Raw genomic sequence first — 55,317 nt, forward strand, 5'->3', positions numbered from 1 at the left:
CATCGGCCTGGTCACCGCCCTGAACCCCCACCTCGGCTACACCACCGCAACCGCCATCGCCCAGGAAGCCCTCGCCACCGGCAAAGGCGTCGCCGAACTCGTCCTCGAACACGGCCTCCTCACCGCCGAACAACTCCAGGAACTCCTCAGCCCCCAACGCCTGGCCAACCTGAGCAAGTAGCCCCAACCGCCCCACCCTCACACCTTCTACCCCATCCAACCAGGGAGCAGGGGCACACCGCCGTGCCCAAATTTCCCCACCGACTACAGAGAAAACGGCACTCGATGACGAGGACCGTTCCAGCACCGGGCCCCGGCCCGGCCTCTACGCAAGGACTGAGTATGAAAAACAAATCAACGATGTGGATTCTGGCAGCGCTCGTGTTCGGAATCCTCAGCGGCCTGCTGTTCCACTGGGTGCTGCCGGTGGACACGCGCGAATCCGTCGTGGCCGTCCTCGACACCGTGACGCACATGTTCCTGAACCTCATCAAGATGATCATCGCCCCGCTAATCTTCGCCACGCTGGTCTCCGGCATCGCAGGGGCTGCCAAATCCGCCGGGGTGGGCAAGCTCTTCGGCCGCTCGATGATCTGGTTCCTGTCCGCGTCCGTACTGGTGGGCGCCTTCGGCTTCATCACCGCGCACGTGCTCAACGTCGGCCACGGTCTCAACCTCGTAGCGGGCGGTGACGCGGGGATGGAAACGAAGCCCCTCGATTACGCGGAGTTCATGACCCACATCATCCCCACGAGCGTCTTCGCCGCCCTGACGCAAAACAACCCCCTGCAGATCCTCGTCTTCGGCGCCTTCTTCGGCATCGCCCTGCTGAACCTCCGGAAGAAGGGCCGCTCATCCATCGCGGATGCCATCGACGAACTGATGGGCGTCATGCTCAAGGTCACCGGCTACGTGATGAAGGCGGCCCCGGTCGGCGTTTTCGCCGGCATCGCAGCGGCCTTCACCGCCGAGGGCCTGGACGCTTTCGCCACCTACGCGTCGTTCATCGGCGGCTTCTACGTCTCCCTCTCCGCACTCTGGGTCATCATGATCGGCGTCGCCGTTGTCTTCCTCGGAAAGGCCGCCTTCCGGCTGGTCCGGATAGTGCGCGAACCCATGGTCATCGCGTTCGCCACCTCCAGCAGCGAAGCCGCATTGCCCAAGCTCATTGAAGGCCTGACCAAGTTCGGCATCGAGAAGCGCACCACCGGTTTTGTGCTGCCCCTGGGTTACTCGTTCAACGTGGACGGTTCCATGATGTACATGACCTTCGCGTCGGTCTTCCTGATCAACGCCTACGGGATCGATATGGACCTTGGCCAGCAGATCGCGATGACCGCAATGCTGCTGCTCAGCAGCAAGGGAATGGCCGGCGTGCCGCGCGGTTCGCTGGTCGTCGTTGCCGCAGTGGTTCCTGCCTTCGGGATCCCCGCCGCCGGGATTGGTGTCCTGCTGGTGATCGACCAGCTCCTGGACATGGGACGCACCGCCACCAACATCCTGGGAAATGCCATCGCCACCGCGGTCATCGGCCGGAAGCACGACAAGACCGCTTCCCTCCTGGAGGCGCCGCGCGCCGAAACCTCCCACGACGGTCAGGACATCCAGGACGCCGAAGCCACTGAGGTCACAGAAGACAGCAGGGAGCCTGAGCGCGTTTCAATGCACTGACCGCGCGAACCTCCCCTCACCCCGGACGAAAGGCATGGCCAATGACCGCTGACTTTGAACTCCAGAGCCCGACGGAGGCACACCGCATTGAGCGGACGAAAAGGGCGCGAAGCACACCGATCAGAGCACAAATCATCAACTACCTGGCGAGCAACGGCGCAAGCAAGGTAGCTGACATCAGCAGCGGCATCGCGTTCTCGCGGGACTGCGTCAGGTACCACCTGGCGGCGCTGGAGAGTGCTTCGATCGTCCGTTCCAACATTTCCCCCGAAGCGAGGGGCCGCTGCACGCCCTTCTACGCCCTCGCCGCTGGAAAGACGCGGGCGGACTCCTAGCCGAACGGCGCAGACTGCCGATCAGGCGGACGACGGCGGGACCTCCCGCCGTCGTCCGATTTGCCTTTACCGCCGGGTGATCGCGGATTCCCCGCCCACTCCTCCCCCAACCGACCGCGCATTGGTTCAGGGACCTAAAAGACCTCGCTGGATTTAGTCCGGCATCCATATTTTCCGGCTACTGCACTGGATAGCATTGGGTGACCGGACAGAGCCGTCCGGGGGTATCAATTCCGAAGGAAACCCATGGCCGCAGCTACAGTGGACGACATCCTGTCGGATCTCCCTCTGGGTTTCGCCAGCCTCATCCTCCGGCCGTCCCGGGCGGAATCCCCCATCGAACGCTTCCTGATCGTTGACGCGGACGACGAAACGTCCGACGGCGGCGCCGCGTTTGTCCTGCTGATCGGGGTTCGTGGGCGCTCCGCTTTGCCGGCGCTCCGCCGCCTTGTGAAGAACCCGCCCCTGGTGCTCGCCGTCAAGGGCAGCCCCGGCGAACTGGCGGAAGCCGAAGAGCTGCTCCGGGCAGCCGGAACGGGCCTCCTCCTGGTGGACCCGGCCGCTGACTGGGACCGGCTCCTGTCCATCGCCAAGGACCGGATCACGCCGCGCAGCTACCAGAGCGAAGTGCTGACGCTGCTGGAGGAAGACCTGTTCGCCATCGCGCAGACCACGGCCCGGCTGACATCGAGCCATGTTGTCGTCGAGGACGCGGCCAACAAGGTCCTGGCTTACTCCACGGTGACGAATGACATCGATGAGCTCCGCAAGGCATCGATCCTTGCACGCCGCGGGCCGCGAAAGTACGAACTCCTCCTGAAGGACCTGGGCGCCTACCGCGAACTGCACCGGACCCGCCTGCCTGTCAGGGTTCCGGCCCGGCCCCAGGACGGCCTGAGGGAACGCGTCGCCATCACCCTGTTCGCCGGCGAGCGCATCATGGGGTACATCTGGCTGCAGGAAACCGGGGACGGGTTCGGCGCGGACGTCGACTACGTCCTGACCGGTTCGGCTGCCCGGGTGTCAGCCGAACTGATCCGCTACCGCAATCAGCAGTCAGTGCACATGCGCGAGGACCGCATTGCGCGGATCCTTTCGGGCCCGGCGGAAGCCGCAGCGAGTGCACACAGCGAGAAGATCCCCGCGGACCGTCCCTCGGCACTGATCCTGCTGGGAATGTCCGCCTCCCAGGCACAGGAAGACGACGCAGCCCTCAAACACGGGGAACTCGCCAACCTTGCGTCCATCCATGCGGCGGCCTACAAGGCGTCTGCCATCGTAGGGCAGTTCAACGGCGACACGGCCGTGATCGTCCCGGGGCTCCAGTCCGCCAACGCCGAAGCCGGGCTTCGGAGCCTGGCCGAGGCCATCGTCCGGGACGCCGGGAAGCACCTCGGCATCAGTCCGTTCGCGGCAGTGGGCCCGATCGCCCCCGATCTGTTGTCGATTCACTCCGTGACCGCCAAAACGGAAGCCCTGCTCGGCTGCATGCGGCGCTCAGGGACTGCGTCGGTGGCCTCGGTGGGCGACTTCGAAGTGGACATCCTGTTCCAAAAGGCGGTGGAGAACTTCATGGCCTCCGACTTCCGCCACCGCAGCCTCCGGGCGCTCCTCCGCGACGATGACGAACTGGCCGAAACCCTGCGGGCGTATTTTGCGGCGTCGCTGGACGTGGCCGAATGCGCCCAGCAGATGAGGATGCACAAGAACACCGTCTATTACAGGATCAGCAAGATCAGCCGGGTTACGGGCCTGAACTTCAACAATCCCCGAGATTCATTGGTCGCCCTGCTCCACCTCCAGGAGTGGGCCGGCAAGCATAAGGAGCACCTGGGCAAGAAATGATGACAGCACTCGATTCACCGCCGCTTGGCCTGGTCCTGGCTGACATTGTCCGCAGCCACCGGCCCCGAAGTGTTGCAGGCTCGGTGCCCGCCGGCATCCCGCACCTGTCATCGCCGCCGTTCGACCGTTTCGGAATCGCGGTGGCCACAACTTCCGGGGAGGTGTTCAGCGCCGGCGACGCCGCCCTGCCCTTCTCGATCCAGAGCATCTCGAAGGTCTTCACCCTGGCAATGGCTCTCAACGCCGATGACCCTGGCACACTCTGGTCCCGGGTGCTCCGCGAACCGTCGGGAACCTCGTTCAACTCCCTGGTGCAGCTTGAAGTGGAGCACGGGATCCCCCGGAACCCGTTCATCAATTCCGGCGCCCTGGTGGTGACCGACCACCTGATGGAAAGGTTCCCTGACGCTGCGGGGCACGTCCTGCAGTTCCTCCGCCGCCAGGCGGGGCAGCACAGCGGCCCGGGACCGTTCATCGATGAGGTGGCCGCGGAGAACGAGCTGGCCAACAGCAGCCGCAACCTGGCCCTGGCCCATTTCCTGAAGAACTTCGGCAACCTGCACCGGCCCGCCGAGGCCGTGGTGGAGAACTACGTCAGGCAGTGCTCCATCATGATGAGCTGCGTCGAGATGGCGAAGGCCGGCCTGTTCCTTGCCCGCGGCGGGCACGGCGAAAACGGCCCCGTCGTCTCCCGGAGCGAGGCCAAGCGCATCGGATCCATCATGCTCACCTGCGGCATGTATGACGCCGCCGGCGAATTCGCCTACCGCGTAGGCCTTCCCGGCAAGAGCGGTGTGGGCGGCGGAATCCTGGTCATCGTCCCCGGGGAGTGCTCCATCTGCGTCTGGAGCCCGCGGCTGGACTCCAAGGGAAACTCCCTGGCGGGCTCGGCGGCCCTCGCTGATCTGTCCGACCGTACCGGATGGTCCGTTTTCTAATCCGTCCCCGCACTTTCCTGTTCCACCCTCAGCTAGATCTTCAACCGGTCGAAAGGATCACCCATGTCCAACAACCCCAATGACGAGGTTGCACAGTACGACGCTGACGGCGGCCACGCGCATGCCAGCGAACGCCTCCTTCACGCGGAGGACAAGGGCTACCACAAGAGCCTGAAGCCCCGCCAGATCCAGATGATCGCGATCGGCGGGGCCATCGGCACCGGCCTGTTCCTCGGTGCCGGCGGCCGGCTCAACGCTGCGGGCCCTTCCCTGGTGATCGCCTACGCCGTCTGCGGATTCTTCGCTTTCCTGATCCTCCGCGCGCTGGGCGAACTGGTGCTGCACCGCCCGTCGTCGGGCTCCTTCGTCTCCTACGCCCGTGAATTCTTCGGCGAGAAGGCCGCCTTTATCTCCGGCTGGTTCTACTGGATCAACTGGGCCACCACCACCATCGTGGACATCACCGCCGCAGCGCTCTACATGAACTTCTTCGGCCACTACATCCCGTGGATGGCGGATGTCCCGCAGTGGGCGTGGGCACTGACCGCCCTCGTTGTGGTGCTGTGCCTTAACCTCGTCTCAGTGAAGGTTTTCGGCGAGATGGAATTCTGGTTCGCCATCATCAAGGTCGCTGCCCTTGTCGCGTTCCTGCTCGTCGGCACCTTTTTCGTCATCTTCGGCACTCCCGTGGACGGCCAGGAAGTCGGCTTCAGCCTCATCTCCGGAAACGGCGGAATCTTCCCCAACGGCATGCTGCCCATGATCATCCTGATGCAGGGTGTGCTGTTCGCCTACGCCTCCATCGAGCTGGTGGGCACTGCAGCCGGCGAAACCGAAAACCCCAAAGAGATCATGCCAAAGGCCATCAACTCCGTAGTCTTCCGCATCGCGGTGTTCTACGTCGGCTCCGTCATCCTGCTGGCCCTGCTGCTGCCCTACACGTCCTACGAAAAGGGTGTCAGCCCCTTCGTGACGTTCTTCGGCTCCATCGGCATCCAGGGCGTGGACGTCATCATGAACCTTGTGGTCCTCACCGCCGCGCTGTCCTCCCTCAACGCGGGCCTGTACTCCACCGGCCGCATCCTTCGCTCCATGTCCGTGGCCGGTTCCGCGCCGAAGTTCGCCCAGCGCATGAACAAAGCCGGCGTCCCGTACGGCGGAATCGCCATCACGGCCGGCGTCTCCCTCCTCGGCGTCCCGCTCAACTACCTCGTCCCCAGCGATGCCTTCGAGATCGTCCTCAATGTCGCTTCCGTGGGCATCATCGTCACCTGGGCCACGATTGTGCTCTGCCAGATGCAGCTCAAACGCTGGGCAGACAGGGGCTGGCTGAAGCGCCCGTCCTTCCGGATGTTCGGCGCCCCGTACACCGGCTACCTCTCCCTCCTGTTCCTCGCCAGCGTCCTGGTGATGGTCTTCATCGACTCTCCCCTCACCCTCCTGGTCACCCTCATCGCCTGCGCCCTCATGGTTGCCGGCTGGTACGCCTGCCGCAAGCGGATCCACGAAATCGCCGAGGCACGCGACGGCTACACCGGCGCCGCACCCGTCATCGCCAACCGGACTCCAATCCGGTAGCCGGTCCCGCAACCACCCCGGTTTCCACAGCTCCACAGCTCCCAGACCCCAACAACAACCGACGAAAGCCCGCCATGAACCGACAAAACCTGCTGAGCCCGCAACCTGACCGGGCGCCAACGGAAAACCAGGCGACGGACAGCTGCGAGGACGGCTGCTTCTTCTGCACCGGACCGGAAACCGACTAGGCGCCCCGACGCCTCCACCCAACGCACGAAAACCACCACCCAACCCAAGAAGACAAGTAGTGATGACAACGGAGTCCGCATCCACCATGACCGCAACCGACACCCAGCCGTTCGACGGCGACACCATCAATCAGATCGCAGCACGGCCAGCCTCGGCGGCTGATCCCGGAACACTGAGATCCGCCGGGCACGTGATTGTTGACTCCCTCGTGGCCCACGGCGTGGAGCGCACCTACGTGGTTCCCGGCGAGAGCTTCCTGGACGTGCTGGACGGGCTGCACAGTTCAGAGATCGACACCGTGGTCTGCCGGCATGAGGGCGGTGCCGCCTACATGGCCGAGGCCGACGGCAAAATGAACCAGCGCCCGGGCGTTGCCATGGTGACTCGCGGCCCCGGTGCAGCCAACGCCCACGTTGGCCTGCACACGGCCTGGCAGGACTCCACACCCATGCTGCTCTTCGTCGGGCTCATTCCCTTTGCGCACCGCGACCGCGAGGCGTTCCAGGAATTCGATATCAAGGCCTGGTTCGACACCGGAGCCAAGCGCGTGATGGTGCTCGATCACGCCGAGCGCGCTTCTGAGATTGTTGCGGAAGCCATGTTCGCGGCCATGAGCGGGCGCCCGGGGCCCGTGGTGGTGGGCTTGCCGGAAGACATCATCCGCCAGCAGATTGATCCGGCCCTGCACCCCACCATCCCGGTGGCGGCAGGCGGCATGAGCACCACCGACGCCGAAGCACTGGCCGCCGCGCTGGAAAATTCCTCGAAGCCGCTTTTCGTCACCGGCGGCAACGACTGGACCCAGGAAGCGGCCAGCCAGCTCACCGAATGGCTGGAAAAGCACCACATCCCGGCCGCCGCGGAATGGCGCACCCAGGGAACCGTCTCCTTCGACTCCCCGTCCTATGTTGGTCCGATCGGCTACGGCCGCCCCCGCCCCACCTACGACCTGCTCGATGAAACCGACCTGCTTGTCTTCGTCGGGACCGTTCCCGGTGACGTGATCACAGACGGATTCCTCTGCCGGCAGGACTGGAACAAGAAGAACTTCCTGGTGACCATCGATCCCTCGCTGCGCGGCCGCTCCGGCCCGGTCTCCCGGCAGATCGTGGCGAAACCGGACGCTTTCGTCCGCGACCTGGTTGCAATCGACCTGCCCCTGAAGGAGGAATGGAAGGCGTGGACGGCCAGGATGCGTGCCGAGCAGACGTCCTTCGCGACCCTGCCTCCGGCCACACCGGCTGATGGTCCCGCCAGGATGGACACTTTGATGGCCAACCTGGTCCCGAGGCTGCCGGAGGACGCCATGGTGACATTCGGCGCCGGCGAGCACACCAACTGGGCGCACCGGTATTTCCCCACCCGCCGCTATGCCTCAATGATCAGCGCCCGGAACGGCTCCATGGGCTACTCCGTCCCCTCGGCCGTCGCCGCCTCGCTGGCCAGTCCGCAGCGCCGGGTGGTCACCATCGCCGGAGACGGCGAGTTCCTGATGAACGGCCAGGAGCTGGCAACCGCTGCGCAATACGGGGCCACGCCGCTCATCATCGTGATGGACAACCAGGAGTACGGCACCATCCGCACGCACCAGGAGCGGCACTACCCGTCCCGGGTGTCGGGCACGCAGCTGAAGAACCCGGACTTCGGCCTCATGGCCCGGGCCTTCGGCGGATTCGGCATCACCGTCACCCGTGACGGGGATGTGCCGGCCGCCCTCGACGCCGCGTTCCGGGCCATCGACCAGGACGGGGTCTTCGCCCTTATCCACCTCATCGTGGAACAGCGGGTGAAGGCCTACTGACTGCACGGCGGGGTGCCTTCCTGGCGCGGCGGTGGATGACGTACTCGGCCACCGCCACGTTGATCACCCACCCCGCCCCCAGCAGCACTGCGCGGGTGGGCACGTCGGTGGGTCCGATCAACAGCAGCCAGGGGATGCCCACAAAGGCCTGTGTTCCTGCGCCGACGGCAATGGCATAGGCACGCGTCATCCAGGCGCTGTGCCGCACGAAGTCCCGCCGCCTGACCGCGGCCAGCCCCAGGACCAGGCTCACCAGCATCGCCGTGCCGAAAAAGAGCCGGAGCGGGACGTCGGTGTAACCGTCGGGGAGAGGGTAGAAGGCGGACATCCATAGCCCGGACAGGGCGGCAAGCAGGCCGGCTGGGATGAGGATGCGCCCGGCGATACGGTGCCAGCCACGACGTCCCCGAAGTGACGGAACGAACTGGAACGCCCCGAGCAGGGAATAGACGGTGACGCTGACAATGTGCGTCACCACCGGGATCGGAGACGCGAAGAACCGCGCGTTTTGAGGCGTAACACCGGCGCCTGCGGTCAGTTCGGTCAGGCGGAGGGCCCCGAAGATCACCGGAATGAGGCTGAGCAGGATCAAGCCGGCGGGCACTGGCCACTGGGGCCGGGAACGCCGGACGGGTGCGGCTGCGGGGCGGATGGTTTGCGTTGGCATGGCAGGGTCCTCGCTGGCTGGGTATACGGTGTACACCTGATGCGTTTGACCATAGGTGTACACCGTACACTTGTCAATAGGTGGCGGGTCCGGAGCCGGGCCGGACGCGGCCTGCTGCACCGCTGTGATGAGTCTCACGCGCAATGATCGGCTATTGGCTTGAGACGCCTGCGCCCCTCCGTGCATCATGGAAAGGACGGCTGAGAATGCGATTTCCCAGCCGGAAAGCCCTGATCCTCACGCTTAGGCGCAGAGAATGCAGCGGCTTGGAACAACCAACCTGGTGGACGCAACGAGGCCAAACCAGTGAGCTCGCCCGAGCTGCAGAAGGCCTCTGAGCGTTCACGGACAGACCCGTCCCGGGCTCCGCACCGAAGCGAAGCCCATGACCGAACTTACGAATGAGGCACCGAATAATGACGTTCGAAACCAACCACTCCGTGACGCTGAAAATCTGGGACCGCTCCGCGATTGACCACACGCTGGACGCCCTGGTGCACGACATTTCCACCAAGGCCAACGCGCACCGCAGCGACGTTGCCGTCACCCTCAGCGGGCCGAACACCTTTACGGTCAGCCTGAACCGCAGCGCCGCCCAGGGCGTTACCGTCTAGGGAAGCACACGGAAAACGCAAGAGAACGACGGCGGGAGCTCCCGCCGTCGTTCTCTTGCGTTGCTGGCCTAACAGCCTTCGCTGGCTGTGATGCCCCTAGGCGTGGGAGTGCTCGGCAAGGAGGGCATCGATCTGCCCGGCCGCCTCCTTCAGGCCTTCCTCCATACCCATCTCGACCATCTGCTGCATCTGCCCTTCGGACTCGAAGGTGGACTGGACGGTCATCCGGGTGCGTCCGCCGAGATCCTCGAGGGTGACGCTGGCGTGGGCGATCCCCATGGCTTCAACGTGGTCGCCGTCTTCGTCGGCAAAACCGTCGTCGAACTCCAGCTGGTTCGGCGCCTCGATTGTGGTGAATTTCCACCAGCCGCGGGGCTTCTCGCCTTCGGGGGTGGTCATGTAATAGTCGGCCTTCCCGCCGGGCTGGAAGTCGAACCGGTCAAACGTGGCCGGATAGCCGGGCGGGCCCCACCAGCGCTCCAGCTGGCGCGGGTCTTCCCATATCTGCCAGACGCGCTCGACGCCGGCGTCGAACTCCGCGACGAGGGTCAAGCTGAGTGCCTCGAGATTCTTGGTGGAACTGATAACAGGCATTGCGCAACCTTCCTATCCTTCAGCCAGAATGTCCGCGATCCGCTCGGCGCGCTGCCGCCAGATCGTCTCATACTCATCAAGCAGCCGGCGGGCCTTCTGCAGGCCTTCATGATTGCCCCGCACGATCTGCTCCCTTCCGCGCTTCTCTTTCGTCACCAGCGAAGCGCGCTCCAGCACCACCACATGCTTCTGGACGGCGGCGAAGCTCATGGCGTAGAGCGCGGCAAGGCCGGAGACTGAATACTCCCCCACCGTCACCCGCCGCACAATGTCGCGGCGGGTGGGATCGGCAAGCGCCTGGAAGAGGCGGTCCAGTTCGGCTTCACTCATCTGATCTACAACCATTTGGTTGTAGAATACGACCGTCCGGCCCGGCTGTCAACGGGTTAGCGCTGGCGGAATCCGGCCCCGTAAGACGTGCCGGCCATCAGGTCCGCACCGTCAGCCCGCAGCCTGGAGCGCATGGTGCCACTCTTCGGTTCCGTGTCGTAGAGCCCGCGCTTGGCGAGTTCCGGCACCACCAGTTCGGCGAAGTCGTTCAGGGAACCCGGACTTGTCAGCGGGTTGATCATGTAGCCATCCAGCCCCGACGCCGCCGAGTGCTCCTGGATCTGCGAGGCAACATCCTCCGGCGTGCCGATGAACAGCAGGTCCGTTCCGCGGGTGACCTCGGAGAATTTGCGCCGCACATCCCCGGCGGTGAGCGGCTTGTCCTGCGGCGCCCCCTTGACCACGTAGGACGTGAGTCCGTTGGATGCCGTGGCCAGCGGCTCGTCGTCGGCGTACTTGCTGAGGTCGATCCCGGTGTCGCCGGCATAGCTGACCAGCTGCGCCTCCAGATGGTAGTTGCGCTGCAGTTCCTCGTACTTTTCCTGCGCTTCGATCGCCGTGGGCGCGGTGATGATCCGGGCGAGCGCCATGGAGCGGACCTCCCCGGCGGGACGGCCGCCCTCCAGCGCCCTGCGGTTGATGTCCGCCAGTCCCGCGGCGATTTCCTGCGGGTCCTTCTTGGGCAGCAGGATCACTTCGGCGTGCTTGGCGGCGAATTCGCGGCCCCGCGGAGACCACCCCGCCTGGAACAGGGTGGGGGTCCGCTGCGGCGACGGCGACGTCAGCGACGGTCCGTCCACGCGGAAATGCTCGCCGTCGTGGTTGATCGGCTGGACGGAACCGGGACGCGCGTACACCTTTTCGCTCTTGCTTCCGACGACGGCGTCGCCCGCCCAGCTGCCTTCCAGCAGCTTGTAGAACACATCCATGAATTCATCCGCGCGGCCATACCGGTCCGCATGCTTGAGCATCTCGTCCATGCCGAAGTTCCGGGCGGCGCTGGAGAGGTACGACGTAACGATGTTCCAGCCGATCCGGCCGTTGCTGAGGTGGTCCAGGGTGCCGAAGCGGCGGGCGAGGGAGAACGGGTGCTCGTACGTCGTCGAGGCCGTAATCACGAACGATAGCCGCTCCGTGAGGGCGGCGAGTGCCGGCACATACATAAAGGGGTCGTTCGCAGGTGCTTCCACGGCCCAGCCCAGGGCGGCGTCGGCCGATCCGCCGTACACGTCATAGAGGCCCAGGACGTCGGCAAAGAACAGCGCGTCCAGGTTAGCCTGTTCGGCCGTGATGGCCACGTCCCGCCAGCGGTCCAGGGAGTTGAGCTCCAGGCGGTTATCCAGCGGGTGCGTCCAGAGGCTCGGGGCGCCGCCGCAACCGACGCTGGCCTGTTCGTAGAGGGCAAAAAGCAGCGGGGAGGTGGGGGTGCTCAAGACGGATCACTTCGCTTTCGTGGACGGAACAATTTCAAGCTATGTGCAGTATAGACAAATAAATATGCTTGTGTTGCTCATCACCTTCTGTCAGGATGATGCAAACGCCAAGCAAGCCGGCTCGGGACGATCCATGGAAGAGGCATCCAGACATGAATATTGGTATGAGAAGCGTGCGCAAACTCCGCGTCCACTGGCCCATTGCCGCAGTTTCGTTGAGGCGGCTGGTGGAGGGCGACCTGGAGGTCCTGCAAGCGGACCCGGGCCTCGCGTCACTTTTTGACACACTGGAGTCATGCCCCGAACTGGGGGATTTTGGAAACTACCGGCATGTGTTCGAATCGAGTCTCGGCTTCGAGGGGTTCACAGCATCGGCCGCCGCAAACCCCACGTTCGGCCGAGCCGGCGAGAGGACCCTGTCACCTACCTTTGTCCTGACCACTTACCTGGACGCTGATCTGTCCGAGGAGGCAGTCGGCCGGCTCCTGGAACGCATGATCGAAGTCCACCCCTGGGAGGTGCCGGTCATCGAACTCTCCGATCCGGTCCGGGTCTCCACCGCAGCGGCGATTCGCCCTGCACTGGGCCGGGCGTCATGACAGTCCACACTGCGCGCGCCCAGGCCGACCCGCGGGCCACCGGCGCCCAGGCCACCGGGCTCTGGGAAGGATTCCAGTCGTTGCTGTCCGGCCGGTCGTTCACCGATCTGACGCACGCCTTCCACCCCGGCCAGCCACACTTCCCTGCTTTTCCGGACGAGGGCAGGACGGCCCTGTTCGACCTGGAGAAGGGCGACGGCTTCACGGCGCACGTCTACTCCATCGTCGGCCAGTGGGGCACCCACGTCGACCCGCCGTCGCACTTTATCCGGGGCGGGCGAAGCCTGGACCACATCCCGGTGGATGAGATGGTGCTGCCCCTGGTGGTGCTGGACATCAGCGCGCGGGCCGCGGGTGACGCTGACGCGACACCCACGCTGGATGACGTCAGCGCATGGGAGGAGCGCAACGGAAGGATTCCGGCGGGCGCGTTCGTGGCACTCCGGACCGGCTGGAGCAACCGCTGGCCGGACCAGGAGGCCATGGCGAACAGGGATGCCGACGGCGTCAGCCACACCCCGGGCTGGTCCCGGGAAGTGCTGTCCTTCCTGGTCGCCGAGCGGAACGTCACGGCGATCGGCCACGAGCAGACGGATACGGACCCTGGCAGGGCGACGTCGCACCAGGACTTCAGCCTGGAAACCTACATCCTTGCCCAGGACTGCTGGCAGATAGAACTGCTCGCCAATCTGGACGGCCTGCCCGAATCGGGGGCGGTGCTCGTGGCCACCTGGCCGAAGCCTCAAGGCGGCAGCGGATTCCCTGCCCGGGTCTTCGCGATCCACTAGGGACACCAAACCGCGGGTTGCCAGCAACTAAGATCGGAGCCATGTCGAAAATCTCCAGCATGGGCCGCGGAATGCAGGTTGTCTTCGCCGTCGGCTCCCGTCACAACGGAGGAGCGCGGGGCGCGACCGTCGGGGACATCGCCGCAGATCTCGGCAAGGACCGCAGCCAGGTTTCCCGCGGGCTCAAGGCCGCCCAGCAGGAGAACTTCCTGCTCCGTGGCGGGCACCGGGAGTATTCGCTGGACTGGAGCCTGTACACGGATGCCCAGCTACTCACTGAGCAACGGCTCCGGACGGAAGGCATGCCGGCGCTGGAGGGGCTCGTCGAGGACACCGGGGAAGGCTGCTTCCTCGGTGTCCTCAACGGGGACAGCACCGTAACGATCGGTGAGCACGTCCCGCCGAACAGCAGGATGGTGGGCTCGTGGATCGGCCGGCCCTACCCCGCTTACTGCAGCGACGCCGGCCAGGCGCTGCTGTGGGACGCCAGCGACGCCGAGGTCCGGGCCGTGTTCAGCCAGACCGACTTTGTCCGCCACGGCCCCAACACTCCCGCCGATATTGAAGACTTCCTGGCCCGCCTGGCCGGGGCGCGGGAGCGCGGCTATTCCGTTGTGGATGAAGAGGCGGAGCCCAATCTGTACTCGGTGGCCGTTCCCGTCCGCGACTTCCGCGGCGAGACCATCGCTGCTTTGCAGGTGGTCGGATCAAAGGCGAGGCTGGAACCGAAGCGCGAAGAGATTGCCGCCGCGGCCCTGAAGTGGGGCCGGTGGCTTGAAGCGGCGCTAGGCCGGCCTAGCTGACGCCCCCGCCGCCTGAGCCCACCACGGAGAGGCGCTGTGCTGCCGAGTGCAGCGCCCCGGCAATTTCCTCGGCCCGGACGTCAAAAACGGCACTGCTGCCCAGGACGGCAAGGGCAGCGGTCACACGCCCTGCCGGATCCCGGACGGGAACGGCCATCTCATGGACGCCGTGCTCGAACTCCTCGGCCGCCCTGATGAAGCCCCGCGGGCGGTCCTGTTCCATCAATGCGCACACTTCCGGCACGGAGTGAGCTGCCCTTGGGCCGCCCACGCCGATAAAGTCCACACCCTGCAGAAGCTCCTCAACCTCGGTGGCCTGGTGGTCCCAGAGGAGGGCCCGCCCTGAACCTGTGCACCAGACGGGGGTGACCATTCCGGGTTTCACAAAGCTTCCCAGCGCGCCGTCATTGCTGGACGTCCTGAGCAGGATCACCCGTACGCCGTCACGGACGGACAGCCGGGCCCGGAGGCCGAACTCAGCCACGAACAGTTCCAGCTCACTCCTGGCCTCGCCGATCCAGCCAACATTGAGGCTGGCCCCAAGCTGGAAGAACGCCGGCCCGGCACGGAACGGCCCGCGTTCCACCCGTTCCAGAATGGCCAATTCGCAGAGCTCCTGGGTAAGCCGGGACACGCGGCCCTGGTCCATCGCGAGCTCTGCGGCGAGCTGCGAAACGCCCAGCAGTCCCCTGCCCCGCTTCTCGCGGTCGACGATGAGCCGGACAATGCGAAGGCCCTGGCCCAGCGATGACGCTCCCGACAATTCCAAGCTGAACCGCTCCCTCTGGTGGACTTCAACGCCCATTCTCACACAGCGCAGGCGGCCCAACACTGGTTGGGCCGCCGGGCCGGTGGGTAGCAGCAGAACTGCCGTGGCTGGCTACTTAGCGAGCTGCCGCCGTCGTCCGTACTTGACGTAGAAGAAGGCGTAGCAGGCGCCCACGAAAGGAACGCCGAAGTATAGGGCAGCGACCTGGTTTGGATCGAAGGCGATGCCGATCAGCGAGACGAGGCACAGCGTGAAGGCAAGGATCGGAACCACGGGGAACAGCGGGGCCTTGTAGGCGAGATCGTGGATGTTTCCACCGTTCCGCACGAAGGCCCGCCGGTGGAAGAAGTGCGAGGCCGTGATGGACATCCAGACTCCCACAACGGCGAATCCGGCGACAGACACCAGCGCGAGGTACACCGTTTCAGGAGCCACCACGCTGCTGATCAGCGAGGCCAGGCCGCCGACCATGCTGACGCAGAGCGCGATGAGGGGAATCCCGTTTTTGGTCAGCTTCCGGAAAGCCTTCGGTGCGTGCCCTTCCTCGGACAGGGAAAAGAGCATCCGGGCGCAGGAGAACAGGCCGCTGTTTCCGGCGGAGAGCAGGGCAGTGATAATGACGAAGTTCATGATGTCCGCCGCATAGGGAATGCCGATGGCGGAAAAGACCGTTACGAAGGGGCTCTCGTCCAGGCCCACCTGGTCGAAGGGGATGGTGGCAGCGATGACGCCGATGGCGCCCACGAAGAAGATCAGCAGGCGGAACACGGTGGTCCGCATGGCCTTGGGAATGCTGGTCTCGGGGTTGGCGGTTTCGCCGGCTGCGACGCCGATGAGTTCCGAACCGGAGAACGCGTAGAACACTGCAAGTGCAGTCACCAGGACGCCGGAGAAACCGTTGGGAAACAGTCCGCCCGACGTGTTGAAGTTTTCGAGCAGGAAGGGGTGGGAACCTCCGGCCAGCGGGTGGAACCCGACCAGCGCAGCCCCGCCAAAGGCAATCAGGACAACGATGGCGCCTACCTTGATGATGGAAAACCAGAACTCTGATTCGCCGAAGAAGCGCGAGGAGACGGCGTTCAGGGCAAACAGGATGGACGCGAAGACGATGCACCACACCCACACCTCAATTCCCGGGAACCAGCGCTGCATGAGCAGGCCGGCCGCGGTGAACTCCGACCCCAGGGCCACAGCCCAGCACAGCCAGTACAGCCAGGCCGTGGTGAAGCCGGTGGCGGGACCGATGGACCTGGCGGCGTAGATGTGGAACGCGCCTGAGACCGGATAAGCGATGGCCAGCTCGCCGAGGCAGGCCATGACCAGATAGACGACGAACGCGCCCACGAGATAGGCGAGGACCGCTCCAAGCGGGCCGGCCTGCGAAATCGTGTAGCCCGAGCTGAGGAAGAGGCCAGAGCCGATGACGCCGCCCATGGCGATCATCACCAGGTGCCGCGGGCCCATGGACCGGCGGAGCCCCCGCGCCGGCTGCCCCGACTCAGCGGGTCCCGATTCAAGAGATGGAGAAGCCTGCGGATCCAGGCGGGTTGTGGAAGAGAGTTCCATGAATTGCTCCCGGGAAAGTAGTCGGGGTGCGAACGGGATGGATGCACCGGAAAGCGTCGGTGGGCCTCGGGGACCAATCCGGTAAACCCAACCGCCGTGACGAAAGTAACACCAAATCAGCGTTTTGATCTTTAAAAACATCCCTAGATGCATATATTGCACGAATATTAAGGAGTCGCAGTACACACAGCGTCATCCTTGGTCACTTTGCGCAGTCCTTTGGGCGGAATCACATGGCGGAACGGACACGGACCGGCCTGAGCATGGAACCACCAAGCAACTCCGAGAGAAGGACACGGCATGACCACCTACGACCTTGCACTTATTGGCTTCGGCGGAGTGAACCGCAGCCTGGCTGAGCTGATCGCCGCCCGCGGCGGAGCTCTCCGCGCCGAGCTGGGCTTCGGCCTGCGTGTAGTTGCCATCACCGATCTGCGCCTCGGTTCCCTGATGGACGCCGGTGGCATTGATCTGTCCATGGCCCTGGCGCTGGGCGGGGACAGCGGCGGCGAGACCTTTGCCCGGCACGGCGGTTCCGCGGCACCGGATAACGAGGCGGTGATCCGCAACTGCACAGCGGACATCATCTGTGAGGCCACTTTCACCAATCCCGACGACGGCGAGCCCGCGGTTTCGCACGTCCGCTGGGCCCTGGAATCGGGCAAAAGCGTCTGCACCACGAACAAGGGGCCGGTGGCGCTGCGGGGCCGGGAACTTGCGGCCCTGGCGGAAAAGCAGGGAGTCCGCTTCGAGTTTGAGGGTGCCGTCATGAGCGGCACGCCGGTGATCCGGCTTGCCAGGCAGATGTTCAGCGGGCTGAAGCTCAACGGCTTCGAAGGGATCATGAACGGCACCAGCAACTACGTTCTGGGGCGCATGGAAGCCGGCCTTGACCTTGGCGCGGCGGTCCGGGAGGCGCAGGACCTGGGCTATGCCGAGGCGAATCCTGCCGCGGACCTTGAGGGTTTTGATGTTCAGCTGAAGGTGCTGATCCTCGCCAACGAGCTCCTCGGCGGGAACCTGCAGCTGAAGGACATCCGGCGCGAGGGCATCTCCGCAGTAACGCCGGAGGATATCCGGGCGGCCGCTTCAGCCGGCCGGCGCTGGAAGCTGATCGGATCCGCCAGGCGGACTCCCGACGGCGGCATCGCGGCGGGCGTTGCACCGCGCGCCGTCGACTTGGAGCACAGCCTTGCCGGCATCTCGGGCGCCACGAACGCTGTTTCGTTCGAAACTGACCTGCTGGGCCCCGTGACGGTTTCCGGCCCCGGCGCCGGACGGATCGAGACGGCCTACGCGCTGCTCTCCGACATCATCGCCATCCACCAGGCATCGGAAGTCAGCGGCGCCGCCGGCTCCCCTGCCGCGGCCGGTTCCTTCGAGGCTGCCACGGAAGACGGAGGGCTGGCACGTGTCTGAGGCCACCGTTCTGCAGGACGTCCAGGTTCCCGAGCTCCACGAGGTGACCAGCCCCTACGACGGCGGGATTGTCGGCGCGGTCCCCACCACCGACGCCAACGCGGTTGTTGCGCTGATGGCCACGGCACGCTCCGGCGCCCTGACGGCAAAGTCCCTGCCCCGCCATGCACGCGCCGCCATCCTGTCCACGGCCGCGGCGGATATCGAGCGCAGAAGCGAGGACTTCGCCCGGACCATCGTGGCGGAGGCGGGGAAGACCATCCGCCAGGCGCGCAAGGAAGTCCACCGGGCCGTCAACACGCTCCGGCTGTCCGCGGAGGAAGCCACCCGCGGCGCCGGCGAAGTCATCCCGTTCGACTCCTATGCCGGATCAGAGGACCGTACCGGCTGGTTCACGCGGGAGCCGCTCGGGATCATTGCGGCCATCACGCCCTTCAACGATCCCCTTAACCTGGTGGCCCACAAGGTGGGCCCGGCGATCGCCGGGGGCAACGCCGTCGTACTCAAGCCCTCAGCCCTCACGCCGCTGTCCGCCCGGCTGCTGGCTGACGCACTGTACGACGCCGGCCTGCCGCCGGAGGTCCTCACGGTGGTCAACGGCGGGAGGGATGTTGCGGCTGCCATTATCGGGACCCGGGACGTCCGGATGGTCTCCTTTACCGGCGGGTTCGCGACCGGTGAGGCAATCGCCCGCACGGCGGGGCTGAAGAAGCTCGCCATGGATCTGGGCGGCAACGCGCCGGTGATCGTCCTGGACGATGCGGACGTGGACCAGGCCGTGGACTCATGTGTGTCCGGCGCGTTCTGGGCCGCAGGCCAGAACTGTGTGGGAGTACAGCGGATTCTGGTCCACCGCTCCGTCTACGGCGAATTCCGCCGGAAGTTCGTGGCAGCCACGAACGCACTGGTCACCGGCGACCCATCCGAGGAACGGACTGACGTTGGCCCCATGATTACCCCCGGAGCGGTCAGGGAGGTCCAGCTGAAGATCGGCGGCGCCATCGACGCGGGCGCAACGGTCCTGGCCGGCAACCGGGCTGACGGAAATGTTCTGCTGCCGACCGTCCTGGAGTTGGTTCCGGAGGACTGCCGCCTCTGGCAGGAGGAAGTGTTCGGACCGGTGGCCATGCTCAAGATGTTCAGCACCTACGACGAAGCGATCGGGCTGGCGAACTCCATCGATTTCAGCCTGCATGCGGGCATCTTTACCCGCTCCCTTGCGGCGGCCATGCGTGCGGCCCGGGATCTGGACGCAGGCGGCGTGATGATCAACGACTCCTCGGACTACCGGTTCGACGGCATGCCGTTCGGCGGGTCCAAGTACGGCAGCATGGGCCGGGAAGGCGTCCGGTTCGCCTACGAGGAGATGACCCAGGCCAAGGTGGTCTGCATCAGGAACTAGCGTCGGATGACGTTGGACAGGGTCAGCGCGGTCACGGTGTCACCCACACCGGGGAGGGCGGCGATCTGCTCCCAGATCTCCTGGACCCTGTCCAGCGAGCGCGCCTCGAGCCTCACCAGCAGGTCAAAGTCGCCGCTCAGGACATCACAGAGGACCACTTCGGGTATGGTCCGCAATGCTGCCAGGACGTCTGCGCCGCGCATGCGGTCCTTGCGGTAAATCATGAGGAAAGCGGAAACCATGCTCTGGCCCGCGCTGCCCGCCACAATCGTGTAGCCCTGGATGTAGCCCTGCCGCTCCAGGCGGTCCACACGCTGACGCACGGCGTTCCGGGACAGGAGCACCCTGCTGGCCAGCTCGGCATGGGACACCCGGGCATTCTTTGTGAGTTCCGCAAGGATCTTCTGGTCGATGTGATCCAAACCCGCCGCAATCATCGGTGCGCCACTGTCCCTGGGACTGTGCGCTCCGAAACCGTAGCCAGAAAGGCTCCGCAGAAATGATACGTCTACATGTGGACAATCAGGCATCCGCCGCCGTCAGCTGCATTCTGTTCGACATGGACGGGACGCTCCTGGACTCCGCACCGGGGGTCATGGACAGCGCTGCCCGGGCGCTCAAGGCCGTAAAGGCGCCCGTCCCTCCGCACCGGGACTTGCTCACGTACGTCGGTCCGCCCATGTACGAGTCGTTCCGGCACAGTGCGGGCCTGGACGCGGCAACCGCCCAGGAAGCGCTCCGGCACTACCGCGCAGCCTACGCCGAAACAGGGGCGGAACAATCCAGCCTTTTCGACGGTGTTGGCGGCCTCCTGGACCAGCTGGCTTCGCTGCAGTGTCCGATGGCCGTGGCAACGTCCAAAGTGGAGGATCAGGCGGTCAGGCTGGCGGGCGCTTTTGGCATCGCCGGTCACTTCGCCGACATCTGCGGTGCGTCCGACGCAGCCGGCAGGGCCTCCAAGGAGGACGTTATTGCCGAATCGCTGGCGCGGCTGAAGGCCCAGGGCGTGGACATTTCCAGCCCGGTCATGGTGGGCGACCGGAGCTACGACGTTGCCGGGGCGGCCGCGCACGGGATCCCTGCGATCTTTGTCGCCTGGGGATACGGAGACCCGTCGGAAGCGCGCGGGGCCGCGGCTGTTGCCGGGACGCCCGAGGGCCTTGCGCTGCTGCTCCGTGCAGGCCGGTAAAGCAGCCGCCCGGTAACTGAAGCGGAGGACGACGGCGGGAAGTCCCGCCGTCGTCCTCCGCTTTAGATCACCGTCCGCTGACGATGGAGACCGTGCTGGGGTTTTCGATGGCGCCCATCACCCTGTCGGTCACTTCATCGATGCCGCCGATGCCGTCGACCTGGGTCAGGATGCCCCGCTCGGCATACTTGGCCACAACGGCCTCGGTCTGCCCGTGGTACAGGTCCAGCCGGTGGCGGATGACGGCTTCGTTGTCGTCGCTGCGGCCCGTCTCCTTGGCGCGGCCCAGGAGACGGTGGACCAGTTCGTCGTCATCGGCCGTCAACTGCAGGACGATGTCCAGTTGCTGCCCGCCCCTGGCCAGGACCCCGTCCAGATAATCAACCTGCGCCGTGGTGCGGGGGTATCCGTCCAGCAGGAAACCGTTCTCGAGGTCGTCCTGGCAGAGGCGGCTGCGCACCATCTCGTTCGTGACGCTGTCCGGAACGAAGTCACCGGCGTCCATGTACTTCGTGGCTTCGATGCCAAGCGGCGTCCCGCCCTTCACATTGGCGCGGAAGATATCGCCGGTCGAGATCGCTACAACGCCGAGGCGCTCCGAGATGCGCTCCGCCTGCGTGCCCTTGCCGGATCCGGGCGGGCCAATAATCAACATTCTCGTCATTCAAATAACCCTTCGTAGTGCCGTTGCTTCATGTCAGTGGCGACCAGGATGCATCGGTGCGTGACAGCAGAGTACGACGGCGGGAGGTCCCGCCGCCGTCCACTGGCTTTTTATGCAGCTAACGGTAGTTATGGTGCAGTAGGCGGTAACGGGGTGGCAGTCCCGGTGAGCCTGGGCTGGTGCCCGGGCTTAGAAGAAGCCGAGCTTGTTTTCGGAGTGGCTGACCAGGAGGTTTTTGGTCTGCTGGTAGTGGTCCAGCATCATGGCGTGGTTCTCGCGGCCGATGCCGGAGGACTTGTAGCCGCCGAACGCTGCGCCGGCCGGGTAGGCGTGGTAGTTGTTGACCCAGACGCGGCCGGCCTGGATTTCGCGGCCGGCACGATAGGCGACGTTGCCGTTGCGCGACCAGACGCCGGCGCCGAGCCCGTAGAGGGTGTCGTTGGCGATGCTGACGGCGTCGTTGTAGTCCGTGAAGCGTGCCACGGAGACCACGGGGCCGAAGATCTCCTCCTGGAAGATCCGCATCTTGTTCTGGCCCTCGAAGATGGTGGGCTGGACGTAAAAACCGCCGGCCAGGTCCCCGTCAAGCTCCGTCGGCGCACCGCCGGCCAGGATTTTGGCGCCCTCTTCGAGCCCGATGTCGATGTAGGAGAGGATCTTCTCCATCTGGCCCACCGATGCCTGGGCGCCGATCTGGGTGTTGGTGTCCAGCGGGTTGCCCTGGATGATCTTCTGCGTCCGCGCCACGGCGTCAGCCATGAAGGAATCGTAGATACCGTCCTGGACCAGGGCGCGGGACGGGCTGCTGCAGACCTCGCCCTGGTTGAAGGCATAGAGGGTGAAGCCCTCCAGCGCCTTGTCGTAGAACGCGTCGTTGGACTCGGCAACATCGTTGAAGAAGATGTTCGGGCTCTTGCCGCCCAGTTCCAGCGTGACCGGGATCAGGTTCTGGCTGGCGTACTGGCTTATCAGGCGCCCCGTGGAGGTCTCGCCGGTGAAGGCGATCTTGCGGATCCGCGGGCTGGAGGCCAGCGGCTTTCCCACTTCGGCACCAAAGCCGTTCACGATGTTCAGCAGGCCCGGCGGCAGCAGGTCGGCGATGAGTTCGGCCAGGACCAGGATGGAGGCCGGCGTGTTGGAGGCAGGCTTGAGGACCACGGCGTTGCCGGCGGCCAGGGCCGGGGCCAGCTTCCAGACGGCCATCAGGATGGGGAAGTTCCACGGGATGATCTGGCCCACCACGCCAAGGGGTTCGTGGAAGTGGTAGGCCGTGGTGTCGTCGTCGAGCTGGGAGAGCCGGCCTTCCTGGGCGCGGATGGCGCTGGCGAAGTAGCGGAAGTGGTCCGCCGCGAGCGGAATGTCCGCATTGAGGGTTTCGCGGATCGGCTTGCCGTTGTCCCAGGACTCGGCGACGGCGAGCATCTCCAGGTTCGCGTCGATCCGGTCCGCGATCCTGTTCAGGATCGCGGCGCGCTCTGCGACGGAGGTCTTGCCCCAGGACGGTGCGGCCTTGTGCGCGGCATCGAGTGCGAGCTCAACGTCCGCAGCGGCGCCGCGGGCCACCTCGGTGAATTGCTTTCCGTTCACCGGGGAGACGTTCTCGATGTATTGGCCGGACGTTGGAGCCACCCATTCTCCGCCGATCCAGTTCTCATAGCGGTCCTTGAACTGGACCTTGGATCCTTCTTGGCCGGGCTGTACATAAACAGTCATGGTCACTCCTCTGGAAAACAGACGTCTTCGTCCTGGCCCCCATGCTAGGTGTTCAAAGGTTGCGACCAGGCTGCATCGGCCGCTGGGGGCGCGCTTCCTGCCGCAGGCTCCTCGGGTGGCCGGGGCTTGTAGACCCAGGCCACGAGCACCACGGAGATGATCATCAGCAGGAACCAGGAGACCAGCTTGTCGGGCGAGACCAGGTGCCATCCGTCCACCTGGTTGGGATAGAGCCAGGCCCCGGACCAGGTGGCGATATTCTCCGCGATCCAGATGAACAGCGCCACGAGCAGGAAGGCCAGGACCAGCGGCATCCGGAACTGACTGCGGAACACGCGGAAGTGCATCACGCACCGCCCGTAGATGATCACGACGGCGGCCAGCAGGACCCAGCGGGCGTCCACGATGTAATGGTGGGTGAAGAAGTTCACGTAGACGGCCGCGGCCACGACCGCCGTCACCCACCGCCTCGGGTAGCGGGCAAATCGCAGGTCAAAGAGCCGGTAGACACGCACCATGTAGGAACCGACGGCCGCGTACATAAAGCCGCTGAAGAGCGGTACGGCCCCGATGCGCAGGACACCCTCGGCTTCATAGGACCAGGATCCCACGTCGGTCTTGAACAGCTCCATGACCGTTCCCACCAGATGGAAGAGGACAATCACCCTCAGCTCACGGAGGGTTTCGAGCCGTGTGGCTACCATCAGGATTTGGATCACGACGGCGGCGAGCGTCAGGAAATCGTTCCTTGCCAGACCGGCGTCGTGGGGATACCAGAGGCGGGCCGCCAGCAGTACGGCGAGGAGCAAGGCGCCAAAGATGCACGCCCAGCCCTGCTTGAGGCCGAAGACAACAAACTCAGTGAGCCTGGAACGGGCGCCGCCGGCAGGAGCCTTGTCCAGAAACCGGTGTGCGCGCCCATCGATCAAAAGTTCTACGGACGTGAAGCTGCGCATTGGTACCCTGTTCCCCCGCCACGAGTGGCAATGTTGATTTTCCTGCCGGACAATCCGGTCCGTTTCCTGCCTGTGTATGTCGCCCTAGGTTCTAGGGACTAGGACCTAGGCAGTGCCGAGCCGGGCGAGGCAATAGTTCTTGGGCCAGTGCCGGGCCCGCTGGGGCAGCCGCGGATAGACCACGGCGGACCACCGCATGGTGCGGTCGAACCAGCGGCGGTGGCGTTCACTCCAGGGCAGCCCGAAGCCCTGCCGAAGCTGGTCCGGCAGGAGTCCCACGGTGATGAAGCGGGCCAGCGGCATGGCCAGGCGCTGCCAAAGCTGCGGGTCGGACGGATACAGCAGGTCGCGGGCCACGCGGACGCAGACCTCGTCTGCCTGCAGCCTTTGCAGGCAGCCGTTCCAGTAGGTGGCGAAGGCAGCGCGGTCGGCCGGCCACAACTCTGCCGGAAGCTGCAGGGCGGTACCGAGTCGCGCGTAGTCCCGATACATGAGGTCTGCCGCTTCGTCGTCCAGCGCCCCGTAGATTTTCTCGTAGACCGTGACGGCGGTGTCATAGAGGGTGGCCACCACCCACAGCTGCGACTGGGCATCGAAGGCACTGTAGCCTGCGGAGCCCGCATCGGGTTTGCGGCGGACGGGAGCATGGGCGCGGTTCACGCTGCGGCGCACCGCTGCCACCTGCCCCTCGGTGCCGTACACCACGGCGTACACGTAGGTCAGGGTGCCGCGAAGCCGCTCCAGCGGACGGTCTGTGAAACTGCTGTGCTCCGCGACGCCGTGGCCCACCGCCGGGTTCGCGATCTGCAGCAAAATTGCGCGTCCTGCCCCCGCGAGCAGAACGCCTTCTGCTCCCATGTCGGCAAGTCCACGCACCATGCCCACACCCTACCCGGGTGGCCGGGGGCGGCGCCCCTGCAGAGGTCCCGCCAATGGCCGGACGACGTGGTGCCGGCCGGCCCGTATAGCCTTGGGAGAGGAGGGAACATGACCGTTCGAAGCGCAGGAATACTGTTGTACCGGTGGAACCCGGCAGCTCAGCTGGAGGTCTGGATAGCCCACATGGGCGGACCGTTCTGGGCCCGCAAGGATGCCCACGCATGGTCCATCCCCAAGGGCGAATACCCTGAGGACGAGGATCCGCTACCCGCCGCCCGGAGGGAGTTCGCCGAGGAAATGGGCACGCCGGCGCCACCCGCCCACTACTTCCGGCTTGGCGAGTTCAGGCAGCCGTCAGGCAAGATCATCACGGCCTTCGCGGCGGAGTGGGACTTCCGGCCCGGACAGGTTATGAGCAATACCTTCGCGCTGGAATGGCCCAAGGGATCCGGCGTCATCCAGCACTTTCCCGAAATAGACGACGCCCGCTGGTTCGAAGAACCCGAAGCGCGGACCAAATTGGTGAAAGGCCAGCTGCCCATCCTTGACGCCCTCAGCCGGCATCTCCAGGACAAGCTTTCCTGAATGGACAGCCGGTGCCGGGGGCTATGGCGCCGCCGGAAGCGCGTAGTACAGGTAGGCGTCCTCTTCGCCGGTGCGCACGAAACCGGCCCCTTCGTACAACGCAGGTGCGGGGTTGCCGCGGTGGACCCCGAGGGTGAGCGACTTGCTGCCGCCCGTCCTGGCGTCAGTGATGAACGTGTCCAGCAGCAGCCGCCCGATCCCGTGCCGCCGAAGACCGGGCAGGACGTGAAGGGTAACCAGAACCGCAGCCCCCTCCGGGAGCGGCATCCACAGCATGATGCCCGCCGGGACGCCGCCCACCTCCGCCACCCGGGCGCGCGGGAGGTTGGCGGTCCAGAGCTCCAGGTTCCGGTCAATCGCCTGCATCCAGCCGTCGAGCTGTCCGCCCTCGATGTCCCGCATGTACTGCAGCTCGGACCTGTACAGCATGGGAAGGTCTGTGGGCTCGGCGGGCCGGATGGTCCGGGCCGGCCGATTAGCTGGGTCGGAGGGGTTCATCGGGAAAGTCTCGCACGCGGGAGCGGACGACGGCGGGACGTCGGATGAGCTGGCGTTCCTGCAGGGCTTCAACGCGGCCACGGACCGTTCCTGGCAGATCGAAATGGAACGGTGGCGCTCGGCAGGCATACAGCCGAGATGCTGGGAACCGACGGGCTTGAATGGGACCGCTTGCAGCAGTGCGCGGAAGCCGGGCCACGAACCGAGCAGGCTGTCCATGTGGATGCGCTCCATGCAGGCGGCGTCCATCCCTGCTCTGCCTTCCTCCAGGGCTAACTGCGTTCCATTCAGGTGACTGTTCCTGAGGGATCCCCGTAAAACCGTCCGAAACGGTGAAGGTAGAGGTACATGCCGAGGAAGGTGACTACGCCCAGGAGTGGCCCTGCCCAGATAGCAACCGGAGTGCCGTGGATGAGTATCGCGGCGGCTCCAAATATGCCTCCCACAACGCCTACTCCAGGGCTGGCAGTGGCGAGCTTGCCTTGGACGTTTCGGCCTACTTGGCGGTATCGCAGGCCGTGCAGGACGCCGAAGAGGATAAAGGCGGCCCCCATAATCAACGGCCACGGCCAGTCGGCCATTGCTACAACGCTCAGGGTCAGACCGTACATAGCAGCCAATGCCAACCAATAGTTTCGTACAGTGGTGGTGACTTTCGTGTTCATCAGCATCCTCGGTTGAAGTCAATCACGGATCCGGCGATGGCCATGGCCGCTGAGCAGCCAAGCGCAGCCATGGGGCCGAAGAATCCCAAAGCGCCGCAGAATGCGGCATTGGTGCCCCACCAGGCCCAGAGGGCAGCCCAAGCCGACGGGCACTGCGGGAACATCGGTTTCATGGACATGCTGCCTTTGCCGCCACCGACCATCGAAGGTTTTGCCTTAATGATTTTGGCTACCTTGGTGTTGTTGGGCCCATCGCTGACTTCGAGTGAAAGATACCCGGTGTCGGTGAGCTCGACCAACGATTTAAGTACATCGGTAGGCATGGAAGCGGCCAGGAAGTTCTGTTGAAGTCCGCTGTCGAATCGACTATCGGACGACAGAAAGGTGGTGAGCGGCTTGGATTTCTTTATGATGCGAAGCCGCTCAGCGAACCCGGCCGGGTCGCTTGATCGAGCTTGCTCAAGTCGTTTCATGGCCTCGTCTGTCTGAGCCCGGGTCGGTTGGAGCAACGCGACCCCAGACTCGGTGCCAGCCACGGTGCGCGCTCCGGCGGCACTGGCAGGCCCGACAGGTGCCAAGAAGACCGCAATTACTGCCACAACCGTAACGACTACTCGACAGGCTTGTTTCCAAGCGCCAATTGTTAAAAACATTTAAATTCCCCCAATACAGACTCCACCCACTCTTGCTGAGCAGGCGCACTACCGCGCGACCATTACAGGGCGCGGAAGCGGGGTCAAGGCTACAAACCCCACAAAGGTGATGCAAGTCAAATGGGCACCGTCCCAGATTGAGGACTGGCGTGAGGCGGACGACGGCGGGACCTCCCGCCGTCGTCCGCTTCCGTTCGCTTACGTCCGGACGGGCTCGAGCAGCCTTGCGGGGTCCACGGCGAGGAGAACCGCCGCGAGCCGCGCGTTGAGCTCGAAAACATCGCGGCTGCTCGCCACCCCGGACAGCACGTCCATGACCAGCCCGTCCTCCTGGGCGACGATGATGCGGGCAATGTCCGCCGGCTCCAGGACGGGATGAAATTCGCCAGCGGCAATTCCTTCGGCAATGATGCCCTCGTAGCTTGACTGCTGCGCCCTGGTGAACTCCTCCTGGATACGCCGCAGTTCAGCGTTCCGGAGCGAATGGGACCAGTACTCGTAAAGGATCTGTGAGGCGTCGTCCTCCAGGCCGCCCGAAATGCCGGCCTGCAGCGCGGCCGCCAGCCTGGCAGTTGGCCCCGCGGCGGTATCGACGGCATCCGTCAGGCTTTGCAGGAAACGGTCCGAGGACGCCTGCACCGCCGCGGCCTCGATTTCAGCCAGTCCCCCGAAGTAATACAGCACGGCGTTCGGGGCCATGCCCGCTTCGGACGCAATTGCCCGCAGCGTCGCAGCACCGGCCCCTTCCCGGGCCGCTACAGCCTGGGCCGAGGCGAGGATGTGGCTCCGCCGAATCTCCTTCTTGGTTGGACCTGCCATCGACTCGCTGCCCCATTCTCTTCGGCGATCAGGTATTGACAATGATCCTAGTCACATATTGAATGGTGTTCAAATTTGAACGTCATTCAAATTTCCTGACTCGATGAGGAGTTCCATGACCCGCCCCGTTCCCCAACCTCCGCCTCCAACCGCCACGCGCCCGGCCTCCGCCAAGGGCCTGAAAGCAGGGTCGATCGGCATCGGCCCCACCGTCGCCCTAGGCCTGGCCGCCGTAGCCCCCGCCTACAGCCTGGCCGTCACGCTGGGCTTCGTCGTCCTTGCCGTGGGCGTGCATACCCCTGCCGCTTTCCTCCTCGGGTTCGTCCCCATCCTGTTCACGGCCTTCGCCTTCCGGGAGCTGAACAAGGAGATGCCGGACTGCGGAGGGGTCTTCGTCTGGATTACCCGCGTCTTCGGACCACGCGCCGGCTGGTTCCTCGGCGGCTGGGTTCCCCAGATCGCAACCTTCATTGCCACGGCGGCCCTGGCGCAGGTAGCTGCCACGTACCTCCTGCAGTTCCTGGGCCTCGGTGCAGTCGCCGAACAGCCCGTCCTGGTGGCCCTCATTGCCTGCAGCCTCATCGGCCTGAGCGCAGTCGTTTCGGCGCGCGGCATCGAGCTGTCGGCCTGGCTCCAGTACGCCCTCATCGGGTTGCAGCTCGTGGCGCTTGGCGGCTTCTGCGTCGGCGCGTTCACCGCGATCGCCACCAGTGCTACGCTCGACGGCGCCGAGCCGCCAAGCCTCGACTGGCTGAACCCCTTCGCCTTCGGCGACGCCTCGGGACTCGTCTCGGGCGTGATCCTGTGCCTGTTCATCTACTGGGGATGGGATGCGCTGATCGCCGTCAACGAGGAAACCACCAACCGCAAAAGCACCCCGGGACGCGCCGTCGTCATCACCACCACCATCCTGCTTGTCTTCTATGTGGTCACGGCCGTGGCAGCTGTCGGCTTTGCGGGCGTCGCCGGCATCACCGATCCGGGGACTGTCTCGGACGTACTCTCCGTGCTCGGGCCGCAGGCAACCGGGACCGTTTTCGGCCAGATCATCATCCTCGCCGTCGGCTTATCCGCCCTTGCCGCACTCATGACCGTGGCCGTCAGCACACCGCGCTCCTGGCTCAGCATGGGCACCTACGGTGCCCTCCCTGGCGCCACCACCAAAATGGACCCCGCCCGCGGCACACCCACTACCTCGATCCTCTGGTGGGCGCTGCTAAGCGTCGGAATGACCGTTGGGCTGACGGCCATCGCAGCGGACTTCATCGGCTTCGCCGTCCTCTCGATCGGACTGCTCATCGCCGCCTACTACGCCGCAACCGCCCTCGCCTGCGTGGTGTATTTCGCCCCGCAGATGCGCACGTCAGCTACGTCTCTCCTGATGAAAGGCATCCTGCCGGCGGTTGGCGCAGCCATGATGATCGCGGCATTCGTCTTGAGCGCCCTCGACATGTACTCCCCCGATTACGTGGGGCTCTCGTGGCTGGGCATCGGGACGGTGTTCTGGACCGGCGTCGGCGCCCTGGTCATCGGCGTGATCGTCACAGCCCTGCTGCGAACCCGGTACCGGGAATTCTTCTCGGCGGAAACCATCCCGCGGGGCAACGTCACCACCCGGGCCGAACTGGCCACCATTCTCACCAGCGAAACTGAGGCATAAATGCGAGTCCTGTCCGTAGCAGCCATCCAGACCAAGTCGGTCCCTTACGACGTCGAAGCCACCTGGCAGCGCTTCGTCCGGCAGGCCGAGTGCGCGAAGGAACTCGGGCCGGAAGTCGACGTCATTGTGGCTCCGGAGCTGCTGCTCTCCGCGCCCGGCGAATTCCTCCAGCCGGACCCCGCCGCGGACACCCGGTCCGCCGCCCCGATTCCCAGCGACCTCACCGGACGGATCACCGGGGTTGCCCGGCGGCTTGGCGTCTGGCTTGTACCGGGATCGCTGCTGGAGGAGCACAACGGGTCCACCTACAACACGGCCATCGCTGTTTCGCCCGAGGGTGAGATCGTGGCCCGCTACCGGAAGCTTTTCCCCTGGCGCCCGTTTGAAACGACAACACCCGGGGACTCGTTCGTGACGTTCGATATCCCCGGCAAGGGCCGCGTGGGCCTGGCGATCTGTTTTGACGGCAGCTTCCCTGAGGTCGCCCGGCAGCTGGCGTGGCTCGGAGCCGAGGTGATCATCCAGCCCACCCTCACCACCACGCGTGACCGTGAAATGGAAGTGGTCATGTCCCGGGCGAATGCCTTCGTCAACCAGGTCTTCGTGGTGAACGTCAACGGCGCGGACCCTTCAGGGGTCGGCGAAAGCGTGATCGTGGATCCGGAGGGCACCATCATGCAACAGGCGCGGGGCGGGGAGGAGATCCTTTACGGCGTCCTGGACCTGGACCGGGTGACGCAGACCCGGCGCTACGGGACGTTCGGAATCAACAAACCCTGGTCCCAGCTCAAGGACCAGCGCGGCATCCTCGCCTACCCCATGTTCGGTGGAGCGAGCTTCCAGCCTCCCGAATGGAGCTAAGAACCAACGGCAACGGCGGGCGGACGACGGCGGAACCTCCCGCCGTCGTCCGCTTGCTTTGGGCGCGCTCCCGCCAAGTGCGGCTGGCGCGTTGCAGAAAAAGCTCCCCGCGCGCCCCGGGTTGCTGGCACACTGAGCCAATGAAAGACGCGCGCTCCCCCTCCCGACGGCCCGGAATCCGGGCGGCCATGTTTGTCGACTTCGACAACGTATATACGGGGTTACTGGCCCTCGATCCGCTCGCGGCGAAGCGTTTCGCCGAGGATCCCAAACACTGGGCGGATGCCTTGTCCGCCGGCGGCTCCGCCGAAAGTTCCCGCCGCTTCCTGATCAGAAACTGCTACCTCAACCCGGTGGTGTACTCGAAGTACCGGACGTACTGGACCCGTGCCGGTTTCCGGGTGATCGACTGCCCGTCGCTGACGCAGCGCGGGAAGTCCAGCACCGACATCAACCTGGTGCTGGATGCGATGGACGCGCTGTCCGGCAGCGCAGGCATTGACGAGTTCTTCATGGCCTCGGCAGATGCTGATTTCACGTCCCTCATCCAGCGCTTTCGGGCGGCGGACAAGATGACCACGGTCATCGCCGCCGGTGCCGTGGCCTTCGCCTACCGCGAGATGGCGGACAGCGTGGTGGAGTCCCACGACTTCGTGGCGATCCTGAACGGCACCACCGGGGAGCCAATCCACGCTGTGGCCTCTGTCCAGCCACTGCAGGCACAGGCGGCGGCGAAGGCAAAACCCAAGGCAAAGTCGAAGACCGTTTCCGCCGCGGTCTGGGAGGTCTGCGATTTCGTCCGGGCTGCCCCGGGTCCTGTTGTCGGAGCCATGGTGGCCCACCGCGCTCTCACGGCGGACCCGTCCCTAAAAACAGACTGGGGCGGGTACGGAAAATTCGGGACCTGGGTGGCCCAGATCGGCAACGGTGTTGAATACTCCCCCTCACGGGGCGGTTGGGTCTGGGACGCTCAGAGGTTTTCCAGTGACGACCTGCCTGCGGATGCCGACGTCGAGCCCGGCATCGAGGAACGGGTCGCCAGGGTGACGGACGTGCCCGCACTCTCCGAGGCGCAGTTCCGGCAGCTATTCCAAGCTCTGGCGGCACGGCTTCGCGAACAGCCGGTCAACCGAAACGAGCTCTCGCGGCTCGTCCGGGATGACTGCGTCACCGCCGGCCAGCCGGTGTCCCGCGGTGCGGTGAACTTTGTGGTCCAGGGTCTGGGTTACGTCAATTACCAGCTCAATGAAAATGCGACGGCGGAGGGGCTGGCGGCTGCCTGGACCGAGAACGTGGAAGAGCTCTGCCGTGTGGCGCTGATGGAGTTCGACGACGGCGAGAAGGCGGCGCTGCGCCGCTGGGCCAGCGGCGGCTACCTGGAAGCTTAGTCCCCCTGCGGCGGGCGCCGGTGAGAGGACGACGGCGGGGAGGAGCCGCCGTCGTCCGTCTCGGTTTTCGTTGCCTTAGGCCGGCCTCACAGACTGCGGGTCAGGCCCTGCTTCGACGCGTGACGGCGCCGAAGATGCCCAGCACAATCACGGCGCCCAGAATAGCCAGCAGCCAGGTCCTGAGATCGAAGAATTCAGCGAGGCCGCCGCCGAAGACCAGCGAACCGATCCATCCGCCAAGGATGGCGCCGACCACACCCAGAACCATCGTGACTACCCAGCCGCCGCCCTGCCTGCCGGGAAGAATGGCCTTTGCGATAGCTCCCGCGATCAAGCCGAGCAGGAGAAATCCGAGAATTCCCATGACGAGCTTCCTTCCGAATGAGAGAACCGCATAGCTGCGGCAGGAGCAGGGATTCCTGCTGGGCGGGTCATGCCCCTTGCCTGCTGCCCTCCGCGGTCCGGGTTGCCGGCACCTGCCGGTGAGTGGATTCTAGGGATTGTCCTACGGCCCGTCACGAGTGGCCGCCACCCGAATATGCGGCCGCATACGCGCACCGCCGTCACTAACTACCCGCGGACCGCGCCTGAGGCCCAAATACCCTAGCGGGTATATCCGCTCAACCATAGCCTTGGCTTCTGGAAAAGGAGGCCGAGGATGCCCGATTGTGGAATCGAAAACGGCGGTGGGTTCGGGTCGGGCGGACGGTGGATAGCTTGCGCCGTGGCCACCCTGCTGGCACTGGCGGGATGCTCATCCGGAGGCGGGACGCCGGGTGACACTCCATCGGGCGGGACACCAACCGCGACAGCCACTGCGCCGCCCGCGTCCTCATCAAGCATGCCTGGAACAACAGGGTTTCCCAAAACGGTCTTCACGGACCAGGAACTCGTGGCGATCATCAACGGATTAGCTCAGAACCGGGGCGTGCAGTTTCCCACCGCGCAGGACTCCGCCCGCCAGCGAAGCGGAGCCTCGAGCGGCACCTTCCCCGAGGTCAGCACTGAGACGACGCCCAGCGAGTGCATCAGCCTCGTCCCCCAAAACCCCTTCAGCCGCTGGGCCGACAAGGGCGTGAACTTCGCCGAGGGCGCCATGCCGATGGTTGCACAGTCGGGACCGGCCACCACCATCATGATCACACTGCGAAGCGCGGAAAAGGATGCCATCGCCAAGGCCGATTTCGGCTACACGGACGATCTGGCACCCCGTTGCGGCCAGTTTGACCTGGCATCAACGGAGTCCGGCCGCACCTCAACGTACGCCGTCCAGCTCTTGGCTGCTCCCCCGATCGGCGAGAAACAGCACGGCTTGATGCAGACCACGAAACCGAAGGGCCCGGGGGATTACGGCTCGGTGGTTCTGCGGGTGCTTGCAGGAACGCTCTCCATCACCCTGAGCCTCGCTGTCGCCGAGCTCAACTCCGAGGCCGACGCGAAGCCGGCCCTCGACTCCATGGCCGCCTTGGCGAAGGAACTCATCGACCAGGCCGTGACGAAGCCTCCGACAGTTGCCCCTCCGCCGCCCAACTCCCGGTCCGCTGATGATCTCGTGGCACTGTTCAAGGGCGTCACCGGGCCCGACGGAAGTCCCGTGGCACTGCCCGGCGCCTCGGTCATCGGCCCGGCACCCGGCTCCTCCGCGGGCCCTTCGCTGCAGGGGCCGGTGCCTCCGTGCACCTACAACGACGAAGCCTATTACGGCTCGCTCCCGGGCGCGGTCCTCGGCCAGGGGCAGATCCAGGGTGCCAGCAAGATGGATTACACCGAGTTCAGCGTGATCAGCATGGCGGCGACGGCGGCGCCGCCTTATCCCTTTGACACCCGGGCCGCTGCACTCCGGGAGTGCACGACGGTCCAGGAGGTCGTTTTTGGCGGCGGCCCGCGCGAGTGGTCGGCCGTTTCGAAGCTGAACACAACCATTGCCGCCGACTCAAGCTACGCCGTCGCCTATCAGTTGCCGGATGGGACAGGCGAATGGCACGTCAGGGCCGGCGCGCGCCAGGGGACGTTGTCGGTGGAGGCCAATACCAGGACGTCCTCGCAGGCGGAAGCCCAGGCCACCGCCGACGGGCTGGCCGCCTTCTTTGGCAACGTATTCTCCCGTGCCGGGCTGTAGAGCCTTCCCTCATGATGAGGGCCGCGCGCCGGGTCTTCATTATCACCCCGACCCGGCACAGCCGGGCCCCTGAGAGAATGAGCCCATGGAGATCGCCCTGGGACTGCTTGTTCTCGTCGCGGTGGTCTGCGCCGGCAGTGCATTGGGCAGGAAACTCAACGTTTCGGTGCCGCTGCTGCTGGTGCTGGCCGGCGTCGCCGGTTCTTTCCTCCCGTTCATTCCGCCCATCGAGCTCAACCCGGAACTGGTCCTCGTGGGCCTGCTACCGCCGCTGCTCTATGCCGCAGCGCTGCGGACCTCGCTGTTCGACTTCGGCTCCAACCGCCGCGCCATCGGGCTCCTCTCGGTTGGCTACGTCATTTTCGGCACGATCACAGTGGGCTACGTGGTCTGGTGGCTTTTTCCGGAGATCCCGCTGGCCGCCGCCATCGCCCTCGGCGCCGTGGTGGCGCCGCCGGATGCGGTGGCTGCCACCGCCATCGCGCGGAAGGTGGGAATGCCCCGCCGGATTGTCACCATCCTCGAGGGCGAGTCACTGGTCAACGATGCCACCGCCCTGGTCTGCCTCCGAGCTGCGATCGCCGCCATCGCGGGGTCCGTGTCCGCCGCCGGAATCGCCGGTGGATTCGTTCTCGCGGCCGGCGGCGGCCTGGTGGTCGGCCTGGCCGCGGCCTACGTGCTGACCCAGCTCCGCAAACGGATCCGGAACGTCGCCATCAACACGTCGACGTCGCTGATGGCGCCGTTCGTCGCCTACCTGCCGGCCGAAGCGATCCATGCCTCCGGTGTCCTCGCCGTCGTCGTTACCGGGCTGGTGATGGGAACCAAGGCGCCGTCCATGCCCAACGGTGCCGCACGGCTGAGCCAGCGCAGCAACTGGAACACTGTGCAGTTCCTGTTGGAGAATTCCGTTTTCCTGCTGATCGGGCTGCAGGTCCGCACCATCATCGACGGTGTCCAGGATGACTCCCTCGGTGCGGCCCGCATCTGGGCGGGCTGCGCGGTCATCCTGCTGGCGGTACTGCTGCTCCGGCCGGTGTGGGTCTTTCCCGCGACGTACCTGCCCCGGCTGATCCCGTCCGTGCGGCGCAACGACCCGGCGCCGCCGTGGCAGTTCGCCGCAATTGTGTCCTGGGCGGGCATGCGCGGCGTGGTGACCCTGGCGGCGGTACTGGTGCTGCCCGCGGACCTCGAACACCGTTCCGTGCTGATCCTGGCTGCCATGGTGGTGGTCGCCGGGACGCTCACGCTGCAGGGGTTTACCCTTCCGCCGCTGGTCCGGTTCCTGCGGATCAAGGGCCCGGACCCGCGGGAGGACGCCCTGAACCAGGCCTCCCTGATGCAGCTGGCCACCGCCGCCGGCGTGGAGCGGCTGCAGGAAATGCGCACCGACAAGGATCCGCCGGAGGTCGTCGCCATGCTGAAGCGGCGCACGCAGGAGCGCGGGCTGGCGGCGTGGGAACGGCTGGGCCGCCCGACGTCGGAAGCGGCGACACCCAGCCAGCGCTACGCCCAGCTGCGGCTCGCCATGCTGGAAGCCGAGCGGGCCAAGGTCCTGGAACTGCGGCGCGGCGGCCAGTACGCCCACGAGGTCCTCAGTGAAGTCCTGGACCGGCTGGACGTCGAGGAATCGATGCTCGACGCCACGCTGGATGAGCTGGACGCCTCCGACGGGGGCGGCGGAGAGGGCATCGCGAGGCCCGGCGGCGTCTGCGGCCATCTGGAGTCCGCGCCGGACCCGCAGGTTCCGGCGGACCCCTTCTGTCCGGACTGCGCACTGGAAGGGACGACGACGGTACACCTTCGGATGTGCCTGGACTGCGGCAACGTGGGCTGCTGTGATTCCTCCCCTGGAAACCACGCCTCCCGGCACTTCGGGTCGACAGGCCATCCGGTGATGCGGAGCATCGAACCCGGCGAAAACTGGCGCTGGTGCTACGAGGACGACCTGCTGGGGTGACCTGGGAACCGGTGCGGTGCCAGCCCGGCCCGGCGGCTTTGGGGATGCCTGACGGCTGGGGGATCACCTCGGACAGCCAGGTTTAACAGCCCGGAAACACAAAACTCTTCCTGCAAACCAAATTGCATAGTACATTTGATGCAAACACCATTGCAGAGTGATTCAGATTACAGAGAAGAGTTCCCGCTGTGTCCAGTTCGGCATCGCCCGGTCATCCCGCCAGCAGCAACGGCGCCTCCGATCCGGCATCCGCCTGGCTCGGAGACGCCCTGCCGGACGTCCTCCTGACCAAAGCCCAGGGCCGGGTAGTGGAGGTCATCGTGCGCAATCCGCAGCTGTCCTCCTACGCGGACATCGCCGAGATCGCGCAGCGTGCCGATGTGAACAACTCCACCGTGGTCCGGGCCGCACAGCACCTGGGCTACCGCGGCTGGCCCGACCTCCAGCGCGAACTGCGCGCCCGCTACCTGGTGATGATCTCCACCGAGGACACCCTGGTGGAACACGGTGCACACCGCAGCCCGCTCCACGATGCGCTGAACCACGACATCGAAAATCTCCGACTCACCCTCGACGCGAACACCGCCGACGAGGCCCAGTCCGCCATCGCGACGCTGGCCGAGGCACGGTCGATCACCGTGGTGGGCATGGGCTCCTTCGCCGGCCCGGCCAGCGTCATGGCACATCTGGGAACCATCATGGGCTACCCCATCACCCTGGAGCCGCGTGGCGGGGTCCACCTCGCCTCCAGCGTCAACAGGCTCGGCCCCGGCGATGTCCTGGTGGTGATCAACATGTGGCGCTCCATGCGCGAGATCATCGCCGCAGCAGAGGCGGCGCACCAGGCCGGTGTGAAGGTCGTGGCGATCAGCGACATGCGGCGCGGCCGCCTGGCCACGATCGCGGACCATCTGCTGGTGGTCGCCTCCGAAGGTATCTCCTTCTTCCAGTCCGTCACCGCTGCCAACTCCGCGGTGTACGGCCTGCTGACCGGAATGGAGGCTGCCCACCCCGAACGCAGCCGGGAAACCATCCGCCGGACCCAGCAGCTCTGGAAAGACCTGGACATCTTTCTGGACTAGGCGCATTCCAGGACCGGACGCACCTCCATCACCTGCCTGTCCATCCCCGCCACACCCACCAGCCGAACTTCAGCAACACCCCCAAGGAGCTTCCAATGAACACCAGCATCGACCGCCGCATAGCCGTCATCGGCCTCGGCTCGATGGGTGGAGCCATGGCCGACACCCTGCACCGCACCGGCTGGCAGGTCACAGGGTTCGACCCGTCCGAAGCCGCCAGGGCGGCCGCGGAAGCACGCGGCATCGCCACCGTGACGGACGCCGGTGCGCTGGCCGGAACACCCTACGTGGTGCTGTCCCTGCCGTCGGCCGCGATTGTCGAGGCCACTGTGCCCGCCCTGTTCAGCGTCCCCGGAACCGTCGCCATCGTTGACACCACCACCTCCGAACCGGCCACCAGCGCCGCGATGGCAGCCCTGGCCGAATCGAACGGCGCCGCGTTTGTGGATGCGCCCGTTTCCGGCGGCAGGGACGGCGCCGCCACCGGATCCCTCAGCGCCTTCGTCGGAGCCAGCGAAACAGACCTCGCCGCCGCCGAGCCCGTGCTGAACGCACTGACCGGCGGAAAATACAGCCACATCGGCGGCCCGGGCAGCGGCAACGTCGTCAAGCTGCTGAACAACGTCCTGGCCGCCGCCAACCTCGTGGCCGTGGGCGAAGCCCTCGCCGTCGCGAAGGCCTACGGCATCGATCCGGGCACCGCCGCGGCCAGCATCAGCGCAGCCTCCGGCGGCAGCAAAGTCTCCGCCAACATGTACCCCAACTGGGTGCTCTCCGGCACCCACGATTCCGGCTTCGCCCTGGGCCTCATGGCCCGCGACGCCGCCCTGGCGGTGGACGTTGCCCGGCAAAAGGGCGAGAACCCCGCCCTGCTCGCCGCCGTCGTCGGCCAATGGCAGGAAGCCCTGGCCGCCCTCGGCCCCGCCGCCGACTTCACCGAAATAGCCCGTATGGTTGCCCCCGCCATCACCCGTTCCGGCACTCCCACCACCGTGGCCGCAGCCACCGCACACCGCGCTTAAGGACCCCGCATGATCATCACCACAGCACCCACGTCCTCCTCGACGGACACCGCCCGCGCCGTCCTCGACGCGGCTTTCCCCGCCGGCCTCGGCGCCTTCATCGACGGCAAGGTGGTGCCCGGCAACGGGGAAAGCATCACGCTCACCGCCGCCGCGACCGGCGCGCCCTTCGCCACCTACGCCGATCCGGGCGCCGAAGGAGCCCGGGACATCCTGGAAAGCTCCGTCCGCGGCGCCGCGGCCTGGGGCGCACTCAACGGATTCGAGCGCGCGGCCATCCTCCGGAACGTCAGCCGCACGCTGGAGGCGCACACCGAAGAACTGGCCATCCTGGAATCGGCCACCACCGGAAAACCCATCCGGGATGCCCGGGTGGAAGCCGCCAAGGTGGCCGAAATGTTCGGCTACTACTCCGGCTGGGCGGACAAGCTCACCGGACAGACCATCCCCGTGCCCGGATCCTGGCACACCTACACCGAGCGGGTGCCGTGGGGCGTCGTCGTGGCCATCACCCCCTGGAACGCGCCGATGTTCACCGCGGGCTGGAATTCCGCCGCACCCCTGGCCGCCGGCAACGCCGTGATCATCAAGCCCAGCGAGTTCACACCGGCCTCCACCATCCGGGTGGCACAGCTGGCCCACGAAGCCGGACTGCCGGACGGTGCTTTCAATGTCGCCCCCGGCCTCGGCCAGACGGTCGGCGCAGCCCTCACATCGGACCGCCGCGTGGGCAAAGTCAGCTTCATCGGCTCCGTGCCCACCGGGCGCCGCGTCGCGGTGGCCGCCGCCCAGGCCGGCATTCCGGCCCTGCTGGAACTCGGCGGCAAGTCCGCCAACATCGTGTTCGCCGACGCCGACCTCGAGCGGGCGGCAGACGGCGCCATTTCGGCCATCTTCTCCGGGGCGGGGCAGTCCTGCGTGGCTGGGTCCCGGCTCCTCGTGGAACGGAGTGTGCACGACAGGTTCGTGGAGCTGGTCGCGGACCGGGCCGGCCGCCTCCGGGTCGGGGATCCGCTGAGCGCCGACACCGAGGTGGGCCCCATCATCACCGCCCAGCAGTTCGCCACCGTCAACTCCCTCATCGACGCAGGCGTGCAGGACGGCGGGCGCCGGATCACCGGATCCGCGCTTCCGTCCCGCCTCGCCGACTCAGCCCTGGCCGGCGGCCACTGGGTGATGCCCACCCTGCTGGACGGCGTGACGCCGCAGAACCGCCTGGAGACCACCGAGGTTTTCGGCCCGGTGGTCGGCGCGGATGCCTTCGACACCGAGGCGGAGGCAATCGCCCGGGCCAACAGCACCAGTTTCGGCCTGGCGGGAGCCGTGTGGACCTCGGACGTTTCCCGGGCCCACCATGTGGCGCGTTCGGTCAGGGCCGGAACGTTCTGGATCAACTCGTACAAGACCATCCACGTGGCCGTCCCGTTCGGCGGTTTCGGCGACTCGGGCCACGGGCGGTCCTCCGGTCCCGGTGTGCTGGACGAGTACACCCAGACCAAGGCGGTCTGGGTGCCCACCCGGGCGGCCGGCTCCCCCTTCCCTTCCCTTTCCTACTAGCCCTTTCCGACCAGCCCTTTCGTACCAGCAAGGCAGAGACCCGTGGACCTTACAGACACATCCAGACCCGCCGACGCGTTGAGAACTGAGCTCAGCGAGGGAGTGGACCGGTGGAAACCGAGCGTCCACGTCATGGCCAGGAGCATGCACGCCAACCCCGAAATTTCCTTCGAGGAAACCCGTTCCGCCGAGGCGGCCGCCACGCTGCTCGAAGAAGGCGGCTTCACGGTAGAACGCGGGAGCTGCGGCCTGCCCACCGCTTTCACGGCGACCGCCGGCAGCGGTGACCTCGTCGTGGCGCTGTGCGTCGAGTACGACGCTCTCCCCCAGATCGGCCACGCGTGCGGGCACAACCTGATCGCCGGGGCCTCGGTTGCTGCCGCACTGGCGCTGGCTCCGCTCGCCGATGAACTGGGCATCACCCTCAAGGCCATCGGCACCCCGGCCGAAGAGCACGGCGGCGGCAAGGCCCTCATGCTGGAACGCGGCGGTTTCGACGGCGTGGGCCTGGCACTCATGGTTCACCCGGTCCAGGACGGCCTGACCTACAACCCTGCCGGGACCAGCGCCCAGGCCGTGGGGCGGTACCAGGCAACGTTCACCGGCAAGGCCGCGCACGCAGCGGCCGCTCCGCACCAGGCCGTGAACGCCGCCGACGCCGCAGTGCTGAGCCAGGTTGCCGTGGGCCTGCTCAGGCAGCAGATCCCCGGCGACCACAGGATTGCCCTGTACGTCGCCGAGGCCGGGCACGTCACCAACATCATTCCGGAGCGGGCCGTGGTGAACTTCGAATGCCGCGCCTTCACCCTGCCGGAGTACGAAGCGCTGCTGGAACGCGTGCGCCGCTGCTTCGAGGGCGCCGCCCTGGCCACCGGGACGCAACTGACCATTGAAGCCACGGAACCGCTGTACGAACCCCTGGTCCAGGACGATGCCCTCGCGGCCCACTGGACCAGTGCGATGGACTCCTTCGGCAAGGACACCTCGCCCTCCGCCGGCCTCAGCGGCGGCTCCACGGACATGGGAAACATTTCCCAGGTCATCCCCAGCCTGCACCCCTGGCTGAGCATCCCGGGCGCGGACGTGCCGATCCACTCCCACGCCTTCGCCGCCCTGGCGGACACCCCGGAGGCATACGCGGTCATGTTCGAGGCAGCCCTTGCCCTGGCCTGGACCGTCGCAGCCGCCGCCACCAACCCCACAGAACGCGAGCGGTTCACCGGTGCCGCGTTCAGCCGCCCCAACCCACAGGAAGTCACACCATGAGTACCAGCACCACAACCGCTCCGGTCACCAGGGCCGGAACCAAGCTGACACTTCCCGTTGCGGCGCTGGCCCTCGCCATCGCCGTCACCGTCCAGCTCATCGGCCAGCTGAAGATCGATCTGGGCATCGGCTCGATCATCATCTTCCCCATGGTCTGGGGCCTCATCCTCGGCCTGCTGACCTCGGTCCAGAAGTTCAAGCCCCTCGGCCTGGACCTCCAGCGGGTGGCGGCAGCCCTGGTGGGCGTGGCGGTCTTCCTGCTGGTGGCCCGGCTTGCGTTCAACATCGGCCCCAGCCTCCCCAGCCTCATCAAGGCCGGGCCGGCACTGCTCCTGCAGGAGGTCGGCCATCTGCTCGGAACCGTTGTACTGGCACTCCCGCTGGCCGTCCTGCTGCGCATGGGCAAGGCGACTGTCGGCGCCACCTTCTCCCTGGACCGCGAGCCCTCCTTCGCCATGGTCTCCGAAAAGTACGGCCCAGACTCCGACCAGTACCGCGGCGTCCTTGCCATGTATGTCTTCGGTACCCTCTTCGGCGCCGTGTTCATCACCCTGCTGACCTCGCTCGTGGCCAACTGGAAGCTCTTCGACCCCCTGGCCCTGGCGATGGGTGCGGGCGTGGGTTCCGGCTCGATGATGGCCGCCTCCGCAGCAAGCATCATCGGCGCCTACCCCGGCGACCAGGAGGCCATCCTCGCCATGGCCGCCATCTCCAACCTGATCACCACGGTCCTGGGCGTGTACGTCGGCATCTATGTGGCCCTGCCGCTCGCCGACCGTTTCTACCGGTTCCTGACCCGCAAGCAAACGGTCCGCGAAACCGCTGCCGTCACGGCCGGGGCCACCGCCGAAAGGACGCAGGCAGATATCGACCGGGAAACCGCCCAATCCGACGCCAACCGGAAATTCCGGGAACAGGTCGCTGCGTCGTCGGCCGCCATCACGCTGCCCCTCTGGCTCTCGCTTTCGGTCCTCACAGTCCTCGGCGTCGCCACGGCCTCGATCGCGGCCAAGGGATTCAGCTGGTCCATCGTCGGCGGCTACGCCATCCTGCTGGCTCTGGTGCTCTTCAGCCTCCTCCTGGCCAGGATCACCCGGAAGATCTCCGCGATCGTGTTCATCACCACCATCGGGGCGTACATCTCCAGCCCGTGGTTCTTCGGGGCCGAGCCGCTTAACGCGATGGTGAAAACCGTTGACTTCCTGTCCATCGCCACGGTCATGCTGACCCTGGCCGGACTGTCGCTCGGCAAGGACATCCCGCTGCTGAAAAACATCGGCTGGAAGATCATTCCCGTCGGGCTGCTCGCCATCACCGCGTCGTTCCTGCTCTCCACCGTGATCGCGGAGTTCGCGCTGGGGCTCTGGCACTAACGCCGCTGCACTGCGGCAGGCGCAACGGACGACGACGGCGGGACCTCCCGCCGTCGTCGTCCGTTATCGCTGCCCGCCGCTAGGCTGGCAGCATGACCGAGTTGGGCGCGTTCATTCCTACCCTGCTCTGCGTCGCCCTTCTCCTGGCCCTGACGGTGACGGTCCTCCGGGGGTTCAAGGCGCCGCACAGTTCCGCACCGGCCCTGGCAATCCTGCGCGGAGCGGCACAGCTTGCCGTGATCAGCTTTGTTCTGAGCGGCGTCATCACCAGCCCCGTCTTCGTTGCGGCCGCGCTGCTGACCATGTTCACGGTGGCGGCAGCAACTGCCGCGCGGCGGATCGGTTGGAGCTGGAGGCGCCTCGGACTCGTCAGCGCCTCCATGGCCGCCGGCATCGCAGCCACCCTGGCCATCATTTTCGTGACAGGAGCCATCCCGTTCACACCGCGTTATGCCCTGGCAATCGGCGGCATAGTCATCGGCAACGCGATGACCATCGCCACCCTGGCCGGCCTGCGGTTTGCGGAATCCGTGAACGACCGCTGGGAGGAGGTGGAGGGCTGGCTCGCCCTCGGGGCCACGCCGCGGCAGTCAACCCGGGAGCTGGCCCGCGCCGCCGTCTACTCGGCCCTGATTCCCAGCACCGACCAGACGAAGACGACAGGGCTGGTCACACTGCCGGGCGCCTTCGTGGGCGCCATCTTCGGAGGCATCTCACCGTTGGAGGCCGGGCGCTTCCAGATCATTGTCCTGGCTGCGATCATGTGCGCAGGCTCCATCACCGCCGTCATAACCATCGCCGCCCTGGCGCCCGTCCGCATCCGCCCCGACCGGCCGCACTGACTCCCCGAGCGCGAACTGGCAGGTAATGCCCGCAACCAAGGATTTGATGGCATTACCTGCCCGTTCGCGCGTCGGCTATGGGCCGCTTGCTGTCCCGCCCGGTCACTAGACGAACTGGTAGAGCAGTGCGGCCATGGCGAAGCCCACCACGGACAGCACGGTTTCCAGCACGGTCCAGGTCTTCAGGGTGTCCTTGACGGACATGTTGAAGTACTTGGAGATGATCCAGAAGCCGCCGTCGTTGACGTGGCTGGCAATGATGGAGCCGGACGAAATGGCCACCACGATCAGGGCAAGCTGCGGCTGGGAGAAGCCGGAGGCCAGGCTGGGTGCCAGGATGCCGCCCGTGGTCACGATCGCCACGGTGGCGGAGCCCTGGGCGATGCGCATGCCCGCGCTGATGACGAAGGCGGAGAGGATGATCGGCAGCCCGGCCTGGGCCAGCGAATCCGCAACGGCCTTGCCAACGCCCGTGGCGGACAGAACCGCGCCGAAGAATGCACCGGCGCCGACCACGAGCAGGATCATGCCCACCGGGCGCAGGGATGAGCCGGTGATTTCGCTGAGCTCGTCCGGCGTCATGCCGCGGCGGATGCCCAGGAGCCACATGGCCAGCAGCACAGCCACGGTCAGTGCGATCGCCGGGTTGCCGAAGAAGGTCAGGGCGTCACGCAGCGGGCCTGCGGGAGCGAAGATGTTTCCGAAGGTGCCACCGAGGATGAGCAGCATCGGCAGGCCGATGGCCAGCAGCACCAGCCCGATGGACGGTTCGTGGCCCTTGGCTTCCTCAGCTTCGGGGACGATCCGGTCCTCGGGAACATTGATCATAACGCGCTTGCCGATCCAGGTGCCCCACAGGATGCCGGAGGCGAACCAGGCCGGAATACCGCAGATCAGGCCCATGAGGATGATCCAGCCAAGGTCCACGTGGAACAGGCCGGCGGCGGCAACGGGGCCGGGGTGCGGCGGCAGGAAGGCGTGAGTCACGGACAGGCCCGCCAGCAAAGGAAGCGCGTACAGGGCGAGGGACTTGCCGCCGCGGATGGCCGCGACGTACACCAGCGGCGCCAGGACGAAGATGCCGATGTCGAAGAACACCGGGATGCCAAGTATGAAGCCGGTGATGCCCATGGCGAGCGGGGTGCCCTTCTCGCCGAAGATCTTCACGAGCCTGCCCAGCAGCACTTCCGCGCCGCCGGATCGCTCGAGGATGGCGCCGAGCACCGTGCCGAGGCCGATGATCACCGTGATGTGGCCGAGGATGCCGGCAAAGCCCTTTTCAATGAGGGCGTCGCTGCTCTTGGTGGCCGAGCCGACCAGCGCTTCCACCGAGATCCCGCCCACCAGGGCCACGAGTACGCCGGTTCCCACCAGGGCGATGAACGGTTCGAGCTTGACTTTTGATCAGGAACAGCAGGAGGGCGATGCCCGCGCCTGCCAGGAGGAGCAGGCCTGCGGTGTCGTGCCGCAGCCAGGTAAGGAATTCGTTCATGGGCGTTTCTTTCTGGGTAAGTCCTACTTGAGGGTGCCGGTGAAGGATGCGGCACGCGCCGCGATGTCTGCCCAGTCGCCGGCAGCCACTGCTGCCGGCGGGACCACGCTGGTGCCGCAGCAGACTGCGGCGGCGCCGGCGTCGAGGTAGCTCCTGGCATTGGAGGCGTCGATGCCGCCGGACGGGAGCAGCCGGATCCCCGGGTAGGGGCCCTGCAGGTCCTTCAGGTACACCGGGCCGAGCTGCCGGGCCGGGAAAATCTTGACGGCAGCGGAGCCCAGGTCCAGGGCCTGCGCCACCTCGGTGGGGGTCATGGCACCCAGGCTGAAGGGGATGCCGGCGTCGGCGGCCACTTTGGCCACCTCCGGGCGGAGCCCGGGCGTCACCAGGAACTGCGCCCCGGCGTCGATCGCTGCCCGTGCCTGGTCCGCCGTCATCACCGTGCCGATTCCGACGGCGGCGCCGTGCTCCGCGGCCGTGTCCGCAGCGCGCCGGACGTGGGTCAGCACATCCGGCGTGGTGAAGGTCAGTTCGACGGTGCGGATGCCGCCGTCGGCCAGTGCCCGGCAGAGGTCCGCAGCGTCCGGGATGGACGCGGCGCGGACGACGGCGAGGGTGCGGTCGGCTTCAAGCTGCCGGACGAATTCTTCAGGAGTCATGGGTGGGTTGCTTTCCTTCTCGGGTGAGTCCGTCGCTGCTGCGACGCAGGGCACGGCCGGCGCGGACGCCGGTCGGCTGGCCGCCGTCGATGGCTGCCGCGCCGTTGACGAAGACATAGTGGATGCCGGCAGCGGCCCGGCGCGGGTGCTCAAATGTGGCTTCGTCCCGGACGGTTTCCGGATCGAAGAGGACCACGTCGGCTGCGAAGCCCTCGCGGACCAGGCCGCGGCGGTCAAGCTTGAGCCGTGCCGCTGGGCGGCCGCTCAGGTGGTGCACGGTTTCTTCGAGGCTGAGCAGGCCGAGGTCCCGGGAGTAGTGGCCGAGGTAGCGCGGGAATGTGCCCCAGGCCCGCGGGTGCGGCTTGGCTCCGACCAGGAGTCCGTCGCTGCCGCCGGTGTGCGTGCGGTGCTTCATGATGGCCTGGACGTTTTCCTCGTGGCCAACGTGCTGCAGGATGCCGGTGCCAAGCCGGTCCTCGGTGAGGATGCGCGCAAAGACGTCGAAGGGCTCTGCACCCGTTTCAGCGGCGATGCCCGCGATCGTCTTGCCCACATGCCCGGCCAGCGCCGGGTTCTGGACGCCGCTGATCTCCAGGGTGTCCCATTCGGCCACCACCCCGTGGCAGCCGTCGGAACCGTAGATCTCCACGCTTTCGCGGATCTTCGCCCGGGTTTCCGGATCGGCGAGGCGCTCCAGGGTGGCCCCGGTGCCCCCGGACGAGGCCCAGCTGGGGAGGATGGCGGAAAGGGTGGTGGCTCCGGGAAGGTAGGGGTACGTGTCCAGGGTGATGTCCACGCCGTCGTCCAGGGCTGCGTCGATCAGGTCCAGCAGCTCGCCGGCGCGGCCCTTGTTCTCGGCGAAATTCATGGTGGCGTGGGACAGGTGCAGGGCACAGCCGGTATCCCGGCTCAGGCCGATCATTTCGGCGTAGGCGCCCAGCGCGCCCTTGCCGTACGAGCGGTGGTGCGGTGCGTAGAAGCCGCCCAGCTCCCCCACCGTCCGGCAGAGCCCGGCGAGTTCCTCGGTGCGGGCATACATTCCCGGCGTGTAGGTCAGCCCGGAGGACATTCCCACGGCGCCTTCCTCCATGGCGGTGCGGACCACGTCCTGCATCCGCTCCTGCTGCCCGGGCGTGGGGTCGCCTTCGGCGAAGCCCATCACCATGGCGCGGACGGTTCCCTGCGGGACGAGGTAGGCGGCGTTGGTGGCGATCCGGCCGCCGTCGCTGTCTTCGCGGTCCAGCCGGTCGAGGTACTCGCCCACTGTCCGCCAGTTCCAGTCGAAGTCCGCGGGGTTGTCGTTCCAGCCGGCAATCTTCTCGCGGACCCCGGCCAGGGTTGCGTCATCCACGGGCGCGTAGGACAGTCCGTCCTGGCCCAGCAGTTCCGTGGTGACGCCCTGGCTGAGCTTGGCGTAGTGGTCCTTGTTGACCAGCAGTTGAAGGTCCGAGTGGGCGTGCATGTCGATGAAGCCGGGGCTCAGGACCAGGCCTGTGGCGTCGATCGTGCGGCCGGCGCCGGTTCCGGCTGCGGTGAGGGTTCCGGCGTCGGCGACGGCGGCAATGACCGGGCCGTCCAGCAGGACGTCCGCCGGGCGGCGGTCCGCTCCGGTTCCGTCCACCAGGACGGCGTTGCTGATGAGGGTCTTCATGGCATGTGTCCTAGAAGAAGGTGTGGATGAGGTCGACGACGGTCCGGTCGCCGTCGGTGTCCGCCAGGACCGGGATGACGGTCCATTTGTCGAGCGCGGTGCACGGGTGGGACAGGCCCAGCCGGACCACGTCACCGGGCCGCACCGAGGTGGTTCCGGCGTCGAACGTCATGAAGCAGTGCTGGTCGTTGACGGCGGTGATTTCGGCGCCGGCGAGCGGTTCCATGGGGCCGCCGAGGGCGGGTCCGATGAGCTGGGGGCGCGGCAGTCCTTCGTCGACGGGGAGGTCCCGTTTGCCGGCGTCAAGGATGGCCAGGCCCGGCTCAGGCTGGGACACAACCCGCGCCCAGCCGTGCATTCCGGCGCGGAAGGGTTCGCCTCCGTCGCGGGAAAACGGCGAGATGCCGCGGTAGAAGCCGTCGTCGTGGATGATGTAGGCGCCGCTGCGGATCATGAGTTCCACGCGGGGGCTGTCCGCCGGGCCGGCGGGCCCGGTGCTGGCCGTGATGCAAGGCGAAAGGACGGAGACGACGTCGTCGAAGTAGGCGCTGCCGCCGGCGGTGAGGATGACGGCGTCGGACCCGTACAGGCCGCCGTCGAGCAGTTCCTCATGGAGCTGGCGCATGCGGCCGAGGTAGCCGCGGACGGCGGCGAGGCTGTCCTGGTCCGCGGTGTGGGCCAGCGATCCTTCGTAGCCGCTGACGCCCACCAGCCGCAGGTGCGGCGACGCCGAGACGGCCCGGGCCACGTCCAGGGCGGCGTCCACGCCGCGGGCACCTGTCCGGCCGCCGGTTCCGCCAAGCTCCACGAGGACATCCAGGACAGCCCCGCTTCCGGCGGCCGCCAGGGTGCGGCCGATGACCTCCACGGTGTCCACGGAGTCCACCCAGGACAGGATGGGGGCGTCTGCAGTGGCGGTGTTGGCCACCCACTCGATGGCGTGCGGGTCCGTGAGGCTGTTGGCGAGCTGCAGGCGGCGGACGCCGAACTCGCGGGCCACCCGGAGCTGGGCGAAGTTGGCGAGCGTGATGCCCCAGGCTCCGCGGTTGAGCTGTTCGGTCCACAGCTGGGGTGCCATGGTGGTTTTTCCGTGCGGGGCCAGCAGCACGCCGTGCTCCCTGCACCACGAGGCGAGCCGGTCCGCGTTGCCGCCCAGGGCCCGGGCATCGAGCGTAAGCAGCGGGGTCTGCAGGTCAGCCAGGTTGTGGCCCGCCGCGACGAACCCGGCGTGGGTTGTCCCGTTGGCGGTGGCGGGCACGGCCTTGTGCCGCCAGTCGAGCCGGACGTCTTCGAGGGCGGCCACGGCGGCCGCCGAAATGGCCTCAGCCGTTGCTTCGGCGCCGTACGCGGAAGTATTCACGGGTTCATTCCCTTCACGGTGCGCTGCGTTGTTGGAGCTGCGTTGTGGGTCTCGGCGATGGGTACACCACCGGTGCGTTGCGTATTTTGCAACGCTGGTTGCAAAGCTGCTGGTGATATGTCTAACATGGTGCAGGATTGAGAGTCAAGGCCGCGGCGTGCCCGCAGAGCCGGTTTATCCGCCGCGGAACCCTCCGTACCGCGGCGTCCGAGTGCCGCTGAAAAGCGCAAGAGGGAGTGCGGGAGTTACATGCTGTCAGCTGTGTGTGTTGGCGAGACGATGGCCATGCTTACCCCGGTACAGGCCGTACCGCTGCACCAGGCCACCGAGCTCCACTGCGGGATCGGTGGGGCCGAGTCGAACGTTGCCATGGGGCTCGCGGCCATGGGCCTGGACTCGCACTGGGTGGGACGTGTCGGCCGGGACGGTTTCGGCACGCGCATCCTCAACGAGCTCAGCGGGCACGGCGTGGGAGTGGCCGGCGTCGAAGTTGACCCCGCCCTGCCCACCGGCCTCTACATCAAGGTCCCCGCCCAGGAGTCAGACCCCGACGGCGGCAGCTCGGTCCTGTATTACCGGCAAGGCAGCGCGGCGTCGGCCATGGGACGCGGAACGCTGGCGAATCCGGTGGTCGCCGGCCTGCTGGAAAGCGCGGCCCTGATCCACCTCAGCGGAATCACTGCCGCCCTCTCACCGGAGTGCCTGGAACTCATCGAGGCCGTCCTGACCGCCCCACGGAACGGACGGACCATCAGCTTCGACGTCAACTGGCGGGCCGCCCTCTGGTCCGGCCGGGACCGCTCGGTGCTTCGACGGATGGCCAACCTGGCCGACGTCGTCCTCGTTGGCAAGGACGAAGCCGAGCATGCGTTCGGCACCACGGACGAGGCCGAACTCCGCAGGCTCCTCCCGGACCCTGACGTCCTGGTGATCAAGAACGAGGCGATCAGCGCGATTGCGCTGAACCGGAACGGCAGCCGCGACGAGGTCCCGGCACTGTCCGTGGACGTCGTCGAACCGGTAGGCGCCGGGGATTCCTTCGCGGCGGGCTACCTGAGCGGCATGCTCTTCGGCCTGGACCAGAAGGCAAGCCTCCGCAGGGGCCACGTGGCGGCGGCCTGCACGCTCACCGTCCACGGCGACCGCGGTCCGCTCCCCGAGGCCGCGCAGCTGGCCGCAATCCTTGCGTCGACCGACGCCGAGTGGGCCGCCATCCGCGTTGCCGACGGTCACTTCAACACCAGAACCGGAGCGTGACACCTTGAGCCAGAGCCTGATGCGGGCCATCGACCTGCTCGCTGAACTCGCCGCCAAGCCTGCCACCTTGGACGAGCTCGCTGCCAAGGCGTCCGTGCACAAAACCACAGTGATGCGCCTGCTGCACGCCTTGGAAGAAAAGCGTTTTGTGGTCCGGGACGAGAACCAGCGCTTCATGCTTGGCTCCAAACTGTTCGAACTGTCTTCGCTCGCGCTGGAGCAGCGGGACATCCGCAAGGTGGCCCACCCGCATCTGGCCGAACTGAACGGCCGCACCGGGCACACCGTGCACCTCGCGGCCTTCGAAGGCAACGAGGTGGTGTACATCGACAAGTTCGAATCGCATCACCCTGTCCGCATGTATTCGCGCATCGGCCTGACTGCATCGCTGCACTCGGCCGCTGTGGCGAAAGTCCTCCTCGCCGACATGCCGCGCAGCCGGCAGGAAAAGATCGCCGCGGGGCTGGACTACGTCAAAGTTACCGACAACACCCTGACCTCGCCGGAAGCCCTGCTGGCCGAACTGGAGCAGGTCGGGATCCAGGGCTGGGCCCACGACAATGCCGAGCACGAAGCGTTCGTGCACTGCATCGCGACCCCCATTCGCGACGCCAGCGGCGCCGTTGTTGCCGCAGCCTCTTGTTCGGTACCGGTGGTGATGCTCAGCTATGAAGGATTGCTGGAGCTGCTGCCCGACCTCAAAGCCAGCACCGAGGCCATCTCGAAGGACCTCGGCTGGATCAGCCACGAAAGGAACTCAGCATGAGTGAAAAGACCGTAGTACTGACCGAAAACGCTCCCGCCCCGGCGCACGTATTCTCCCAGGGCATCCGGAAGGGCGGCTTCTTCCAGGTCTCCGGCCAGGGCCCCATGGACCCCGCCACCAACCAGTACATCGGCGAGGGCGACGTCCGCGTCCAGACCCGCCGCACCCTGGAAAACGTCAAGGCCATCCTGGAAGCCGGCGGCTCCTCCGTGGAGGACGTGCTGATGTTCCGCGTCTACCTCACCACCCGCGACGACTTCGCCGCCATGAACGAGGTCTACGGCGAGTTCATCAAGGAGAACGTCCCCAGTGGAGCCCTTCCCAGCCGCACCACCGTGTTCGTTGACCTCCCCCACGAGGTCATGCTCGTGGAGATCGACGCCCTGGCTGTGACGGCCTAGCACCAGCGGTTAAAGTTCGACGGCGGCACTCGGGTGAGTGCCGCCGTCGTGCGTTTTCCGGGTGTTGCGGTCTGGCCGCATCCGGCAGATCCCGGCGCGTAACCTGGCGGGTTACAGCGTGTGCGCCGTGACCAGCACGTCGGGCTTCCCGGAGTGACGCCGTCGGCCGTCTCCACCGGCAGGCCGTTCCGTGCCCAGTACTCGATTCCGCCGATCATTTCCCGCACGGGATAGCCCAGCTCAGCGAACGCCAGGGCCGCGAAGGTGCTGCCGTTGCAGCCCGGCCCCCAGGAATAGACCACCACGCCTGTGCCGGCGGGGATCAGTTCCGGGGCGCGGGACGGGATGTCGGCGGTGGGCAGGTGCACGGCCCCGGGGATATGGCCGTGGTCCCAGGACGCCCGCCGCCTGGTGTCGACCAGCACGAATTCCGCGGCCGCGAGGTTCTCGGCCACGTCCATGACATCGATCTCGAAGCTGAGCTTGGCGCGGAAGTACGCCGCCGCGGCATTGTGTACGGCGGCGTTGTCGGTGCGTTCAGTAGTCATCCGTGTCCCTATCCGGTGTGTGTGCCCTGTTCCTGGCCAGGAACCCATCGTAGTCCCGGTGTTCGGTCCGCCCTTGGGCAACGCTTCGGGCCTTCCCGGTGCGCTGGCCCCCGCGATGGGGGATAGTTTTGAGGCATGACGGCAAGTTACCGGTACGACGTTGAGATACTTCATCTGCTCGTGTCTCCGGCGCACGCCTATTTTGGCCGCGCACGCGAGGGAGCGGCCGCGGTCCCCACCACGGACGCCGAGCACGTCGAACTGGTGGCCGGCAAAGGCATTGTGGGCGACCGGTTCTTCGGCAAGGCCGCGCACATGGATGCAGCGGTCACGCTGATCGCGGTCGAGGCCCTCGAAGCGATCGCAGCGGAGCTCGGGACCGGCCCCTTTGACCCGCTGCTGACGCGGCGCAACGTGGTGCTCCGGGGTGCCCATCTGGCGCCGCTGCTTGGCGGGGAGTTCGCCCTGGAATCGCAGGGGGACCTCGTGCGGCTCCGGGCCGGCAGGCCGGCCCACCCCTGCGCCTGGATGGATGAGATGCTGGCCCCGGGCGCCCATAAAGCGATGCGCGGGCGGGGCGGCGTGCGCTGCCAACCGCTCTCGAACGGCATCCTGCACCGCGGGCCAGCCGTGCTGATCAGCCCGGTGCCACTCGACCCCGAAAGTGCGGGCACGCCCACCCTACTGCGTCCATCGCGGCTGCCCTGACACTCCTCAACACGTCAGTAAGCGGACGACGGCGGGAAGTCCCGCCGTCGTCCGCTCGCCGTTTACTGTCCTACAGTCTGTGACGCTCCGGAGCTGCCCACCGGGCGCCTCCGGAATCGGCTTTGCTCGCCGGTTGGCCCGCGTACGTCCAGACGCATGGCCGGCCGGCATCGCTTGGGAAGAGCTGGCCCTCGTACAGCGAGATGCTCGCTCCCGCCGGGCTCTGCCAGACTCCGGTCAGTTCGCAGTGGGTGCCGGTGGCCTGCCGCCGCGGCGCCGAAAGGTTGATGATCCTGCGTGCCCGTTTCTCGGCAACGGGAAGTCTCTTCTTCATGATGACGCTCCTGTCCGTTCCCGGTAGGCGCTTTCGGGAACATCAGTGATGAACATGTAGCCGGGGGCGTGGCTGATGGCGAAGGCGGGCCTGGAGGCCATCACCGCGCTCTGCGGTGTCACCCCGCAGGCCCAGAAAACCGGCACTTCCCCCGGCCGGATCTCCACCGCATCGCCGAAGTCGGGGCGGTTGATGTCGGCAATGCCCAGGTCCCCGGGCGATCCGACGTGAACCGGGCTGCCGTGGACTTTCGGCACTTCCGATGTCACCCTGATGGCCGTATCGACCAGCCCGGGCGGCATCGGGCGCATGGAAACCACCATCGGGCCGTGGATCCGACCCGCAGGGGTGCACTCGACGTTCGTGCGGTACATCGGCACGTTCCTGCCGGTTTCGGTATGCCGCAGCGGGACGCCGGCGCTTGCAAGCGCGGCCTCGAAGGTGAAGCTGCAGCCGATGAGGACGGCCGTCATGTCGTCACGCCAGACCGATGAGACGTCCGTGACTTCGTCGGCAAGTTCACCGTCCACCCACACCCGGTAGGCGGGGATGTCCGTGCGGATGTCCGATCCAGCGGCGAGGGCGCTCCCGTACTTTCCCGCCGGGATGATGTCGATGACGGGGCAGGCTTTGGGATTGAGCCGGCAGAATTCGATGAATTCGTCGGCGTAGTCGGCCGTCACTGCTATCAGGTTCGCCTGGGTGTAGCCGTCGCTCCATCCGGAGGTGGGGGTGACCAGGCCGTTGCGGAACTTCAGGCGCGCATCGGAGGGTGCCAGGAGTGCGTTGGCCGGATTCATCGGGTCCCGCTCTCAACAACTTCCGTGGCCGGCTCGGTTGAAGACTGCAGGTACTCCTCGTCCTCGGCAACGTTGGAGTCGCGGCCCAGGGCCAGGCCCACGAGGGTCAGGAGGCAGGCGACGCTGAGGTAGATGGCCACCGGGACCCAGCTGTCATAGGTGCTCAGCAGGAGGGTGAACATGAACGGAGCGATGGCGCCGCCAATGATTCCGGCGAACGTGTAGGCCAGTGAGCTGCCGGTGGAGCGGAGACGCGGCGAGAACTGCTCGACGACGAACGCTGCCTGGGGTCCGTACATAAACGAGTGGCAGAGCAGGCCCAGCACGATGCCCACGATCAGCATGACCGGGGACCGTCCTTCGAGGAGGATGAAGAACAGGTAGGCCCAGACGGCGGCGCCAACTGCGGCGATGGCGTAGACCAGGCGGCGGTTGATGCGGTCGGAGATGGCGCCGGCGAGCGGCATGGTGAAGAGCTGGAGGGCTGACCCGATCAGGACGGCGACGAGAACCTGGCCGCGGTCGAAGCCGAGCTCCTGGATGCCGTAGGTGAGCGTGAAGACTGTGCACATGGCGTAGAGAACGTCCGGGCCAATGCGGCTGAGCATGGCGGCGATGAGGGGCCGGCGCTGGGTGGCCAGCACTTCGCGGATGGGGGCCTTGGGCTTGTCGCCCCGGGCTTCCATGGCCTTAAAGATGGGGGTGTCTTCGAGCTTGAGCCGGATCCAGAGGCCGAAGGCCACCAGCAGCGCGGAGATCAGGAAGGCGATGCGCCAGCCGAAGCTCAGGAAGTCTTCTTCGGACAGGGTCAGGGTGAGGACGGCGAGTGCACCGTTGGCCATCAGGTTGCCGGCGGGCGGGCCGATCTGTGCGGCGGAGGCCCAGAATCCGCGCTTGTTCGGGTCGCCGAATTCGCTGGAGAGCAGGACCGCGCCGCCCCATTCGCCGCCGACGCCAACACCTTGGGCGAAGCGGAGGAAGACGAGGATGGCGGGGGCGATGACGCCGATGTTGTCATACGTGGGCAGCAGGCCGATCAGGAACGTGGCGACGCCGATCAGCATCAGCGTGATGACCAGGATCTTCTTGCGGCCGATCTCGTCCCCGAGCCGGCCGAAGATGATGCCGCCGACGGGCCGGGAAATGTAACCGACGGCGTAGGTGGAGAAGGCCAGCAGGGTGCCCGTGACAGGGTCCGAGGCCGGGAAGAAGACGAGCGGGAAAACGATCGCAGCCGCGGCGGAGTAGACGGCGAAGTCGTAGAACTCCAGCGCGGTTCCGGTCAGGCTGGCCGCGAATGCCTTGTACATGCCCTTGCGCCCTACGAAGGGTTTCGGGTCAGCGGGGGCCATTACTGATGGAGTGGCCATTTGTACCTCCATGAAGAGTGGATGTCATCCGGGTGGGGGCGGATGGTGTTTGTGCGCCTTTTCTGTCCGGGGCTGCAGCGTTGCAGGTCGGGCATTCGGGCGCTTGTGCGGCTACCGTGATGGGCTGCGGAAGTCGGGACTGCGAGCAATTGTTGGATTGTTGAACAATCCGAACTTGTTGAACAATTTACGCGACGCAGATCACACCGTCAAGGGGTCAAGGGTGATTCAGTCGTCGCGGCAGTTGCCGGATTTGGGGCGGGAAGCGCTACTTCGAGGCTTCGGGCCGGGATGCGTGGACCGCCGTCTGGTGCTGTTCGGAGCGGGCAAGGTAGTCGGTCAGGCGGTCAGCCGCCAGCTCCGTGTCCCCGGCTTCGAGGGCCTTGCAGATCTGTTCATTGTCCGCCAGCCAGTCCTGGTAGAACCCGCCGTCAACAGCGGCCTTGTGGAAGAACAGCCGCATCTCGGCAAGCACCTGCGACATGATGGTGTTCAGCCGTTCGCTGTCCGCCATGGCCACCAGGGCGCCGTGGAAGTGCTGGTTGGCGCTGCCAAGGCGTTCGCTGTCCCCTGCGGCGGCTGCACTCTTGCCTTCCTCGACGGCCGCCCTTACCAGGGCGATGCTCTCGGGACTGCCCCCGCCGCGGACAGCACTCACCTCGATGGCGCGCCTGACGGTGTAGACGTCATGGATGTCCTTGGCGCCCAGGCTGGCAACGAAGACGCCGCGGTTGGGCTCGCGGACAACCAGGCGCTCGCTCGCGAGTTCGGCGAACGCCTCGCGGACAGTGTTGCGGGAGACCCCGAGCTCGTCGGAAAGGGCCTCTTCCTTGAGCTTCGTTCCCGGCGGCAGCGCGCCCTCTGCGATCTGAAGGCGCA

Annotated in this window: 54 protein-coding genes and 1 pseudogene (1 of these 55 only partly in view); 30 read left to right on the plus strand and 25 right to left on the minus strand. The window is 66.3% G+C overall.

Annotated elements, in window-relative coordinates:
- The 7 genes and pseudogenes from aspA to AC1DRE_RS21485 all read left to right on the plus strand — a co-directional run.
- A pseudogene (gene aspA / locus AC1DRE_RS21455) lies at positions 1-181 on the plus strand (aspartate ammonia-lyase); the annotation flags it as partial.
- A gap of 161 nt (positions 182-342) precedes the next feature.
- A complete protein-coding gene (locus tag AC1DRE_RS21460; RefSeq protein ID WP_476986521.1) occupies positions 343-1,671 on the plus strand; it encodes a dicarboxylate/amino acid:cation symporter in 1,329 nt (442 codons plus the stop codon).
- Between the two features lie 41 nt (positions 1,672-1,712).
- Entirely contained in the window at positions 1,713-2,006 is a 294-nt protein-coding gene (locus AC1DRE_RS21465; protein WP_476986522.1) for a winged helix-turn-helix domain-containing protein, read from the plus strand.
- A 246-nt stretch (positions 2,007-2,252) separates the two neighbouring features.
- Positions 2,253-3,851 (plus strand): PucR family transcriptional regulator, encoded by a 1,599-nt coding sequence (locus AC1DRE_RS21470; RefSeq protein WP_476986523.1) that lies wholly within the window; start codon positions 2,253-2,255, stop codon positions 3,849-3,851.
- Complete coding sequence (locus AC1DRE_RS21475) at positions 3,848-4,789, plus strand: glutaminase (RefSeq protein ID WP_476986524.1); 942 nt, start codon at positions 3,848-3,850, stop codon at positions 4,787-4,789. Before AC1DRE_RS21470 ends, AC1DRE_RS21475 begins: the two co-directional genes overlap by 4 nt.
- A 63-nt stretch (positions 4,790-4,852) precedes the next feature.
- The gene (locus AC1DRE_RS21480) at positions 4,853-6,367 is read left to right on the plus strand and encodes an amino acid permease (RefSeq protein ID WP_476986525.1); all 1,515 of its coding nucleotides are present in this window, start codon (positions 4,853-4,855) and stop codon (positions 6,365-6,367) included.
- A gap of 274 nt (positions 6,368-6,641) precedes the next feature.
- Positions 6,642-8,357 (plus strand): thiamine pyrophosphate-dependent enzyme, encoded by a 1,716-nt coding sequence (locus AC1DRE_RS21485; protein WP_476986526.1) that lies wholly within the window; start codon positions 6,642-6,644, stop codon positions 8,355-8,357.
- On the opposite strand, the gene AC1DRE_RS21490 is transcribed toward AC1DRE_RS21485, so the two are convergent.
- Complete coding sequence (locus AC1DRE_RS21490; protein ID WP_476986527.1) at positions 8,326-9,024, minus strand: DUF2306 domain-containing protein; 699 nt, start codon at positions 9,022-9,024, stop codon at positions 8,326-8,328. The two genes, AC1DRE_RS21485 and AC1DRE_RS21490, sit on opposite strands and share 32 nt — an antisense overlap.
- Positions 9,025-9,440: 416 nt before the next feature.
- Here AC1DRE_RS21490 and AC1DRE_RS21495 point away from each other — a divergent pair, with 416 nt between their 5' ends.
- Positions 9,441-9,638, plus strand: coding sequence for a hypothetical protein (locus tag AC1DRE_RS21495; RefSeq protein ID WP_476986528.1), 198 nt, complete (start codon positions 9,441-9,443; stop codon positions 9,636-9,638).
- 96 nt (positions 9,639-9,734) lie between these two features.
- On the opposite strand, the gene AC1DRE_RS21500 is transcribed toward AC1DRE_RS21495, so the two are convergent.
- From AC1DRE_RS21500 to AC1DRE_RS21510, 3 genes are read right to left on the minus strand one after another with little or no spacing between them, the layout of a single operon-like run.
- The gene (locus AC1DRE_RS21500; protein WP_476986529.1) at positions 9,735-10,232 is read right to left on the minus strand and encodes an SRPBCC family protein; all 498 of its coding nucleotides are present in this window, start codon (positions 10,230-10,232) and stop codon (positions 9,735-9,737) included.
- 12 nt (positions 10,233-10,244) lie between these two features.
- The gene (locus tag AC1DRE_RS21505) at positions 10,245-10,577 is read right to left on the minus strand and encodes an ArsR/SmtB family transcription factor (RefSeq protein WP_476986530.1); all 333 of its coding nucleotides are present in this window, start codon (positions 10,575-10,577) and stop codon (positions 10,245-10,247) included.
- Between the two features lie 41 nt (positions 10,578-10,618).
- On the minus strand, positions 10,619-11,995 hold the full coding sequence (locus AC1DRE_RS21510; RefSeq protein ID WP_476986531.1) for an NtaA/DmoA family FMN-dependent monooxygenase: 1,377 nt from the start codon (positions 11,993-11,995) through the stop codon (positions 10,619-10,621).
- Between the two features lie 164 nt (positions 11,996-12,159).
- Between AC1DRE_RS21510 and AC1DRE_RS21515 the strand changes: the two genes are divergently transcribed.
- From AC1DRE_RS21515 to AC1DRE_RS21525, 3 genes are read left to right on the plus strand one after another with little or no spacing between them, the layout of a single operon-like run.
- Positions 12,160-12,594 carry a hypothetical protein gene (locus tag AC1DRE_RS21515; RefSeq protein WP_476986532.1) on the plus strand — a complete coding sequence of 145 codons (435 nt, stop codon included), beginning with the start codon at positions 12,160-12,162 and terminating at the stop codon, positions 12,592-12,594.
- Positions 12,591-13,382, plus strand: a complete 792-nt coding sequence (locus tag AC1DRE_RS21520; RefSeq protein ID WP_476986533.1) for a cyclase family protein — start codon at positions 12,591-12,593, stop codon at positions 13,380-13,382. Before AC1DRE_RS21515 ends, AC1DRE_RS21520 begins: the two co-directional genes overlap by 4 nt.
- A 41-nt stretch (positions 13,383-13,423) precedes the next feature.
- Complete coding sequence (locus tag AC1DRE_RS21525; RefSeq protein WP_476986534.1) at positions 13,424-14,185, plus strand: IclR family transcriptional regulator; 762 nt, start codon at positions 13,424-13,426, stop codon at positions 14,183-14,185.
- Here AC1DRE_RS21525 and AC1DRE_RS21530 read toward each other — a convergent pair.
- Both AC1DRE_RS21530 and AC1DRE_RS21535 read right to left on the minus strand, forming a co-directional pair.
- Positions 14,178-14,990: an IclR family transcriptional regulator gene (locus AC1DRE_RS21530; RefSeq protein ID WP_476986535.1), complete on the minus strand. Its 813-nt coding sequence runs from the start codon at positions 14,988-14,990 to the stop codon at positions 14,178-14,180. The two genes, AC1DRE_RS21525 and AC1DRE_RS21530, sit on opposite strands and share 8 nt — an antisense overlap.
- 75 nt (positions 14,991-15,065) lie before the next feature.
- Entirely contained in the window at positions 15,066-16,520 is a 1,455-nt protein-coding gene (locus tag AC1DRE_RS21535; protein WP_476986536.1) for an amino acid permease, read from the minus strand.
- A 300-nt stretch (positions 16,521-16,820) separates the two neighbouring features.
- Here AC1DRE_RS21535 and AC1DRE_RS21540 point away from each other — a divergent pair, with 300 nt between their 5' ends.
- Both AC1DRE_RS21540 and AC1DRE_RS21545 read left to right on the plus strand, forming a co-directional pair.
- Positions 16,821-17,939: a homoserine dehydrogenase gene (locus tag AC1DRE_RS21540; RefSeq protein WP_476986537.1), complete on the plus strand. Its 1,119-nt coding sequence runs from the start codon at positions 16,821-16,823 to the stop codon at positions 17,937-17,939.
- The gene (locus AC1DRE_RS21545) at positions 17,932-19,341 is read left to right on the plus strand and encodes an aldehyde dehydrogenase family protein (RefSeq protein WP_476986538.1); all 1,410 of its coding nucleotides are present in this window, start codon (positions 17,932-17,934) and stop codon (positions 19,339-19,341) included. The genes AC1DRE_RS21540 and AC1DRE_RS21545 overlap by 8 nt, the downstream gene beginning before the upstream one ends.
- On the opposite strand, the gene AC1DRE_RS21550 is transcribed toward AC1DRE_RS21545, so the two are convergent.
- Entirely contained in the window at positions 19,338-19,778 is a 441-nt protein-coding gene (locus tag AC1DRE_RS21550) for an Lrp/AsnC family transcriptional regulator (protein ID WP_476986539.1), read from the minus strand. The genes AC1DRE_RS21545 and AC1DRE_RS21550 overlap by 4 nt on opposite strands.
- Before the next feature lie 77 nt (positions 19,779-19,855).
- Between AC1DRE_RS21550 and AC1DRE_RS21555 the strand changes: the two genes are divergently transcribed.
- Entirely contained in the window at positions 19,856-20,530 is a 675-nt protein-coding gene (locus tag AC1DRE_RS21555; RefSeq protein ID WP_476986540.1) for an HAD hydrolase-like protein, read from the plus strand.
- A gap of 67 nt (positions 20,531-20,597) precedes the next feature.
- Here the strand turns inward: AC1DRE_RS21555 and AC1DRE_RS21560 are convergent, their stop codons facing one another.
- The 4 genes from AC1DRE_RS21560 to AC1DRE_RS21575 all read right to left on the minus strand — a co-directional run bounded on the left by AC1DRE_RS21560 (position 20,598) and on the right by AC1DRE_RS21575 (position 24,742).
- A complete protein-coding gene (locus AC1DRE_RS21560; RefSeq protein ID WP_476986589.1) occupies positions 20,598-21,185 on the minus strand; it encodes an adenylate kinase in 588 nt (195 codons plus the stop codon).
- Between the two features lie 198 nt (positions 21,186-21,383).
- Positions 21,384-22,907 (minus strand): acetaldehyde dehydrogenase ExaC, encoded by a 1,524-nt coding sequence (gene exaC, locus AC1DRE_RS21565; protein WP_476986541.1) that lies wholly within the window; start codon positions 22,905-22,907, stop codon positions 21,384-21,386.
- Positions 22,908-22,951: 44 nt separating this feature from the next.
- Positions 22,952-23,863 carry a DUF817 domain-containing protein gene (locus AC1DRE_RS21570; protein ID WP_476986542.1) on the minus strand — a complete coding sequence of 304 codons (912 nt, stop codon included), beginning with the start codon at positions 23,861-23,863 and terminating at the stop codon, positions 22,952-22,954.
- A 105-nt stretch (positions 23,864-23,968) separates the two neighbouring features.
- Positions 23,969-24,742, minus strand: a complete 774-nt coding sequence (locus AC1DRE_RS21575; RefSeq protein WP_476986543.1) for an oxygenase MpaB family protein — start codon at positions 24,740-24,742, stop codon at positions 23,969-23,971.
- A 108-nt stretch (positions 24,743-24,850) separates the two neighbouring features.
- On the opposite strand from AC1DRE_RS21575, the gene AC1DRE_RS21580 reads away from it, so the two are divergent.
- Complete coding sequence (locus tag AC1DRE_RS21580; protein ID WP_476986544.1) at positions 24,851-25,327, plus strand: NUDIX hydrolase; 477 nt, start codon at positions 24,851-24,853, stop codon at positions 25,325-25,327.
- Positions 25,328-25,348: 21 nt separating this feature from the next.
- Here AC1DRE_RS21580 and AC1DRE_RS21585 read toward each other — a convergent pair whose 3' ends face one another.
- The 4 genes from AC1DRE_RS21585 to AC1DRE_RS21600 all read right to left on the minus strand — a co-directional run bounded on the left by AC1DRE_RS21585 (position 25,349) and on the right by AC1DRE_RS21600 (position 27,962).
- Entirely contained in the window at positions 25,349-25,825 is a 477-nt protein-coding gene (locus AC1DRE_RS21585; RefSeq protein ID WP_476986545.1) for a GNAT family N-acetyltransferase, read from the minus strand.
- 287 nt (positions 25,826-26,112) lie between these two features.
- Positions 26,113-26,490 (minus strand): hypothetical protein, encoded by a 378-nt coding sequence (locus AC1DRE_RS21590; protein WP_476986546.1) that lies wholly within the window; start codon positions 26,488-26,490, stop codon positions 26,113-26,115.
- Positions 26,490-26,963 (minus strand): hypothetical protein, encoded by a 474-nt coding sequence (locus AC1DRE_RS21595; RefSeq protein ID WP_476986547.1) that lies wholly within the window; start codon positions 26,961-26,963, stop codon positions 26,490-26,492. Before AC1DRE_RS21595 ends, AC1DRE_RS21590 begins: the two co-directional genes overlap by 1 nt.
- A gap of 378 nt (positions 26,964-27,341) precedes the next feature.
- Positions 27,342-27,962: a TetR/AcrR family transcriptional regulator gene (locus tag AC1DRE_RS21600; protein WP_476986548.1), complete on the minus strand. Its 621-nt coding sequence runs from the start codon at positions 27,960-27,962 to the stop codon at positions 27,342-27,344.
- A gap of 115 nt (positions 27,963-28,077) precedes the next feature.
- Between AC1DRE_RS21600 and AC1DRE_RS21605 the strand changes: the two genes are divergently transcribed.
- From AC1DRE_RS21605 to AC1DRE_RS21615, 3 genes are all read left to right on the plus strand, one after another.
- Entirely contained in the window at positions 28,078-29,622 is a 1,545-nt protein-coding gene (locus tag AC1DRE_RS21605) for an APC family permease (protein WP_476986549.1), read from the plus strand.
- Positions 29,623-30,483: a carbon-nitrogen hydrolase family protein gene (locus AC1DRE_RS21610; protein ID WP_476986550.1), complete on the plus strand. Its 861-nt coding sequence runs from the start codon at positions 29,623-29,625 to the stop codon at positions 30,481-30,483. It begins immediately after the preceding gene.
- Positions 30,484-30,623: 140 nt separating this feature from the next.
- Positions 30,624-31,871, plus strand: a complete 1,248-nt coding sequence (locus AC1DRE_RS21615) for an NYN domain-containing protein (protein WP_476986551.1) — start codon at positions 30,624-30,626, stop codon at positions 31,869-31,871.
- Positions 31,872-31,971: 100 nt separating this feature from the next.
- Here AC1DRE_RS21615 and AC1DRE_RS21620 read toward each other — a convergent pair whose 3' ends face one another.
- Positions 31,972-32,235: a GlsB/YeaQ/YmgE family stress response membrane protein gene (locus tag AC1DRE_RS21620; RefSeq protein WP_104174507.1), complete on the minus strand. Its 264-nt coding sequence runs from the start codon at positions 32,233-32,235 to the stop codon at positions 31,972-31,974.
- A 477-nt stretch (positions 32,236-32,712) separates the two neighbouring features.
- Here AC1DRE_RS21620 and AC1DRE_RS21625 point away from each other — a divergent pair, with 477 nt between their 5' ends.
- The 8 genes from AC1DRE_RS21625 (at position 32,713) to AC1DRE_RS21660 (ending at position 43,092) form a co-directional block, all read left to right on the plus strand.
- A complete protein-coding gene (locus AC1DRE_RS21625) occupies positions 32,713-33,990 on the plus strand; it encodes a hypothetical protein (RefSeq protein WP_476986552.1) in 1,278 nt (425 codons plus the stop codon).
- An 85-nt stretch (positions 33,991-34,075) separates the two neighbouring features.
- Positions 34,076-35,950: a Na+/H+ antiporter gene (locus AC1DRE_RS21630; protein ID WP_476986553.1), complete on the plus strand. Its 1,875-nt coding sequence runs from the start codon at positions 34,076-34,078 to the stop codon at positions 35,948-35,950.
- Positions 35,951-36,138: 188 nt separating this feature from the next.
- Positions 36,139-37,032 carry a MurR/RpiR family transcriptional regulator gene (locus tag AC1DRE_RS21635; protein ID WP_476986554.1) on the plus strand — a complete coding sequence of 298 codons (894 nt, stop codon included), beginning with the start codon at positions 36,139-36,141 and terminating at the stop codon, positions 37,030-37,032.
- Between the two features lie 32 nt (positions 37,033-37,064).
- Positions 37,065-38,054, plus strand: coding sequence for an NAD(P)-dependent oxidoreductase (locus AC1DRE_RS21640; RefSeq protein WP_476986590.1), 990 nt, complete (start codon positions 37,065-37,067; stop codon positions 38,052-38,054).
- A gap of 9 nt (positions 38,055-38,063) precedes the next feature.
- On the plus strand, positions 38,064-39,611 hold the full coding sequence (locus tag AC1DRE_RS21645) for an aldehyde dehydrogenase family protein (RefSeq protein ID WP_476986555.1): 1,548 nt from the start codon (positions 38,064-38,066) through the stop codon (positions 39,609-39,611).
- 42 nt (positions 39,612-39,653) lie between these two features.
- The gene (locus tag AC1DRE_RS21650; RefSeq protein ID WP_476986556.1) at positions 39,654-40,877 is read left to right on the plus strand and encodes an amidohydrolase; all 1,224 of its coding nucleotides are present in this window, start codon (positions 39,654-39,656) and stop codon (positions 40,875-40,877) included.
- Positions 40,874-42,250 carry a DUF3100 domain-containing protein gene (locus tag AC1DRE_RS21655; protein WP_476986557.1) on the plus strand — a complete coding sequence of 459 codons (1,377 nt, stop codon included), beginning with the start codon at positions 40,874-40,876 and terminating at the stop codon, positions 42,248-42,250. The genes AC1DRE_RS21650 and AC1DRE_RS21655 overlap by 4 nt, the downstream gene beginning before the upstream one ends.
- Before the next feature lie 92 nt (positions 42,251-42,342).
- Positions 42,343-43,092: an ABC transporter permease gene (locus AC1DRE_RS21660; RefSeq protein ID WP_476986558.1), complete on the plus strand. Its 750-nt coding sequence runs from the start codon at positions 42,343-42,345 to the stop codon at positions 43,090-43,092.
- A 105-nt stretch (positions 43,093-43,197) separates the two neighbouring features.
- Here AC1DRE_RS21660 and AC1DRE_RS21665 read toward each other — a convergent pair whose 3' ends face one another.
- From AC1DRE_RS21665 to AC1DRE_RS21680, 4 genes are all read right to left on the minus strand, one after another.
- The gene (locus AC1DRE_RS21665) at positions 43,198-44,463 is read right to left on the minus strand and encodes a GntP family permease (RefSeq protein WP_476986559.1); all 1,266 of its coding nucleotides are present in this window, start codon (positions 44,461-44,463) and stop codon (positions 43,198-43,200) included.
- 144 nt (positions 44,464-44,607) lie between these two features.
- Positions 44,608-45,243: a bifunctional 4-hydroxy-2-oxoglutarate aldolase/2-dehydro-3-deoxy-phosphogluconate aldolase gene (locus AC1DRE_RS21670; RefSeq protein ID WP_476986560.1), complete on the minus strand. Its 636-nt coding sequence runs from the start codon at positions 45,241-45,243 to the stop codon at positions 44,608-44,610.
- Positions 45,233-46,894 carry an N-acyl-D-amino-acid deacylase family protein gene (locus AC1DRE_RS21675; RefSeq protein WP_476986561.1) on the minus strand — a complete coding sequence of 554 codons (1,662 nt, stop codon included), beginning with the start codon at positions 46,892-46,894 and terminating at the stop codon, positions 45,233-45,235. The genes AC1DRE_RS21670 and AC1DRE_RS21675 overlap by 11 nt, the downstream gene beginning before the upstream one ends.
- 10 nt (positions 46,895-46,904) lie before the next feature.
- Positions 46,905-48,254 carry a type III PLP-dependent enzyme domain-containing protein gene (locus tag AC1DRE_RS21680; RefSeq protein ID WP_476986562.1) on the minus strand — a complete coding sequence of 450 codons (1,350 nt, stop codon included), beginning with the start codon at positions 48,252-48,254 and terminating at the stop codon, positions 46,905-46,907.
- Between the two features lie 249 nt (positions 48,255-48,503).
- On the opposite strand from AC1DRE_RS21680, the gene AC1DRE_RS21685 reads away from it, so the two are divergent.
- The 3 genes from AC1DRE_RS21685 to AC1DRE_RS21695 are packed head-to-tail and all read left to right on the plus strand — an operon-like array spanning position 48,504 to position 50,678.
- Positions 48,504-49,511, plus strand: coding sequence for a sugar kinase (locus AC1DRE_RS21685; protein ID WP_476986563.1), 1,008 nt, complete (start codon positions 48,504-48,506; stop codon positions 49,509-49,511).
- A 4-nt stretch (positions 49,512-49,515) separates the two neighbouring features.
- Complete coding sequence (locus AC1DRE_RS21690; protein ID WP_476986564.1) at positions 49,516-50,277, plus strand: IclR family transcriptional regulator; 762 nt, start codon at positions 49,516-49,518, stop codon at positions 50,275-50,277.
- The gene (locus AC1DRE_RS21695) at positions 50,274-50,678 is read left to right on the plus strand and encodes a RidA family protein (RefSeq protein WP_476986565.1); all 405 of its coding nucleotides are present in this window, start codon (positions 50,274-50,276) and stop codon (positions 50,676-50,678) included. Before AC1DRE_RS21690 ends, AC1DRE_RS21695 begins: the two co-directional genes overlap by 4 nt.
- On the opposite strand, the gene AC1DRE_RS21700 is transcribed toward AC1DRE_RS21695, so the two are convergent.
- Positions 50,675-51,226, minus strand: a complete 552-nt coding sequence (locus AC1DRE_RS21700) for a rhodanese-like domain-containing protein (RefSeq protein ID WP_476986566.1) — start codon at positions 51,224-51,226, stop codon at positions 50,675-50,677. The genes AC1DRE_RS21695 and AC1DRE_RS21700 overlap by 4 nt on opposite strands.
- A 135-nt stretch (positions 51,227-51,361) precedes the next feature.
- Between AC1DRE_RS21700 and AC1DRE_RS21705 the strand changes: the two genes are divergently transcribed.
- Complete coding sequence (locus AC1DRE_RS21705; RefSeq protein WP_476986567.1) at positions 51,362-51,934, plus strand: MOSC domain-containing protein; 573 nt, start codon at positions 51,362-51,364, stop codon at positions 51,932-51,934.
- Positions 51,935-52,004: 70 nt separating this feature from the next.
- Here AC1DRE_RS21705 and AC1DRE_RS21710 read toward each other — a convergent pair whose 3' ends face one another.
- From AC1DRE_RS21710 to AC1DRE_RS21725, 4 genes are all read right to left on the minus strand, one after another.
- Positions 52,005-52,268 (minus strand): hypothetical protein, encoded by a 264-nt coding sequence (locus AC1DRE_RS21710; RefSeq protein WP_476986568.1) that lies wholly within the window; start codon positions 52,266-52,268, stop codon positions 52,005-52,007.
- Positions 52,265-53,068, minus strand: a complete 804-nt coding sequence (locus tag AC1DRE_RS21715; protein WP_476986569.1) for a putative hydro-lyase — start codon at positions 53,066-53,068, stop codon at positions 52,265-52,267. Before AC1DRE_RS21715 ends, AC1DRE_RS21710 begins: the two co-directional genes overlap by 4 nt.
- Positions 53,065-54,438 (minus strand): MFS transporter, encoded by a 1,374-nt coding sequence (locus tag AC1DRE_RS21720; protein WP_476986570.1) that lies wholly within the window; start codon positions 54,436-54,438, stop codon positions 53,065-53,067. The genes AC1DRE_RS21715 and AC1DRE_RS21720 overlap by 4 nt, the downstream gene beginning before the upstream one ends.
- 268 nt (positions 54,439-54,706) lie before the next feature.
- Positions 54,707-55,317, minus strand: the 3' portion of a protein-coding gene (locus AC1DRE_RS21725) for a GntR family transcriptional regulator (protein WP_476986591.1). It continues 67 nt past the right edge of the window; the window shows 611 of its 678 coding nt (coding positions 68-678); its start codon lies beyond the right edge, outside the window; it ends in the stop codon at positions 54,707-54,709.

The organism is Arthrobacter sp. P4_H3, assembly GCF_056400885.1.

Coding starts and splice junctions, on each gene's coding strand:
- AC1DRE_RS21460 (WP_476986521.1), top strand. CDS start 343: ATGAAAAACAAATCAACGATGTGGATTCTGGCAGCGCTCGTGTTCGGA.
- AC1DRE_RS21465 (WP_476986522.1), top strand. CDS start 1,713: ATGACCGCTGACTTTGAACTCCAGAGCCCGACGGAGGCACACCGCATT.
- AC1DRE_RS21470 (WP_476986523.1), top strand. CDS start 2,253: ATGGCCGCAGCTACAGTGGACGACATCCTGTCGGATCTCCCTCTGGGT.
- AC1DRE_RS21475 (WP_476986524.1), top strand. CDS start 3,848: ATGATGACAGCACTCGATTCACCGCCGCTTGGCCTGGTCCTGGCTGAC.
- AC1DRE_RS21480 (WP_476986525.1), top strand. CDS start 4,853: ATGTCCAACAACCCCAATGACGAGGTTGCACAGTACGACGCTGACGGC.
- AC1DRE_RS21485 (WP_476986526.1), top strand. CDS start 6,642: ATGACCGCAACCGACACCCAGCCGTTCGACGGCGACACCATCAATCAG.
- AC1DRE_RS21490 (WP_476986527.1), bottom strand. CDS start 9,024: ATGCCAACGCAAACCATCCGCCCCGCAGCCGCACCCGTCCGGCGTTCC.
- AC1DRE_RS21495 (WP_476986528.1), top strand. CDS start 9,441: ATGACGTTCGAAACCAACCACTCCGTGACGCTGAAAATCTGGGACCGC.
- AC1DRE_RS21500 (WP_476986529.1), bottom strand. CDS start 10,232: ATGCCTGTTATCAGTTCCACCAAGAATCTCGAGGCACTCAGCTTGACC.
- AC1DRE_RS21505 (WP_476986530.1), bottom strand. CDS start 10,577: ATGGTTGTAGATCAGATGAGTGAAGCCGAACTGGACCGCCTCTTCCAG.
- AC1DRE_RS21515 (WP_476986532.1), top strand. CDS start 12,160: ATGAGAAGCGTGCGCAAACTCCGCGTCCACTGGCCCATTGCCGCAGTT.
- AC1DRE_RS21520 (WP_476986533.1), top strand. CDS start 12,591: ATGACAGTCCACACTGCGCGCGCCCAGGCCGACCCGCGGGCCACCGGC.
- AC1DRE_RS21525 (WP_476986534.1), top strand. CDS start 13,424: ATGTCGAAAATCTCCAGCATGGGCCGCGGAATGCAGGTTGTCTTCGCC.
- AC1DRE_RS21530 (WP_476986535.1), bottom strand. CDS start 14,990: ATGGGCGTTGAAGTCCACCAGAGGGAGCGGTTCAGCTTGGAATTGTCG.
- AC1DRE_RS21535 (WP_476986536.1), bottom strand. CDS start 16,520: ATGGAACTCTCTTCCACAACCCGCCTGGATCCGCAGGCTTCTCCATCT.
- AC1DRE_RS21540 (WP_476986537.1), top strand. CDS start 16,821: ATGACCACCTACGACCTTGCACTTATTGGCTTCGGCGGAGTGAACCGC.
- AC1DRE_RS21550 (WP_476986539.1), bottom strand. CDS start 19,778: ATGATTGCGGCGGGTTTGGATCACATCGACCAGAAGATCCTTGCGGAA.
- AC1DRE_RS21560 (WP_476986589.1), bottom strand. CDS start 21,185: ATGTTGATTATTGGCCCGCCCGGATCCGGCAAGGGCACGCAGGCGGAG.
- exaC (WP_476986541.1), bottom strand. CDS start 22,907: ATGACTGTTTATGTACAGCCCGGCCAAGAAGGATCCAAGGTCCAGTTC.
- AC1DRE_RS21570 (WP_476986542.1), bottom strand. CDS start 23,863: ATGCGCAGCTTCACGTCCGTAGAACTTTTGATCGATGGGCGCGCACAC.
- AC1DRE_RS21575 (WP_476986543.1), bottom strand. CDS start 24,742: ATGGTGCGTGGACTTGCCGACATGGGAGCAGAAGGCGTTCTGCTCGCG.
- AC1DRE_RS21580 (WP_476986544.1), top strand. CDS start 24,851: ATGACCGTTCGAAGCGCAGGAATACTGTTGTACCGGTGGAACCCGGCA.
- AC1DRE_RS21585 (WP_476986545.1), bottom strand. CDS start 25,825: ATGAACCCCTCCGACCCAGCTAATCGGCCGGCCCGGACCATCCGGCCC.
- AC1DRE_RS21590 (WP_476986546.1), bottom strand. CDS start 26,490: ATGAACACGAAAGTCACCACCACTGTACGAAACTATTGGTTGGCATTG.
- AC1DRE_RS21595 (WP_476986547.1), bottom strand. CDS start 26,963: ATGAAACGACTTGAGCAAGCTCGATCAAGCGACCCGGCCGGGTTCGCT.
- AC1DRE_RS21600 (WP_476986548.1), bottom strand. CDS start 27,962: ATGGCAGGTCCAACCAAGAAGGAGATTCGGCGGAGCCACATCCTCGCC.
- AC1DRE_RS21605 (WP_476986549.1), top strand. CDS start 28,078: ATGACCCGCCCCGTTCCCCAACCTCCGCCTCCAACCGCCACGCGCCCG.
- AC1DRE_RS21610 (WP_476986550.1), top strand. CDS start 29,623: ATGCGAGTCCTGTCCGTAGCAGCCATCCAGACCAAGTCGGTCCCTTAC.
- AC1DRE_RS21615 (WP_476986551.1), top strand. CDS start 30,624: ATGAAAGACGCGCGCTCCCCCTCCCGACGGCCCGGAATCCGGGCGGCC.
- AC1DRE_RS21620 (WP_104174507.1), bottom strand. CDS start 32,235: ATGGGAATTCTCGGATTTCTCCTGCTCGGCTTGATCGCGGGAGCTATC.
- AC1DRE_RS21625 (WP_476986552.1), top strand. CDS start 32,713: ATGCCTGGAACAACAGGGTTTCCCAAAACGGTCTTCACGGACCAGGAA.
- AC1DRE_RS21630 (WP_476986553.1), top strand. CDS start 34,076: ATGGAGATCGCCCTGGGACTGCTTGTTCTCGTCGCGGTGGTCTGCGCC.
- AC1DRE_RS21645 (WP_476986555.1), top strand. CDS start 38,064: ATGATCATCACCACAGCACCCACGTCCTCCTCGACGGACACCGCCCGC.
- AC1DRE_RS21655 (WP_476986557.1), top strand. CDS start 40,874: ATGAGTACCAGCACCACAACCGCTCCGGTCACCAGGGCCGGAACCAAG.
- AC1DRE_RS21660 (WP_476986558.1), top strand. CDS start 42,343: ATGACCGAGTTGGGCGCGTTCATTCCTACCCTGCTCTGCGTCGCCCTT.
- AC1DRE_RS21670 (WP_476986560.1), bottom strand. CDS start 45,243: ATGACTCCTGAAGAATTCGTCCGGCAGCTTGAAGCCGACCGCACCCTC.
- AC1DRE_RS21675 (WP_476986561.1), bottom strand. CDS start 46,894: ATGAAGACCCTCATCAGCAACGCCGTCCTGGTGGACGGAACCGGAGCG.
- AC1DRE_RS21685 (WP_476986563.1), top strand. CDS start 48,504: ATGCTGTCAGCTGTGTGTGTTGGCGAGACGATGGCCATGCTTACCCCG.
- AC1DRE_RS21695 (WP_476986565.1), top strand. CDS start 50,274: ATGAGTGAAAAGACCGTAGTACTGACCGAAAACGCTCCCGCCCCGGCG.
- AC1DRE_RS21700 (WP_476986566.1), bottom strand. CDS start 51,226: ATGACTACTGAACGCACCGACAACGCCGCCGTACACAATGCCGCGGCG.
- AC1DRE_RS21705 (WP_476986567.1), top strand. CDS start 51,362: ATGACGGCAAGTTACCGGTACGACGTTGAGATACTTCATCTGCTCGTG.
- AC1DRE_RS21710 (WP_476986568.1), bottom strand. CDS start 52,268: ATGAAGAAGAGACTTCCCGTTGCCGAGAAACGGGCACGCAGGATCATC.
- AC1DRE_RS21715 (WP_476986569.1), bottom strand. CDS start 53,068: ATGAATCCGGCCAACGCACTCCTGGCACCCTCCGATGCGCGCCTGAAG.
- AC1DRE_RS21720 (WP_476986570.1), bottom strand. CDS start 54,438: ATGGCCACTCCATCAGTAATGGCCCCCGCTGACCCGAAACCCTTCGTA.